This is a genomic window from Segatella copri, assembly GCF_019127135.1.
Lineage (GTDB): Bacteria > Bacteroidota > Bacteroidia > Bacteroidales > Bacteroidaceae > Prevotella.
The window spans coordinates 1-57,671 of sequence record NZ_JAHOEA010000010.1; the positions used below are offsets into that span (position 1 = coordinate 1).

Annotated in this window: 47 protein-coding genes and 1 tRNA gene (1 of these 48 running past the window's edge); 22 read left to right on the top strand and 26 right to left on the bottom strand. The window is 45.5% G+C overall.

Going from position 1 to position 57,671, the window contains the following annotated elements:
- Window positions 1–1,019 precede the first annotated feature (1,019 nt).
- On the bottom strand, window positions 1,020–1,553 hold the full coding sequence (locus tag KSW37_RS04245) for an outer membrane beta-barrel protein (protein WP_217313491.1): 534 nt from the start codon (window positions 1,551–1,553) through the stop codon (window positions 1,020–1,022).
- A 365-nt stretch (window positions 1,554–1,918) separates the two neighbouring features.
- Between KSW37_RS04245 and KSW37_RS04250 the strand changes: the two genes are divergently transcribed.
- A complete protein-coding gene (locus tag KSW37_RS04250) occupies window positions 1,919–4,051 on the top strand; it encodes a Tex family protein (RefSeq protein WP_117693382.1) in 2,133 nt (710 codons plus the stop codon).
- A 14-nt stretch (window positions 4,052–4,065) separates the two neighbouring features.
- Entirely contained in the window at window positions 4,066–4,350 is a 285-nt protein-coding gene (locus KSW37_RS04255) for a hypothetical protein (protein ID WP_006848511.1), read from the top strand.
- Between the two features lie 112 nt (window positions 4,351–4,462).
- Here KSW37_RS04255 and KSW37_RS04260 read toward each other — a convergent pair.
- A tRNA-Leu gene (locus KSW37_RS04260) sits at window positions 4,463–4,544 on the bottom strand.
- A gap of 183 nt (window positions 4,545–4,727) precedes the next feature.
- On the opposite strand from KSW37_RS04260, the gene KSW37_RS04265 reads away from it, so the two are divergent.
- Both KSW37_RS04265 and KSW37_RS04270 read left to right on the top strand, forming a co-directional pair.
- On the top strand, window positions 4,728–5,843 hold the full coding sequence (locus KSW37_RS04265) for an SGNH/GDSL hydrolase family protein (RefSeq protein ID WP_217313490.1): 1,116 nt from the start codon (window positions 4,728–4,730) through the stop codon (window positions 5,841–5,843).
- Between the two features lie 40 nt (window positions 5,844–5,883).
- On the top strand, window positions 5,884–7,161 hold the full coding sequence (locus tag KSW37_RS04270; protein WP_217313489.1) for a histidine-type phosphatase: 1,278 nt from the start codon (window positions 5,884–5,886) through the stop codon (window positions 7,159–7,161).
- 253 nt (window positions 7,162–7,414) lie between these two features.
- On the opposite strand, the gene KSW37_RS04275 is transcribed toward KSW37_RS04270, so the two are convergent.
- Window positions 7,415–10,276 (bottom strand): DNA gyrase/topoisomerase IV subunit A, encoded by a 2,862-nt coding sequence (locus KSW37_RS04275; protein WP_254368551.1) that lies wholly within the window; start codon window positions 10,274–10,276, stop codon window positions 7,415–7,417.
- Window positions 10,277–10,381: 105 nt separating this feature from the next.
- On the opposite strand from KSW37_RS04275, the gene KSW37_RS04280 reads away from it, so the two are divergent.
- From KSW37_RS04280 to KSW37_RS04300, 5 genes are all read left to right on the top strand, one after another.
- On the top strand, window positions 10,382–11,944 hold the full coding sequence (locus KSW37_RS04280) for a glycine--tRNA ligase (RefSeq protein ID WP_006848488.1): 1,563 nt from the start codon (window positions 10,382–10,384) through the stop codon (window positions 11,942–11,944).
- An 18-nt stretch (window positions 11,945–11,962) separates the two neighbouring features.
- The gene (locus tag KSW37_RS04285) at window positions 11,963–12,610 is read left to right on the top strand and encodes an FKBP-type peptidyl-prolyl cis-trans isomerase (RefSeq protein WP_153082942.1); all 648 of its coding nucleotides are present in this window, start codon (window positions 11,963–11,965) and stop codon (window positions 12,608–12,610) included.
- Between the two features lie 93 nt (window positions 12,611–12,703).
- Window positions 12,704–14,086: an MATE family efflux transporter gene (locus tag KSW37_RS04290; RefSeq protein WP_217313488.1), complete on the top strand. Its 1,383-nt coding sequence runs from the start codon at window positions 12,704–12,706 to the stop codon at window positions 14,084–14,086.
- A 238-nt stretch (window positions 14,087–14,324) separates the two neighbouring features.
- Window positions 14,325–17,147, top strand: coding sequence for a M16 family metallopeptidase (locus tag KSW37_RS04295; protein WP_217313487.1), 2,823 nt, complete (start codon window positions 14,325–14,327; stop codon window positions 17,145–17,147).
- 722 nt (window positions 17,148–17,869) lie between these two features.
- Window positions 17,870–18,745, top strand: coding sequence for a DUF4923 family protein (locus KSW37_RS04300; protein WP_217313486.1), 876 nt, complete (start codon window positions 17,870–17,872; stop codon window positions 18,743–18,745).
- Window positions 18,746–18,851: 106 nt separating this feature from the next.
- On the opposite strand, the gene bglX is transcribed toward KSW37_RS04300, so the two are convergent.
- The gene (gene bglX, locus KSW37_RS04305) at window positions 18,852–21,221 is read right to left on the bottom strand and encodes a beta-glucosidase BglX (protein ID WP_217313485.1); all 2,370 of its coding nucleotides are present in this window, start codon (window positions 21,219–21,221) and stop codon (window positions 18,852–18,854) included.
- 253 nt (window positions 21,222–21,474) lie between these two features.
- Between bglX and KSW37_RS04310 the strand changes: the two genes are divergently transcribed.
- A complete protein-coding gene (locus KSW37_RS04310; RefSeq protein ID WP_217313484.1) occupies window positions 21,475–23,184 on the top strand; it encodes a DUF6377 domain-containing protein in 1,710 nt (569 codons plus the stop codon).
- Window positions 23,185–23,370: 186 nt separating this feature from the next.
- On the opposite strand, the gene KSW37_RS04315 is transcribed toward KSW37_RS04310, so the two are convergent.
- Entirely contained in the window at window positions 23,371–25,635 is a 2,265-nt protein-coding gene (locus tag KSW37_RS04315) for a glycoside hydrolase family 3 C-terminal domain-containing protein (protein ID WP_217313483.1), read from the bottom strand.
- Window positions 25,636–26,190: 555 nt separating this feature from the next.
- Between KSW37_RS04315 and KSW37_RS04320 the strand changes: the two genes are divergently transcribed.
- From KSW37_RS04320 to KSW37_RS04340, 5 genes are all read left to right on the top strand, one after another.
- Window positions 26,191–29,454 carry a SusC/RagA family TonB-linked outer membrane protein gene (locus KSW37_RS04320; protein WP_217313482.1) on the top strand — a complete coding sequence of 1,088 codons (3,264 nt, stop codon included), beginning with the start codon at window positions 26,191–26,193 and terminating at the stop codon, window positions 29,452–29,454.
- Between the two features lie 30 nt (window positions 29,455–29,484).
- The gene (locus KSW37_RS04325) at window positions 29,485–31,008 is read left to right on the top strand and encodes a RagB/SusD family nutrient uptake outer membrane protein (RefSeq protein WP_217313481.1); all 1,524 of its coding nucleotides are present in this window, start codon (window positions 29,485–29,487) and stop codon (window positions 31,006–31,008) included.
- 18 nt (window positions 31,009–31,026) lie between these two features.
- Window positions 31,027–32,403 carry a hypothetical protein gene (locus tag KSW37_RS04330; protein WP_217313480.1) on the top strand — a complete coding sequence of 459 codons (1,377 nt, stop codon included), beginning with the start codon at window positions 31,027–31,029 and terminating at the stop codon, window positions 32,401–32,403.
- 92 nt (window positions 32,404–32,495) lie between these two features.
- Window positions 32,496–33,650: a family 16 glycosylhydrolase gene (locus KSW37_RS04335; protein ID WP_217313479.1), complete on the top strand. Its 1,155-nt coding sequence runs from the start codon at window positions 32,496–32,498 to the stop codon at window positions 33,648–33,650.
- A 192-nt stretch (window positions 33,651–33,842) separates the two neighbouring features.
- On the top strand, window positions 33,843–34,739 hold the full coding sequence (locus KSW37_RS04340) for a DMT family transporter (protein WP_217313478.1): 897 nt from the start codon (window positions 33,843–33,845) through the stop codon (window positions 34,737–34,739).
- A 208-nt stretch (window positions 34,740–34,947) separates the two neighbouring features.
- Here the strand turns inward: KSW37_RS04340 and KSW37_RS04345 are convergent, their stop codons facing one another.
- The 8 genes from KSW37_RS04345 to crcB form a co-directional block, all read right to left on the bottom strand.
- Window positions 34,948–35,694: a peptidylprolyl isomerase gene (locus tag KSW37_RS04345; protein ID WP_254364490.1), complete on the bottom strand. Its 747-nt coding sequence runs from the start codon at window positions 35,692–35,694 to the stop codon at window positions 34,948–34,950.
- Window positions 35,695–35,777: 83 nt separating this feature from the next.
- Window positions 35,778–36,140: a hypothetical protein gene (locus KSW37_RS04350; RefSeq protein ID WP_117727508.1), complete on the bottom strand. Its 363-nt coding sequence runs from the start codon at window positions 36,138–36,140 to the stop codon at window positions 35,778–35,780.
- Window positions 36,141–36,296: 156 nt separating this feature from the next.
- A complete protein-coding gene (locus tag KSW37_RS04355) occupies window positions 36,297–37,151 on the bottom strand; it encodes an HAD family hydrolase (protein WP_153093295.1) in 855 nt (284 codons plus the stop codon).
- Between the two features lie 200 nt (window positions 37,152–37,351).
- Entirely contained in the window at window positions 37,352–39,256 is a 1,905-nt protein-coding gene (dnaK, locus tag KSW37_RS04360) for a molecular chaperone DnaK (protein WP_117586402.1), read from the bottom strand.
- A gap of 331 nt (window positions 39,257–39,587) precedes the next feature.
- Window positions 39,588–40,619, bottom strand: a complete 1,032-nt coding sequence (gene recA / locus KSW37_RS04365) for a recombinase RecA (RefSeq protein WP_117693342.1) — start codon at window positions 40,617–40,619, stop codon at window positions 39,588–39,590.
- A 20-nt stretch (window positions 40,620–40,639) separates the two neighbouring features.
- Window positions 40,640–41,881, bottom strand: coding sequence for a saccharopine dehydrogenase family protein (locus KSW37_RS04370; RefSeq protein ID WP_006848470.1), 1,242 nt, complete (start codon window positions 41,879–41,881; stop codon window positions 40,640–40,642).
- A 94-nt stretch (window positions 41,882–41,975) separates the two neighbouring features.
- Complete coding sequence (locus tag KSW37_RS04375) at window positions 41,976–42,584, bottom strand: DUF6621 family protein (protein WP_117586401.1); 609 nt, start codon at window positions 42,582–42,584, stop codon at window positions 41,976–41,978.
- A gap of 223 nt (window positions 42,585–42,807) precedes the next feature.
- Complete coding sequence (gene crcB / locus KSW37_RS04380; RefSeq protein WP_217313477.1) at window positions 42,808–43,188, bottom strand: fluoride efflux transporter CrcB; 381 nt, start codon at window positions 43,186–43,188, stop codon at window positions 42,808–42,810.
- Between the two features lie 204 nt (window positions 43,189–43,392).
- Between crcB and KSW37_RS04385 the strand changes: the two genes are divergently transcribed.
- Both KSW37_RS04385 and KSW37_RS04390 read left to right on the top strand, forming a co-directional pair.
- Window positions 43,393–44,016 carry a vWA domain-containing protein gene (locus tag KSW37_RS04385; RefSeq protein WP_217313476.1) on the top strand — a complete coding sequence of 208 codons (624 nt, stop codon included), beginning with the start codon at window positions 43,393–43,395 and terminating at the stop codon, window positions 44,014–44,016.
- A gap of 74 nt (window positions 44,017–44,090) precedes the next feature.
- The gene (locus KSW37_RS04390; protein WP_217313475.1) at window positions 44,091–44,579 is read left to right on the top strand and encodes a lipocalin family protein; all 489 of its coding nucleotides are present in this window, start codon (window positions 44,091–44,093) and stop codon (window positions 44,577–44,579) included.
- 65 nt (window positions 44,580–44,644) lie between these two features.
- Here the strand turns inward: KSW37_RS04390 and KSW37_RS04395 are convergent, their stop codons facing one another.
- The 8 genes from KSW37_RS04395 to KSW37_RS04430 form a co-directional block, all read right to left on the bottom strand.
- Window positions 44,645–44,812: a hypothetical protein gene (locus KSW37_RS04395; protein WP_182000837.1), complete on the bottom strand. Its 168-nt coding sequence runs from the start codon at window positions 44,810–44,812 to the stop codon at window positions 44,645–44,647.
- 633 nt (window positions 44,813–45,445) lie between these two features.
- The gene (locus KSW37_RS04400) at window positions 45,446–45,661 is read right to left on the bottom strand and encodes a hypothetical protein (protein WP_022120289.1); all 216 of its coding nucleotides are present in this window, start codon (window positions 45,659–45,661) and stop codon (window positions 45,446–45,448) included.
- Between the two features lie 12 nt (window positions 45,662–45,673).
- On the bottom strand, window positions 45,674–46,150 hold the full coding sequence (locus KSW37_RS04405; protein WP_217313474.1) for a DUF3990 domain-containing protein: 477 nt from the start codon (window positions 46,148–46,150) through the stop codon (window positions 45,674–45,676).
- Window positions 46,147–46,362, bottom strand: coding sequence for a DUF3791 domain-containing protein (locus KSW37_RS04410; RefSeq protein ID WP_153082927.1), 216 nt, complete (start codon window positions 46,360–46,362; stop codon window positions 46,147–46,149). The genes KSW37_RS04405 and KSW37_RS04410 overlap by 4 nt, the downstream gene beginning before the upstream one ends.
- Before the next feature lie 59 nt (window positions 46,363–46,421).
- A complete protein-coding gene (locus KSW37_RS04415; protein ID WP_217313473.1) occupies window positions 46,422–47,249 on the bottom strand; it encodes an ADP-ribosylglycohydrolase family protein in 828 nt (275 codons plus the stop codon).
- Window positions 47,243–47,731, bottom strand: coding sequence for a hypothetical protein (locus tag KSW37_RS04420; RefSeq protein ID WP_217313472.1), 489 nt, complete (start codon window positions 47,729–47,731; stop codon window positions 47,243–47,245). Before KSW37_RS04420 ends, KSW37_RS04415 begins: the two co-directional genes overlap by 7 nt.
- Before the next feature lie 21 nt (window positions 47,732–47,752).
- The gene (locus tag KSW37_RS04425) at window positions 47,753–47,932 is read right to left on the bottom strand and encodes a hypothetical protein (RefSeq protein WP_217313471.1); all 180 of its coding nucleotides are present in this window, start codon (window positions 47,930–47,932) and stop codon (window positions 47,753–47,755) included.
- A gap of 51 nt (window positions 47,933–47,983) precedes the next feature.
- Complete coding sequence (locus KSW37_RS04430) at window positions 47,984–48,382, bottom strand: A1S_2505 family phage non-structural protein (RefSeq protein ID WP_217313493.1); 399 nt, start codon at window positions 48,380–48,382, stop codon at window positions 47,984–47,986.
- A 988-nt stretch (window positions 48,383–49,370) separates the two neighbouring features.
- On the opposite strand from KSW37_RS04430, the gene KSW37_RS04435 reads away from it, so the two are divergent.
- Genes KSW37_RS04435 through KSW37_RS04445 form a run of 3 tightly spaced genes read left to right on the top strand, consistent with a single transcriptional unit; the run spans window position 49,371 to window position 50,875 of the window.
- Window positions 49,371–49,910 (top strand): RNA polymerase sigma factor, encoded by a 540-nt coding sequence (locus KSW37_RS04435; protein ID WP_217313470.1) that lies wholly within the window; start codon window positions 49,371–49,373, stop codon window positions 49,908–49,910.
- Between the two features lie 47 nt (window positions 49,911–49,957).
- The gene (locus tag KSW37_RS04440; RefSeq protein WP_217313469.1) at window positions 49,958–50,344 is read left to right on the top strand and encodes a hypothetical protein; all 387 of its coding nucleotides are present in this window, start codon (window positions 49,958–49,960) and stop codon (window positions 50,342–50,344) included.
- Between the two features lie 33 nt (window positions 50,345–50,377).
- Complete coding sequence (locus tag KSW37_RS04445) at window positions 50,378–50,875, top strand: hypothetical protein (protein WP_217313468.1); 498 nt, start codon at window positions 50,378–50,380, stop codon at window positions 50,873–50,875.
- Between the two features lie 145 nt (window positions 50,876–51,020).
- Here the strand turns inward: KSW37_RS04445 and KSW37_RS04450 are convergent, their stop codons facing one another.
- From KSW37_RS04450 to KSW37_RS04460, 3 genes are all read right to left on the bottom strand, one after another.
- Window positions 51,021–52,187, bottom strand: coding sequence for a DUF3810 domain-containing protein (locus KSW37_RS04450; RefSeq protein ID WP_254368550.1), 1,167 nt, complete (start codon window positions 52,185–52,187; stop codon window positions 51,021–51,023).
- Between the two features lie 457 nt (window positions 52,188–52,644).
- On the bottom strand, window positions 52,645–53,343 hold the full coding sequence (locus KSW37_RS04455) for a M15 family metallopeptidase (protein ID WP_217313467.1): 699 nt from the start codon (window positions 53,341–53,343) through the stop codon (window positions 52,645–52,647).
- Between the two features lie 11 nt (window positions 53,344–53,354).
- Window positions 53,355–53,831: an Lrp/AsnC family transcriptional regulator gene (locus tag KSW37_RS04460; protein WP_118141730.1), complete on the bottom strand. Its 477-nt coding sequence runs from the start codon at window positions 53,829–53,831 to the stop codon at window positions 53,355–53,357.
- A gap of 224 nt (window positions 53,832–54,055) precedes the next feature.
- Between KSW37_RS04460 and KSW37_RS04465 the strand changes: the two genes are divergently transcribed.
- Entirely contained in the window at window positions 54,056–55,210 is a 1,155-nt protein-coding gene (locus KSW37_RS04465) for a 5-methyltetrahydropteroyltriglutamate--homocysteine S-methyltransferase (protein ID WP_217313466.1), read from the top strand.
- Here the strand turns inward: KSW37_RS04465 and KSW37_RS04470 are convergent.
- On the bottom strand, window positions 55,155–56,756 hold the full coding sequence (locus KSW37_RS04470; RefSeq protein WP_217313465.1) for a PepSY-associated TM helix domain-containing protein: 1,602 nt from the start codon (window positions 56,754–56,756) through the stop codon (window positions 55,155–55,157). The genes KSW37_RS04465 and KSW37_RS04470 overlap by 56 nt on opposite strands.
- Before the next feature lie 237 nt (window positions 56,757–56,993).
- Here KSW37_RS04470 and greA point away from each other — a divergent pair, with 237 nt between their 5' ends.
- The gene (greA, locus tag KSW37_RS04475) at window positions 56,994–57,458 is read left to right on the top strand and encodes a transcription elongation factor GreA (protein ID WP_006848453.1); all 465 of its coding nucleotides are present in this window, start codon (window positions 56,994–56,996) and stop codon (window positions 57,456–57,458) included.
- Window positions 57,459–57,528: 70 nt separating this feature from the next.
- Here greA and KSW37_RS04480 read toward each other — a convergent pair whose 3' ends face one another.
- Window positions 57,529–57,671, bottom strand: partial view of a MutS-related protein gene (locus tag KSW37_RS04480; RefSeq protein WP_217313464.1) — the 3' portion only. Its footprint extends 1,801 nt past the window's final position; only the last 143 of its 1,944 coding nucleotides appear in the window; the start codon falls outside the window, past its right edge — the gene reads right to left on this strand; its stop codon occupies window positions 57,529–57,531.

Genomic DNA, 57,671 nt, shown 5'->3' on the forward strand with positions numbered 1-57,671 from the left:
ATGCTTCTTGGACAAGAATTAAAGTTCAAAAACAAGCTATGCAACTTAAAATTGGATACCTTTTTCAGTGCCCTCCCTGGGCTAGGAGCTTTTGGGCCTTCAGCCCGTACTTGAACCACATGCGAAACTTCAGTTATTTATTTTTGCTAAAAAGTTTCCTTTGTCCCCAATTTCGTTATAGCTGCCAGAGAGTTTTTATTAGTACTTAGCGTTTATAGCCTTGTTATGGAAGAATATTCTGCCGAGGAATAAGTTGGCTGTTAATCGGAAATAGTGTACAGGCGGATGTAGAACAGCTGACTAGCCGTACGCTCGCTAGTTGGCTGTTCTAATGCAACAGTCAGCGTAAATGCCTGTAAAAATGTTGTAAGTAAGGGATAAGAAAATACTCTTCACTCTTCACCTTTCCTTCGGAAACCCCAGTGTTTATGGGCGTTTCGAGGGGTGAAGAGTTCATGGACACTCTTCACCCACTCTTCACCACTCTTCACCTTAGCTGGTTCGGCAGAGGATGTGTCATAAATTTATGATTCACCCTTTTCTTGTTGTTGGATGAGTAAGGATATGTTGTTGGATGAGCTAGGATATGTTGTTGGATGAGTAAGAATATGTTGTTGAGGCAGTCTGTATCTTCGGTCGCACAACAGCTGTTGTGCGCTTGTATAACAGCTGATATGCGCATGCACAACAGGTGATGTGCATGCGATGGTCAACTGTTATGCACCAACATCCAGACTTATGACACACCCTCCTCAGGGACGCCTAGCGGTCTTGCGCTGCAATTTACGCCTGTTAGTCTTTGGAATCGGTGAAGAGTGGTGAAGAGGGGGTGAAGAGTCGCTGCAAACTCTTCACCCCTCGGAATGCCGATAAACACAGGGGTTTCCGAAGGAAAGGTGAAGAGTGAAGAGTAAAAGCGTGTTCGCTTGCAGATAAAAAATGGGGCGCAAGCTGTTTCCATGAAAGGAATCGCTTGCGCCCCTGATATTATTGCTTATGAGTAAATGAGCACCCTAAGATTAGAACTTGTAGATAGCACCAAATGAAATGTTGCTCGCATCTACGTTAAGTCCGAATGTTGATGAGTTGTCACCATGGTCAGGAGAATAACCTTTGTAACCGAGGAAACCTACCTTTGTGATGAAGTTTACGTGGTCTGAAAGTTTAACAGCCAAACCTGGCTTAATGCCTACCTCGTAAGAATCGCCACCGCCCTTGCTGTAACTGCTGTAACCGATTGTACCCTCTAAGAAGAGGTTAACCAACTTGGTTTCTACGGCTGTGTAACGTACGTAAGGAGCTACAGTGAATGTTGTAGATTCACCTACAGGAGAAAGCTTGCAAACTTCGCCCTTCTTGATACCAATCTCGAGACCTGCTTCCCACTTGTTGTTGAATTCGTAACCAATCTCAGGCATCAAGGTGTAAGCTGTCTTGCTGTCACCATCACCGATCTTGTTGCTGGAAATACCAGCAGTACCACCGATGTAAACCTGTGCGCTAGCGCAAACTGAAACGAGAGCCATAGCAAGGCTCAACATAATCTTTTTCATAATCAATCTTTTCTTTTAATTATTACTTTATTTTATCACTCTAATCAGGTAGCTTTTCAGCCCCTTATTTATGATAGCAAAGCACATCCCAGACATGCCCTGCACTCTCTAATTCGGCGGCAAAGGTATAGGAAATAACTTAAAACTCAAAACTATTTCTCAGTTTTTCTTGCAAAACAAGCCGTATTGTTGATATAAATCAAGAAAAGTAGGCATGCTGAATGTATCTAAAGCTATTTCTGCTGCAAAGCTACGATTTTTTAGTGAAACCGCCAAATAATATGAGGGAATATTTGGGCAAACCAACTTTTTTCTCTATCTTTGCATGAACAAACAGTTTGAATCTTATTTTATAAATATCATAAATGAATCAATTTACAAAGCTGATAGCAGCCCAGCTCAATCTGAAGGAGCAGGCTGTAGAAAATACTCTGGCGCTGCTCGAAGAGGGCTGCACCATTCCGTTTATCTCGCGATACCGCAAGGAGAAAACCGGTAATATGGACGAGGTAAACATTGAAGCCATCGCACAGGCTAACGAGAAACTCTCTGAGATGGCGAAGAGAAAGGAGACTATCCTCAAAACCATCGAGGAACAGGGAAAACTCTCGGATGAACTGAAAAAACGCATCGAACAGTGCTGGGATGCCACCGAACTGGAAGACATCTATCTTCCTTATAAGCCAAAGCGCCGCACCCGTGCACAGATAGCACGTGAGGCAGGTTTGGAGCCTCTGGCACAGCTGCTCCTCTTCCAGCGTGAGCGCAATCCGGAACAGGCTGCCAGGAAGTTTGTGGGTGATAAGGTGAAGGATGTGGAGGCTGCACTTCAGGGAGCCAAGGACATCATCGCCGAAACCGTAAGCGAGAATGAGCAGAGCCGCAATCAGATTCGCGGTGAGTTCAGACGCGGTGCCATCATCACTTCTAAGGTGGTAGCCAAGAAGAAGGATGAGGAAGAGGCGCAGCGCTTCTCCGACTATTTCGATTTCTCAGAACCATTGAAGAAATGTTCTTCGCACCGACTGCTGGCTATGCGTAGAGGCGAGGCGGCAGGATTCTTGCGTGTCAGCATCTCGGCTGATGATGAGCAGTGTCAGGATAAACTGAAGCGCCACTATGTACATGGTTTCGGTGAGTGCCAGACGCTGGTGGGTGAAGCGGTGGATGATGCCTTTAAGCGACTGCTGAAACCTAGCATTGAAACCGAATTTGCTGCGCTCAGCAAGCAGAAGGCGGATGAGGAGGCTATTGTGGTCTTCGCCGAAAACCTGCGCCAGCTTCTGTTGGCGGCTCCTCTCGGACAGAAACGCGTGATGGCGGTTGACCCAGGTTTTGCCAATGGTTGCAAGACTTGCTGTCTTGATGCGCAGGGCAATCTGATTCATCATGAAATTGTTTATCCTCATCCTCCCCGCAACAGGAAGAGCGAGGCTACGGCTGCCATCCAGCGCATGGTAAAGATGTATCAGGTGGAGGCAATGGCTGTAGGTAACGGTACGGCAAGCCGCGAAACCAGCGACTGGCTGCATAGTATCGATTTCGTTCATCCGGTAGATATCTATGTGGTGAGCGAGGATGGCGCTTCTATCTATTCGGCTTCGAAGATTGCAAGAGATGAGTTCCCGGATGAGGATGTTACCGTGCGTGGTGCTGTGAGCATCGGACGAAGACTGATGGATCCGCTTGCAGAATTGGTGAAGATTGATCCGAAGAGCATCGGTGTGGGACAGTATCAGCATGATGTGGATCAGACTCAGTTGAAGAAGAGTCTGGATACGGTGGTAATGAGTTGCGTGAACTCGGTGGGTGTCAACCTGAATACCGCATCGCAGCATCTCCTGACCTATGTGAGCGGTTTGGGACCTACGCTTGCCAAGAATATCGTGGAATATCGCCGCGAGAATGGAGCCTTTGCTTCCCGTGCCCAGTTGAAGAAGGTGCCACGTCTGGGTCCTTCGGCCTTTGAGCAGTGTGCCGGCTTCCTCCGCATTCCAGGCGCTAAGAATCCTTTGGATAACAGTGCCGTTCATCCGGAGCGCTATGCGCTGGTAGAGCAGATGGCGAAAGATCAGGGCGTAACGGTGAAGCAGCTGGTAGAAGACAAGGCGCTGCAGAAGAAGATTGATATCAGAAAATATGTGAGTGCCGAGGTGGGTATGCCTACTTTGACCGATATCATGGCTGAGCTTGACAAGCCGGGCTTGGATCCTCGTGGTGAGGTAGAGAAGTTTGAGTTTGATGCCAGCATCAAGGAGATAGAGGATTTGCAGGTAGGCATGGTTGTGCCGGGCATTGTTACCAACATTACCAAGTTTGGTGCCTTTGTAGATATAGGTGTCCACAACGATGGTCTGGTTCATGTATCCCAGATGTCAAACCGTTACATTCAGGATCCTTCTGAGGTGGTAAAGCTTCATGAGCATGTGATGGTGAGAGTGGCAGAAGTAGATTTGAAGCGCAAGCGCATCGCCTTGTCGATGAAGGGCGTGAAATAAAAAGGATATTGAGAATGAATCAGAATAATAATGGTGATGCTCTCTTGGCAGGGGGCATCACCAGAGATTGTATAGAGTCGGCATATTGCTTTATTCATCAGAAGCTCAGAGTTTTTGAATTCTCCACCAATCCTACGCAGCGTGATGATATAGAGTATGCCATCGCCCAGTATGTAGAGGGCATGAATCCGCAGCTCTATCTTCTTCTTTCTCAAGGCAGAACGGAATTCCTTCTAGATCATGTGAATTTTGAAAAAGATATGCGCGAGGCTCAGGAAAAACTGGAAGGGATGATGTAGGTATCTCTCTGTTTGAGGAGAAGGATCTGACAAAAAGGTGTAAAAAGACAGGTAGTTATATTAAAAGAAAATGCTAAGTAGTTAATTATTAACTACTTAGCATTTTCTTTTGTGCGCCTGATAGGACTCGAACCTACACGGCCTAAACCACTAGATCCTAAGTCTAGCGCGTCTACCAATTTCGCCACAAGCGCATTCTTGGGTGCAAAGATACAATAATAATTTGAATAAAAAGAATAAAAATGAAAAAAATGATGGTTTTACTTGCTTTTTACGAGAAATAATGGTAATTTTGCAAACAGATACTGTTCTATTTTTATTTTGCAAAAAACGAAGGCTGGACAGTAAGGACAGATAAAAACTATAATAACAGGAATATGAAAAAAATATGGGTTATGATGCTGGCTACATTGATGGTTTCTTCCACGATGATGGCTGGAAATGTGAAGAAATCAACTACTCTTCCTATTGAGGGAGAGATCGTAAAGGCTTCTCATCCGATGATTCAGTATGTTGGGCGTGTGAGCTTTGCTAAGAATCCTGATGTAGCCAGTTTCAATTATCCGGGAACTACGATTGAGGCTAGTTTCCAAGGGTCTTCTTTGAAAATGCTATGTCGCCCGAAAACTGGATATTTCATGGCGCAGATTGATGATTGTGAACCTTTTAAAGTGGGCTTTAATGCCGAACGCGATTCGGTTGTTACCCTGGCTGCGGCTTTGCCAAAGGGGGTGCATCATGCTAAGGTGATGTATGTGATAGAAGGCTTATTCCGTAAACCGGAATTCAGGGGATTTGTTCTTGATAAGGGATGTCATCTTGTTGAGGCTCCAGCTCTCCCAGACCGGAAGATTGAATTTATCGGAAACTCCATCACCTGCGGTTATGGTGTAGAAAGTATCAACATGTCTGATCCTTTTGAGGATGAAACGGAGAACCATTGGCTTACTTATGCCAATATCGTAAGTGACAGTCTGAAGGCTCAGCACACTTCTATCTCCCGCAGTGGTATCGGTGTATATCGTAATTATAATGGTCCGAAGACGGGTGATGCCGATAACATGCCTTGGCAATATGAATATACCTTATTTGACCAGCATGATGAAAAATGGGATTTTGCCAAGTATCAGCCTCAGTTAGTCTGCATCAATCTGGGTACGAACGATCTTTCTACCAAGAATTATGATATTCAACTCTACGAGAAGAATTATCGCATGTTTCTTAAAACGGTACGTAGCAAGTATCCTCATGCAAAGATTGTGATGTTGACAGGTCCGATGCTCGGCGAGAAGGAGAGTAGCAAGCAGCGAACTGTGCTTGACAGAATCTGTGCAGATGCCAATAAAACCGATAAGAACATTTACCGTTTCGATTTCAGTTTCCAGAAAGGAGATTTAGGTTATGGCGCCAGCTGGCATCCTAGTATGTTGCAGCATCGGAAGATGGCGGCAGAATTGCTTCCGTTCCTGAGAAAACTGATGAATTGGAATTAAATGAGACTGTATGTTTCCCAAACAAAATTATATGATAACAATGAATACAAAGAATCTATTATTATTGGCATCTCTTACATTGGCGATGCCTCTGACAGCACAGACTCCGCAAGAGGATTTCAAGCGGGATATTACGCTTTCGGGTAGTAACTATGTAGCTTATCGTGGTCCGCAGAAGCAGTTGACTGCGGCTCCTAAAGGTTATAAGCCTTTCTATCTGAGCCATTATGGGCGGCATGGTTCCCGCTATATGATAGGCAAGCAGGCTTATGATGTGCCTTATTTCTCTCTGCTCAAAGCGAAGCAGGAGGGCAAACTGACAGCTAAGGGCGAGGAAACGCTGGCTAAGGTGAAGATGATTCGTGAGGAGGCGAAGGGGCGCGATGGCGAACTGACTCCGCTCGGAGCTCTCCAGCATCAGGGTATCACCAGAAGAATGATGGAGCGATTCCCTGAGATTTTTGCCGGTAATACGAATATTGAGGCCCGAAGTACTTTGGTAATCCGATGCATCCTCTCTATGGAGAACGGTTTGCAGCAGATGCAGCGTATCAATCCGAAACTTCATATCTTCCATGATGCCAGCGAGCATGATATGTATTATATGAACCAGGGCGACAGATACCTGGATAGCTTGAAGCATAGCGTGGGTATCAAGGTGGCACAGCAGGAATTTGCACAGAAGCACGTTAGCTATAGCCGTGTGATGCAGGAACTGTTCAACGACCCTGCCTGGGTGAAGCAGAATATCAACCAGAGTGACCTGAACAGAAAACTTTATGAGATGGCAAGCTCAATCCAAGGCACGGAACTGAGAGGCAAGGTTTCGCTCTATGACCTCTTTACGGAGGAGGAACTGTATCAGAACTGGCTGAATGCCAACATCTGGTGGCAGATGGCTTATGGCAACTCGCCTTATACGGGCAATGTGCAGCCATTTTCCCAGCGCAATCTCTTGAGGAATATCATCCAGAAGGCGGATAGCTGCATCGCTCTTCCGCATCCGGGTGCTACCCTGAGATATGGACACGATACAATGGTTACTCCGCTTACCTGTTTGCTGGATTTGAATGGGTATGGCGAGGAGATTAAGGATCCGGAGAAGATTGCTTCTCAATGGTGGGATTATAAGATTACCCCGATGGCTACGAATTTGCAGTTTGTTTTTTATAGAAACAAGGCGAATGATGTATTGGTAAAGGTGCTTTTGAATGAAGATGAGGCTACTTTGCCTATCAAGAGCGATGTGGCACCTTATTACCACTGGAATGACTTTAAGGAATACTGCCTGAAAAAGCTGGCGGGGTATAAAAGGTAAAAATGAAGGCTACTGACTGCTGGGGGAACAGGCGATGGAATCGCCTGGAACGGGGGCAGGAGGGGGACTGGCTTCTTTTTTTGCTGAAACGAGAAACGAGAAACGCGAAATGCAGAAATGCAAATAGCTAGATAATAAAAAAGGGGGCTTAAGCTTTTGGGACTTAAGCTCCTTTTTTTATGATGGGCGCTTTTCTTACTGCTTTTCTTGCTGCTTTTCTTTAGCGCTTTTCTTGCTGCTTTTCTTTGCTTTTTTATTGCTTCGATAACCAGTCTTTATCCTTCTGGTCTTCTTCGAAATCTTTTTCTGAGAAGAGATTGGTCTGACCGGTCAGTTCGTCAATCACCTGTTGCTCGCTTTTGCCGGCATCCGGATCCAGGTTTTCACCTTCATTTTCTGAGTCAGAACCATCCTGTTCCTCATCATTATCCTCAGAAGGAGGTTCTGGGAATCGGGTTGGTTCCAGTTCTTCTATGCTGTCAATCTTGAATGTCGTGAGGCGCTTACCCTTTGCCTTGAAACTCTTCTGCGCAATGAACTGTTCGGCATCGATTTCTTCGGCAGGACGGATGGCATCCACACCGCCATAAGTAACCTTGATGCGTGGATAAACCGTATCGGTAAGCAAGATGAGCTTGCAGTTAGGGTTCTCGCCCATGAAATTCTGATGGCGCTTGGTGGCATCCATCGTGAATCGCTTGATGTATGGATATCCCTGATTGTCAGCGTCGTAAAGGATAGCCGTCCATATCTTATGCTCATCCCATTTCTCTAAGCGGATGATGTTGTCCTCGTAGTGGTTGTTGACATCGAAATTGGTGATGTAGAATTCACCATTGTCGAGTACAACCAAGATAGAATCATCATCATTGAATTCGCCCAGGAAGCGTCCGTTCTCATCGTAGTTGATGCGGTTTACGTCTGGATCGAACCAAACTTTTCTGCCTCCTAACGTGCTGTGGCCGTGACTCTTCAGACCGATGCGTCGAATGGTGCGCTTGGTCAGGAGATTTCCTTTGGCAGCACGTCCCTTGATCAGAATGTCTGAGAAATCCTTCTCCAGGAAGATGCTCTGGCGCTTCTTCGTCAGGTCTGGCTCCATCGTACACTTGATGATTTCTGCCTCTCCATTCGGGTTGGCGGTGAAATAGATGACGCGGCTGCCAGGTGTGCCCTGGGTGATGTCATACAACTTGTCGCGGGTCATGGCGGTTACATTGAATCGCTTGATGAAGTAATCGCCTTGCTTGCCGTCGCGGTAAACACAGTTGTAGATGGTGCGCTTATCGTTCTTCTTGAATACCTGAACATGGAGGATATTCTTGCCGACGAATATCTTGTCTGCTACCTTGGTGACTTTAAACTTGCCATCCTTATAGAAGATGATGATGTCATCGAGGTCGGAGCAGTTGCATACGAATTCATCCTTCTTCAACCCTGTACCAACGAAACCTTCCTGACGGTTGATGTAGAGTTTCTGGTTAGCTTCTACCACCTTGGTAACCTCAATGGTATCAAAGTTCCTGATTTCTGTTTTGCGAGGATGGTTCTTTCCATACTTGCCCTTGAGATATTCAAACCAGTTGATGGTTACATCGGTCATGTGAGCCAGGTCGTTCTCAATCTCTGCAAGTTCAGCCTTAATCTTCATCAGCAGTTCGTCTGCCTTATCCTTATTATATTTAAGGATTCGCTGCATCTTGATTTCCAGGAGTTTGAGAATGTCCTCGCGGGTAATTTCCCGATGGAAGGCATATTCTACCATACCCTTACCGTCAACTTCGGCAGTAAAGAGTTTGTCCTTGAATGGCTCGAGTTTTGAATCGATGAAGGCAACAACCTCATCCTGACTCTTACTCTGCTCAAACTTTCGCTCCTTGTAGATACGTTCTTCGATGAAAATCCGTTCGAGAGAAGAGAAGAAGAGCTGTTCCTCCAATTCACCCTTTCTGATCATCAGCTCCTTGCGCAGCAATCCCATTGTGCGGTCTACGCTGTGGCGCAACACATCGCTGATAGTGAGGAATACAGGCTTGTTGTCTTCGATGACACAGCAGTTGGGCGAGATGTTGATTTCGCAATCGCTGAATGCGTAGAGTGCGTCCATCGTTTTATCTGATGAGGTACCTGGTGCCAGATGCACAAGAATCTCAACATTTGCCGAAGTAACATCATCTACCTTGCGTGCCTTAATCTTACCCTTTTCTACCGCTTTGGTGATAGAATCGATGAGGCTGCCTGTAGTCTTGCTGAATGGTATCTCGCTGATAACGAGTGTCTTGTTGTCGAGCTTGTCGATTTTGGCTCTTACTTTCAATGCACCCCCTCGCTGTCCATCATTGTATTTGCTTACATCGATGGCACCGCCTGTAGGGAAATCAGGATAGAGTTGGAATGGCTCGCCCTTGAGATAGTGGACGGCAGCATCGCAAATCTCATTGAAATTATGTGGCAAAACCTTACTGCTCAATCCCACGGCAATACCCTCGGCACCTTGTGCCAGGAGCAGCGGGAATTTGGCAGGGAGCGTGATAGGCTCCTTGTTTCTGCCATCATAAGAGAGTTGCCAGTCGGTGGTTTTAGGATTGAAAACCACGTCGAGAGCAAACTTAGAGAGGCGTGCCTCGATATATCGGGGAGCAGCAGCACGGTCGCCCGTAAGAATGTTTCCCCAGTTACCCTGCGTATCGATGAGCAGGTCTTTCTGTCCCATCTGTACCAAAGCATCTCCGATAGACGCATCGCCATGAGGGTGAAACTGCATGGTATGTCCCACGATATTGGCAACCTTGTTGTATCTTCCGTCGTCCATGCGCTTCATAGAGTGGAGGATGCGTCGCTGTACCGGTTTCAAACCATCCTCAATATGAGGAACGGCACGTTCGAGGATCACATACGATGCATAGTCGAGGAACCAGTTCTGATACATTCCGCTAAGGTGATGTACAGCAGAAGCATCGAATCGGTTCACCGGCTTATAATCGGAATGTTCTTCGGTCGAAATCTCCTCATTGGCATCTTCTGCAGCATCCTGTTCAGATTCTGTAGAAGAATTTTCCAAATTTGGCGATTTTTCCTCTTCAAGACCGTTTTTATCTTTAATTTCGTCGCTCATATATAGCTTTTAATACTTATTTTATTAATTTATGGCAAAAATACAACAATTTTTCGAGAAAAAAGAGTATCTTTGCCGAAAATTTGAAAAAAATAAGATTTAATCATGGCACAGGAAGATGTTTTTAAGAAAATTGTAAGCCATTGCAAGGAATATGGCTTCGTGTTCCCAAGTAGTGAAATTTATGATGGCTTGGCTGCCGTTTATGACTATGGTCAGAATGGTGTTGAGCTCAAAAACAATATCAAGCAGTACTGGTGGCAGAGTATGGTGTTGTTGCACGAGAACATTGTTGGTCTCGATGCAGCTATCTTCATGCACCCTACAGTATGGAAGGCATCTGGACACGTAGATGCTTTCAATGACCCATTGATTGATAACCGCGATTCAAAGAAGCGTTATCGTGCCGATGTGCTCATCGAGGACCACATGGCTAAGTATGAGGAGAAGATTGCCAAGGAGATTGCCAAGGCTAAGAAGCGTTTCGGCGATAGCTTCGATGAGGCTCAGTTCCGTGCAACCAACCCTCGCGTTCTGGAGAACCAGAAGAAGTTTGATGACCTCCATGCCCGCTATACAGAGGCTATGCAGGGTCCTAACCTGGAGATGCTGAAGCAGATTATCGAAGATGAGGGTATTGTTTGCCCTATCAGCGGTACCAAGAACTGGACTGATGTCCGTCAGTTCAACCTGATGTTCTCTACCCAGATGGGTGCTGCCAGCGATGCTACAAGCAAGGTATATCTCCGTCCTGAGACTGCTCAGGGTATCTTCGTAGATTATCTGAGCGTTCAGAAGACCGGCCGTATGAAGTTGCCATTCGGTATCTGCCAGATTGGTAAGGCTTTCCGTAACGAGGTTGTAGCCCGTCAGTTCGTATTCCGTATGCGTGAGTTCGAGCAGATGGAGATGCAGTTCTTCTGCCAGCCTGGTACTGAGATGAAGTGGTTTGAGTATTGGAAGAAGGTTCGTCTGGCTTGGCACGAGGCTCTCGGTATGGGTAATGAGAATTACCGTTACCACGATCACGAGAAGCTGGCTCACTATGCCAATGCTGCTACCGACATCGAGTTTAAGATGCCATTCGGCTTCAAGGAGGTAGAGGGTATCCACAGCCGTACCAATTTCGACCTTTCTCAGCACGAGAAGTACAGCGGCCGTTCTATCAAGTACTTCGATCCAGAGAAGAACGAGAGCTATGTACCTTATGATGTAGAGACATCTATCGGTGTAGACCGTATGTTCCTCAGCGTAATGTGCCACTCTTACTGCGAGGAGAAGCTGGAGAATGGCGAGACACGTGTTGTTTTGCGTTTGCCAGAGGCTTTGGCACCTGTTAAGTGTGCTGTGTTCCCATTGGATAAGAAGTATGGTTTGCCAGAGTTGGCTCACGAAATCGTTGACGAGCTGAAGTTCCACTTCAATACTCACTATGGCGATCCTAAGGATTCTATCGGTAAGCGTTATCGCCGTCAGGATGCTATCGGTACTCCATTCTGTATCACCGTAGACCACGAGACTCCTAACGATCATAAGGTAACTCTGCGTTATCGTGATACCATGGAGCAGGAGCGCGTAGCTATCTCAGATCTTCGCAGCATCATCGAGGAGCGCGTAAGCATCACTAGCGTATTGAAGAAGCTTGGCAAGGAAATCAAGAACTTCTAATTAACCAAATACATTTAGATGAATCTTAAGAGTTTGAAATATTTCTTCTTCCTCATGATGGCAGTGATTACACTGTCATCATGCAGCGAAGATGATGATACAGTCTCGGAATATGCCAACTGGCAGGAGCGTAACGAGCAGGCTTTTGCCGATACATTGGCTTATGCCAGGAAGATGGGTGAAGCTAACGGCTGGTACGTTTATAAGAACTGGACGTTCGAAAACCAGACTCCGAACAAGGATCAGAATGGTAATTTAGCGACCCTTACTTATAAGGATTGCGATAATATCATCGTTCATGTTCTGAAGAAGGGAGAGGGTACAACTTCTCCAATCCTTACCGATTCGGTACAGGTGAGCTATCGTGGCCGTTATATTCCTACTGATAATTATAAGGAAGGTTACGTCTTCGACCAGAGCTTTACGGGTACTTTTGATGCAGCTACAGCTAATCCTACCCGTAATGTGTCCGGTGGATATGTTGATGGCTTTACCACCGCATTGCTCAAAATGCATCCGGGTGACCATTGGCAGGTGTTCATTCCATACCAGCTGGCTTATGGCGAGAGCGGTTATTCTTCAATCCAAGGCTATTCAATGCTCCGTTTTGAGATAGTGCTCAATAGTTATAAGAGAGCTTCTGGCAAGAAGTGGATTACTAAATAATAAGAATAAAGATTTAGAGAAAAGTATGTGCATATGTTTGAAATGATATATGCACATATTTTTTTGTATGAGCGATATACGAGAAATTAATTTATGCTTTATAGCAAGAAGACAGATTATTTGATGGAGTCGATTCGCCTGGGTAGGGAGATGGATCGGCGCGAGAAACTCAATCTTATTGTAGGGTTGAGTATACCTTCTATGTTGGCTCAGATTTCTACGGTGATGATGTTCTTCATCGATGCTTCGATGGTGGGTCATCTGGGAGCAGAGGCTTCTGCCAGTATTGGATTGATTGAGTCAACTACCTGGCTTATTGGTAGTTTGCTCAGTGCTGCGGCTACTGGCTTTTCAGTACAGGTGGCTCATTTTATCGGAGCTAATGATTTTGCAAATGCCCGTCAGGTGTTTCGTCATGCGCTGATTTGCGGTGTGGCGTTCAGCATTTTTGTTTCTCTTCTCTGTGTCGGCATTCATTCTTATCTGCCTTATTGGCTGGGTGGAGGTGCTGATATAGCCACCAATTCCTCTCGCTATTTTCTGATATACGGTCTGGTACTGCCATTCGTTTTCCTTTATCATATATCCGAGATGATGCTGAAATCGGCGGGCAATATGCATACGCCTAGTGTGATGGCAGTATTGATTTGCATCTGCGATGTGATATTCAATTACCTGTTTATCTATATTCTGAAGTTGGGTGTTGTGGGGGCTGCCTTAGGAACGGCAATGGCTTACGTCTGCATCTCTCTGCCTAATCTTTTTATTGCAGGTTTCAAGAATAAGATACTGAATCTCCGTCAGGACCATGTCCGTTTCCGTTGGGTCAGGTCGTATGTTCATAATGCCTGTAAAATCAGCATTCCGATAGCCATACAGAACATATTGATGAGCGGGGCGCAGATAGTGAGTACCATGATTGTGGCACCTCTTGGCAATATAGCCATTGCTTCCCATTCTTTTGCTATTACGGCAGAGAGTCTTTGCTATATGCCGGGTTATGGTATTGGTGATGCGGCTACTACTCTGGTGGGACAGACGCATGGAGCAGGGCGAGTAGGGTTGTGCAAGAATTTTGCCTATATGACAGTAGGACTTGGAATGGCTGTGATGGCTGTGATGGGAGTGGTGATGTATGTCTTTGCTTCTGAGATGATTGGCGTTCTTTCTCCGGTAGAAAGTATCCGTGAGATGGGTACCATCTGTTTGCGCATCGAGGCTTTTGCTGAACCATTCTTTGCAGCCAGCATCGTGACCTACTGTGTTTGTGTAGGAGCGGGCGATACCAGGAAACCGGCGATGATCAATCTTGGTACCATGTGGCTGGTGCGCCTCACTCTGGCTTATGCGCTTTCCAAGAGTTATGGCTTGGAGGGAGTATGGATAGCGATGGCTACCGAACTCACATTCAGGGGAATCCTCTTCCTTATCCGCCTCTTCAGAGGTTCATGGATGAAGAGTTTTCATGTAGGTTAGGATTGGTTTTCTGCCTCCAATGTTAGTTTTAGGTTAAGATTTGCATACATCGCGAAGATATTCTCTAAAATGTTTGCAAATCTTTTCTATTTTTCTTAATTTTGCATCGCAGACGGTAACCATGTCACAGGTTTTGTCGTTATATATAGGCGAACTTGTTAAGTAGCATGATATATATAATAAGGTATAAAGAAAGAATGATATAGAATGCAATAAATACATAAATAATTAAAATCAGATGAAACTAAGAAAGATTTTTGCAGCAGTTGTGCTGTTCCTTTCTGCAGGTACAGCGATGGCACAGCAGATGCCAGCTATTCCGGTAGACAAGAATGTGAAGATAGGTCGTCTTGATAATGGATTGACTTACTACATTCGTCACAACAGTTATCCTGAGCATGTAGCCAGTTTCTACATCGCACAGAAAGTGGGTTCTATCAATGAGAATGATGACCAGCGCGGTTTGGCTCACCTCTTGGAGCACCTTGCCTTCAATGGTACCGACCATTTCAAGGGCAACTCTTTGCAGGACTATCTGCAGAGCATCGGTGTACAGTATGGCCGTAATCTCAACGCCTATACAGCAGTAGAGAAGACTGTTTATTACTTCACAGATGTTCCTACTACCCGTACAACAGCCGTAGACTCCTGTATGCTTATCCTCAAGGACTGGAGTAATGGTATCAGTCTTACAGAGGATGCTATCGAGAGCGAGCGCGATGTGGTACACAATGAGTATCGTATGCGTATCGTAGGTCAGCAGCGCATGATAGAGCGTTCACTTCCTAAGCTCTATCAGGGCGAAAAGTATGGCTACCGTTTCCCTATCGGTTTGATGAGCGTTATCGATGGCTGTAAGCCAGAAACTCTCCGTGCTTACTACCGCAAATGGTATCGCCCAGACAATCAGGCTATTATCATCGTAGGTGATGTAGATGTAAATCATATCGAAGCTAAGATTAAGGAACTCTTCTCAGGTATCAAGGTACCTAAGAATGCCGCTAAGATAGAGAAGGTACAAGTATCTGATAATGATTCAGCCATCTATGTTATCGACAAGGATAAGGAGCAGCAGGTTGATCTCTTCCAGGTTTATATGAAGCACAATGCTGTGCCAGATTCTCTGAAGAGCAACATGAGCTATCTCCTGAAGGGATACATGGATAATGTGATTTCTTCTATGATTGCTGCCCGTTATGCAGAGAAGGCATTGGAGCCAGACTGTCCATATCTCCAGGCAAATGCCGGTGACGGTTCATACCTGATTTCAAGCACTAAGGATGCTTTCACCCTTACCGGTGTTGCTAAGCCAGGAAAGATTAAGGAGGCTTATGCTGCTGTTCTCCGCGAGGCACAGCGTATGCATGAGTTCGGTTTCACAGCTACTGAGTATCAGCGTGCCAAGGATGAATTCATGAGCCAGGTTGACAAGGCGCTTGCCAACAAGGATAAGATGAAGAACGAGCAGTTTACCACCCAGTATGTGGATAACTTCACTTCTAACGAGCCTATTCCTTCAGTAGAAGAGGAGAGCCAGATCTGGAAGATGGTAGTTCCAAACTTGCCTCTTGAGGTTATCAACAGCTATGCCAAGCAGTTGGTTTGCCAGAGCGATACTAACCTTGTATCATTGGTTATGATGCGCGAGCAGGCTGGTGCCGTTTATCCTACAGAGCAGGAACTCTCTGCCATCGTAAAGCAGGTACGTGCTGAGAAGCTCGAGGCTTATGTGGATAATGTTAAGCAGGAACCTCTCATCGCTCAGGCACCTAAGGCTGGTAAGATTAAGAAGACTGTTGAAAACAAGAAGTTGGGCTTCAAGGAGTTGACTCTTTCTAATGGCGCTAAGGTGGTATTGAAGAAGACCGATTTCAAGGACAATGAGATTGCTTTCGCAGCTTCAGCCAATGTGGGCTATTCTACTTTCGGCAAGGCAGATTTTCTGAATGCTACATTTGCAGCAGATGTTCTCGATGCCAGTGGTCTTGGCGATTTCTCAAGCAATGAGCTTGATAAGGCTTTGGCAGGTAAGCAGGCTGGCGTTTCGTTCAGCTTCAGTCCTTTCAATCATGGCTTGAAGGGTAATTCTACTCCTAAGGATATCGAAACCCTGATGCAGCTCATCTATCTCAAGATGACCGCAGTAAGCAAGGACCAGAAGAGCTTTGACAATATGAAGAGTATGATGGCTACTGTTCTTGCCAACAAGAGCAATAACCCAAACCTCGTATATCAGGATTCTGTTCAGAGCACCCTCTATTTGGGTAGCAAACTTGCCCGTGTACCAGAGGCAAGCGATATAAAGGATATCAACTACGACCGTATCCTGGAGATTGGTAAGCAGTTCTACGGCAATGCCAAGGACTTCACCTTCTATTTCGTAGGTAACTATGATGAGAAGACTCTCCTCCCACTCATCGAGCAGTATATCGCCAGTCTGCCAAACAATGGCTTCAAGCTTAAGAACAAGCAGATTCCTTATGCTAAGGGTAAGGTAAGCAATATCTTTACCAAGGCAATGGAGAACCCACAGAACCAGGCAACAGAGATTTGGTATACCAAGGCTCCATTCACCTTGCAGTATATGGTTCTTGCTGATGTTTCAGCCCGTTTGCTGGAGATGAAGTATTTGCGTACTATCCGTGAGGAACTCAGCGCTGCTTATCATGCAGGTGCAAACTATGGTTTGCTTCGCGATTATGATAACAAGGCTGCCATCTCTATTACAGCCGTAGCTCAGCTGAACCCAGAGAAGTCGGATATCGCTATTCCTTACTTCTTCAAGGGTATGGATGAGACTATCGCCCAGCCAGATGCAGAAGACCTTCAGAAGGTGAAGGAGATTCTCCTGAAGCAGGCTGCTGTTAGCGAGAAGTCTAACGGTTATTGGCTTGGTGCATTGAGTACATACGAGCGTATGGGTGTTGATACTCATAGCGATTACAAGGAGATGGTGAAGAATCTGAAAGCATCTGAGATTTCAGACTTCCTGAAGAATGTGATCCTGAAGAGTGGTAATCACTTCGAGATTATCATGAAGGCTGTGAAGAACGAGAAGTAAATCTCGGACTTGATATAATAAACGTAAAAATCCCGTTGTACAAGCCAGATGGCTGACAACGGGATTTTTACGTTTTTTTCTTTTCCCAAAATTTTTGAAACTCATCATTTAAGAGTCGTTTCGAAAAATCTCTCTTTAAACAGAAAGGATGCGTCCTTATTATATATGTATAAGAGCACCATCTTTCCTTCTTTTACTTTCTGTTTCTGAAGAGTATTAACCTCTTCTCTTTGCCTTAGAAGCAAGAGCCTCACGGCGATCCTGAAGAATCTGTTGGCATCTATCGATAGCCTGATTCTGATTTTCTGAATTTACCTTAATTAAATCATTCATAACCTATTGATATTTGTTAACCGCTTGCAAAGATAGGGGTTTTCTACCTATTTCTAGGTACAAAATGCATGAAAATGCGTGTTTTATTCGTTATTTTTTGATTTATGTCAAAAAAATGTGCAATCGTTTGAACAGTTTCCCCCCTTTAGAATGATAATTGGTATTTCCTGAACGATTTTTTCATAGTCTTTTAAACGAATTGTCATCGCAATCGTCTATAATAACGTAGAAAGAGCAGAAATGCTGAGTTTTTTAGGGAGATTCATACACGAAATAGGGATTTTTCTTATCGTATTCCCGATTTTTTTGCGAACTTTGCACCCGAAAGAACAATAGGAAGTATTGGGTATATATAAATAAGAGTGATAAAAATAAATATATAGAAAGCAATGAAAAAGGTATTTCTTTTGGCTGCCCTCGTGCTCGCATGCACAGCTGGCAGCAACGCAAGCGCTATGAACGAGGCAGCGCTCAATGCCTCAATGTCTGAGATGATGCCGGTTAAGAAAACGGCTAAGAAGACAACAAAGAAGACTTCGAAGAAGACTTCTAAGAAAACTACGACCAAGAAGACTTCTACAAAGAAAACAACTTCTGCAGCATCTAACACTACAGCAGCGACAACAACAACTGCTGCAACAACCAGCAATGCCGCCGCTTCTACCAGTGCAACCGGCAATTCAGGCTCTGCCATAGCTGGTATCTTGGGTGCTGTACTGGGCGGAAACTCTAACAGCAGCAGCTCTGCAGGTAGCAGCATTATCAATGGCATTCTGAATAATGTAATCGGTTCAGGTACCTTCAGCAAGCAGGATCTCTGTGCCCATACCTGGAAGTACAGCAAGCCGGGATGCGCCTTTACTTCTGAGAATCTCCTGGCAAAGGCTGGCGGTGAGATTGCTGCCAACAAGGTAGAGGAGAAGTTGGGTGAGTATTACAGCAAGTTTGGTTTCAGCGGCTCAAACACCTATTTCACCTTCAAAACTGATGGAACTTTCGCTGCCAAGATAGATGGCAGGTCATGGCAGGGCAATTATACTTTTGATGAGAAGACTCACGCCATTCAGATGAAGGGATTAATCTTGAGTATGTCGGGTTATGCTACGAAGGCTGCCAATGGCATCAGCCTGCTCTTCGACCAGAAGAAGTTGCTCAACCTCATCAAGACCATCGGTTCCCTCAAGGGTAATTCTACGCTCAGCGCTCTCGGTACTATCGCCAATAATTACGATGGTATGCGTGTAGGTTTCGAGATGACTAAGTAATAACCGAGCCTTCTGTTGGAGTGGGCTCAGTAGATGATAATCGCCCTGTAAGAAGTAAAGCATCTTTCAAGCTATGCTTTTGCTTCTTGCAGGGCGATTTTATTGTTTATTTTACGCTCAGTTTCATTGTCTTTACATCCTTGCTGTTGGTTCCTATCATAATCTGGAAGTCGCCAGGTTCTATCACGTGCTTCAGATCTGAGTTGTAGAACTTGAGCATATCTGGGGTGATATCAAAGCTTACCTCCTTGCTCTCACCTACTGCCAGATGGATGCGCTGGAAACCTTTCAGCTCCTTTACAGGACGGGAGATGCTGGCTACCATGTCACGTATGTAGAGCTGCACAATCTCGTCGGCATCGCGGGAACCACTGTTCTTAACGGTGACGCTAGCTGTAATCTTCTTGCCATCCTGCCATTCGGTAGCCTCCTCATTGCTGATGCCGGCCTCCTGGCTGCTCAGGCGGAAGTTGCTGTATGAAAAGTTGGTATAGCTCAAGCCGTAACCGAAAGGATAGAGCGGACCATTGCTTACATCCAGGCAGTTGCTGGCAAACTTGGCAAACTTCTCATTATCGTCTGCTACAGGGCGGCCGGTGTTCTGATGGTTATAGTAGAGAGGCTCCTGACCGGTAGTCTTAGGCATCGAAGTGGTGAGCTTACCCGATGGCGATTTGTCGCCAAAGATGACATCGCAGAGTGCATCGCCCATCTCTGAGCCTCCAAACCATACATTCATGATGGCTGGTACATGGGCTTTCTCCCAAGTAAGAACCGTAGGACGGCCCGCAAAGTTGAGGAGCACTACTGGCTTGCCCGTCTTCAGGAGTTCGGCAAGCAGTTCGCGCTGTACGTCCGGCATCTCCAGGTTGGTACGGCTACTGCATTCGCCGCTCATCTCGGCACTTTCGCCCATAGCACATACTATCACATCCGCCTCTTTAGCTATCTTCAGCGCTTCAGCCTTCATCTCAGCCTCGTAGCCCCAGTTGATCGGTTTACCGGATTCGCCGTTTTTCTGCAGCTCCTGATTGCGCCAGATATTGCTTCCCTGGGCATATAATAAGGTGGCTTTTCCGGCAAGTGCATGCTCCATTGCCTCCTTGATGGTGGTATATTTAGATGGTGCCTGAGCCACACTCCATGTACCGGCTATGTTGTTTCGGGTGTCGGCAAGCGGACCTATCAGGGCTATCTTTCCTTCCTTCTTCAGTGGCAGGATATTTCCTTCGTTCTTCAGGAGCACGAAGGTCTCTGCAGCTACATCTCGGGCTGCCTGACGGTTCTCTGCGGTATAAATTTCGCTCTTGCTGCGCTTGGTGTTGCAGTAGCGGTAAGGGTCGCTGAACAGGCCCAGTTTATATTTCGCTTCCAGAATGCGGCGGCAGGCGATGTTCACATCCTCCTCGCTCACCTTTCCTTCTGCTATGCTCTTAGCCAAATGCTTTACGAAGGCGTTGGAGCACATGTCCATATCGGTACCCGCCTTCAGTGCCTGTTCTGATGCCTCCTTGATGTCTTTAGCCGTTCCGTGCTGCAGAATCTCGGCGATAGAAGCGTAATCGGTAACAACGAAACCGTTGAATCCCCACTGCTTTCTCAAGACATCGGTCATCATCCATTTGTTGGCTGTAGCAGGTATGTAGTCGATGAGATTGAATGAAGACATCACGCTGCCTACACCAGCCTTCACCACTGCCTCGTAAGGCGGCAGATACTGGTTCATCATGCGCACGCGGCTCATATCTACCGTGTTATATTCCTTACCGCTCTCAACGCCTCCGTACAGGGCAAAATGCTTCAGACAAGCCATGATGCGGTTGGCTCTCAGAATCTCTTCTGTGCGCATATCCACGCCCTGGTAGCCCAGGGTCATCGCTGCTCCCATCACGCCGCTCAGGAAAGGATCCTCGCCATTTCCTTCGCTGATTCGTCCCCAGCGGGCATCGAGTGCAATGTCTACCATAGGAGAGAATGTCCAGTTGATGCCGTCGGCACTGGCTTCCTTGGCCGATACTTCGCCTACCTTCTTCATCGCCTCGGTATCCCATGAGCAGGAGAGGGCGAGAGGGATAGGGAACATCGTTTCGTAACCATGAATCACGTCCATACCTACGAGCAGCGGGATGCCCAGACGGCTGTTCTTGATGGCGATTTCCTGCAGAGCCTTGATCTTATCGAGCCCTTTTATATTGAAAACTCCGCCCATGTTGCCCTGGGCTATATCGCCGCCTACCTGGGTGTCAAGTGCGCCGCCGGTGGTGATGTCGCCAGCTACCATCAGGTTCAGCTGACCAATCTTCTCCTGTAGCGTCATCTTCGCCATCAGTTGGTCGATATACTCCTTCATGGGTAGAATCTTGCCTTTCTTGGTTGTGGCAGTTACTTTTTTCTTAGGGGCTGCGGTATAGGCGAAAGCAGGTGCTGCCATAGAACCAGCCAAAAGAAATGTGAGTGATAAAAGTGCTGTTCTCATTGTTTATTATGTTAATTGTTATTTTTATGTTTATCTTATGCAAAGATAATAAAAAAGATGATACGATGCGCGATAGAAATGTTAAAATGTGGATGAATTTTTCTTTTTAGATAGGAATGTGTCTGATAATGAGATGGATAAGAAAAATGGAGAATATATAAAAAGTGGATGCGGTATAGACGAAAAATGCGAAGAAATCTACATTTCTTCTATATTTGATTTGTCGTTTCCGATTTTTTTATTACTTTTGCACATGAAACCTCATGAAAATAAATCAATCTTAAACGGAATCAAGTTGATGTATCGCGTAAATGAATTATGGGGAAAGGCATTCTTCTTCCTGCTCTTTGTCTTGATGCCTCTTTCTCTTGCAGCAAAAACAACAGATAATATGGAGCAGCTTTTTCAGAGTCTGGACAACGCCATTGCCCATTCGGCTGATTATGTGAAGGTACGTGAAGCCCGAATTCGCGATTGGGAGCAGAAACTGAAGACCGCCAGGCGTCTAAGCAGTAAGTATGATGCCTGCTTTGCGCTCTTTGAGGAATACCGCTCCTACAAGAACGACATGGCGCTGAAATACATCAACCAGTGTATGGAACTTGCCATCAGAATGGGTGATAAAAAGAAGGTGGGGAATGCCAAGGCGCTGCTTGCTTTCCAGGAATCTACCACGGGCGATTATGCCGAATCGTACGACCTGCTGAAGTCTGTCAATATCGCTGATCTTGATGCTGAGGGCAAACGCAACTACCTCTGGGCTTGCCAGCACCTGTATGGCGAGATGGCATATTATTCCAACGTTCCTTCCTTGAAGAAATATTATGCCGGCAAGCATAATGCCTATCAGGCTGCAATAGACAGCACATTCAGCCATGATGATGACCTTTATCTGCAGATGCAGGAGGTGAGGGCACGCGATGCAGGCAATATGAAGGAGGCTTTGCGATTGAGCGATAAACGGCTGGCGATGACGAAACCGGGCACCCATCAGTATGCCATTGTACAGTTTTATCGCGGCTTGACCTACAATCAGTTTGGTGATAAAGAGCAGTTCCTCCGCTGCCTCTTGCGTTCTGCTATCTGCGATGTCCAGTTGGCTGTGATGGACCAGGGGTCGCTCTGGGAACTCGCCAATCTGCTCAACGCCGAACCGGGCGAGCAGAAGCGCTCTCATGAGTATATCAAGTTTGCCTGGAAGTCGGCTACCGTTTTCAATACGCCTATCCGCAGCCGCCAGATCATGCCTGTGCTCACGCAGATTGAGGAGGGATATCAGAAAGAACTTTCTTCGAGCAACCAGCATCTGCGGCTCATGGTAGCGTGTTCAGCCTTGCTTCTCTTTGTGGTTATGCTCTTGCTCTACTATGTCAACAAGCAGCGCAAGCGCATTGCTGCGGCCCATCATAAGCTGAAGGAAACCAACCATGCCTTGCAGTTGGCAAATGAGCGTCTTAACGAGATGAACCAGTCACTTAACGAGATGAACCGGTCGCTCAACGAGAGTAACAAGATGAAGGAAGTATATATTGGTCGATTCCTGCGCCTTTGTGCCATCTATGTCGACAAGATAGAGACCATGCGCAAGCGAGTAGTGAAACTGGTGAAGGCAAGAGAACTCAACAAGCTGCTGGAGCAGATGCAGGCTGGCGAGGCCTACATGGGCGAGCTGTATGAGTATTTCGATTCCGCCTTCCTGAAGCTCTTCCCTGACTTTGTTGAGGAGTTCAATGCCCTCTTGAAGCCTGAAGAGCGTATCGTGCTCGAAGATGACAGCCGTCTTTCTACCACCCTCCGTATCTTTGCCCTTATCCGTCTGGGCATCGAGGACAGTTCTAAGATTGCCGAGTTCCTTCACTATTCTGTGAACACTATCTATAATTATCGCGCCAAAATCAAGAATAGTGCCATCTGTGACAGGGAAGAGTTCGAGCAGCGTGTGAAGCAGATTGGCATGAAATAATAAGTCAAGCTTTTTTTGAGTGGATAGAAGTTTGACGCCCTATTTCAAGGCGCCAAACTTTTAAATATGCTGAAGTTTCGCAAGTAAGCTCCTAGCCCGTACTTGAACCACTTGCGAAACTTCAGTAACATGTATAGAGAAGCTGTGTCTCATAAGAGTAAATGCTTCGGGGTAGTCATCATTTTTTTAAAAGAGTTCGAAGACTTTCTTGAGCTTCAGATTATCGGCTGCATTACCAACAAGAGCCTCAAACTTTCCGGCTTCAGCCTTCCAGGATGAAGATGCCTCATCGTAGAAACTGAGGGCCTCTTTGCTGATGGTGATGCTGATATCCTTGCTCTCACCTGGCCGGAGATAAACCTTCTGAAATCCCTTCAGTTCCTTCTGAGGGCGGTCTACTGATGCCTTGACATCGTGGATATAGAGCTGAACCGTCTCAGATCCGGCGCACTTTCCGGTATTCTTTACGTTTACGGTAAAGGTGATTGTACCGTCCTGCTTCATCTGCGCCTTGTCGCTGCGGAGATTAGAGATGGCAAACTGGGTGTAGCTCAAGCCGTGACCGAATGCAAAGGTAGGCTTGATGCGCTCCTTATCGGTCCAGCGGTAACCTACATAGATGCCTTCCTTATATTCCTCATCAATGATGTTGCCCTTTGTGCCGGCTCCACCTTCCTGGCGCCAGGTTCCCGGATAGGTATTGAGTGCATGAGCACCTGTTTCCTTCAGCGAGTTGACCCATGTAAACGGCAACTTTCCGCTAGGGTTTGCATCGCCTGTAAGGATGCTTGCAAGGGCTTCGCCGCTCTCCGAACCGATGAACCAGCCCTGTACGATGCCGGCAACCTTAGCCTTCCAAGGCATAGCTACCGCATTGCCCGAGATGTTGACATAAACGAAGTTTCTGTTTGCCTTAGCCAAAGCCTCGATCAGCTTATCCTGATGGTATGGCAACTCATAATGCTTGCGGTCGTGACCCTCACAGTCCTGGAAATCGCTCTTGTTCAGACCACCAAACATGATGACATAGTCGGCAGTCTTGGCTTTCTTTACGGCTTCGGCTATCAGTTCAGCCTCGCTGCGCTTGTCTTCCAGGTTCTGACCGGTTGTAACGCCATTGTAGTTGCCCGTTACATCGCCCACATATCCGCGGGCATAATCTACCTCGATGCCGTCCTTGCCCAGGCGCGTCTTCAGACCATCGAGAGGCGAAATCTCGCGCTGTACCTTGAGCGAAGAAGAGCCTCCGCCTACGGTCATCATCTTGATGGCATTCTCGCCTACTACCAGTACGCGCTTAGCCTTCTGGGTGTTGATAGGAAGCACATTGTTCCTGTTCTGGAGCAATACGATGCCTTCCTCAGCAATCTGTCTGGCTGCTGCATAATGGCTCTCTGAGCAGAGGAAACCATGAGGGCGGTTCGGATTCATCGTGGTGCGATAGAAAAGGCGCAATACGCGGCGCACCTTATCGTCCAGCTCCTTCTGGGTGAACTTGCCTTCCTGTATGGCCTTCATGTAAGGCATGGAGAGATAATAGTTGTCGTAGGCATTGGTAGCGCCCATCGTAAGACCGTCTGTCCAGGTGCCGAACTCCATATCCAGCCCGTTCTTTACAGACTGCTCCAGATCGTGGGCACCGCCCCAGTCGCTCACCACGACACCATCATACTTCCAGTCGCCCTTCAGAATCTTGTTCAGGGTCCACTGGTTGTGGCAGTTGTGCTCATTCTTATATAGGTTGTAGGCTCCCATGATACCCCATGTCTTACCCTTCTCAACAGCCGCCTTGAAGGCAGGGAGATAGATTTCATGGAGAGCACGGTCGCTGACGATTACGTTCACCTGATGGCGGTATTCCTCGTCATTGTTCAGACAATAGTGCTTTACGCAGGCTGATACGCCCTTAGACTGCAATCCCTGGATATATGGCACTACCATGATGCTTGCCAGGAACGGATCTTCGCCCATATACTCGAAGTTGCGGCCGTTGAGAGGCGTGCGGTAGATGTTGACGCCAGGACCCAGAATCATGTCCTTGCCGCGATACAGGGCTTCTTCGCCCAATGCTTCGCCATAGATGCGGCTCATCTGCGGATTCCATGATGCGGCAAGACAGGTGAGGGCAGGGAAGGCTACGCAGGAGTCGTTGGTCTGACCAGCCTGTTCCCACTCATCCCACAATACGTCAGGACGCACTCCGTGAGGTCCGTCATCCGTCCAGAAGTCAGGAAATCCCAAGCGTGGTACACCGGCTGATGAAAACTTGCTCTGAGCATGGATGATGCGTATCTTCTCTGCCAGCGTCATGCGGGAGATGGCATCATCGATGCGCTGCTCTACTGGCTTGGTCTGGTCGAGATAGACTGGCAATTGTCTGGTAGTCTGCTGTGCCTGAGATGGAGCGATGGCTGCAACCGACAGGACACATGATAAAATGAACTGTTTCATAAGTAATGAATATTTATTATGGTTTGTTTATTTCTTGCAGTTGTTTGTTTTTGCACACCGCCTCTCACGTCTTTTGTGTGTTTTAGGCGTATATGCTCATTCATCTGCAAAATTACTAAATAAATAATGAAAAAATGATGGATGATAAGTGAAAAGTGGATGGGTGTAAAAAATATAACTTTTGTAAACGGCTGATAATTAATAAGATAGATGTACTGTGGCGCGAATGAAAAGTGGCAGAGTGTGAACACTGAAATATACTGATATAACGTTTCAGTGGTGTTCTAGCCTCATTTCCTCCATTTTTCCCCATCCACTTTCGTATAGTTGTTAAAAATAGATAAGTATCTGAAAACAAACTATATAAGTTGTTTTGAACAAGCATTTTTTCCACTTATCTGTTGAAGGGGCTAGGATTTATCAAAAAATCATATTATATTTGCAATCGGAAACACGGCTTAACGCATTTTAGGAAATGCACAGCCGCACAGTCTTATACATTATTATAATAGAGTGAACTAACAAATAGATATTTTTCTAAACTAATAATCGAATATGAAAACAAAAAGTCTATTGCTGGCGACTGCATTATTGATGTCGACGTCAGCGCTCGCACAGAAAAACACCTTCAAAGGTGTCGTGTTGGATGACCTGGGTGAACCCGTTATCGGAGCCACCGTACAGGTTAAAGGCGTCAAGGGTGCCGGTGCAATTACCGACCTTGATGGTAACTTTGTCATCGATGCAGATGCTAACCAGACCTTGGTTATTACCTACATTGGCTACAAGGATGCAGAGATTCGTCCTTCAGCCAACATGAAGATTACTCTGAAACAAGACGACAAAGCTCTGGACGAAGTGGTTGTTGTAGGTTACGGTGTTCAGAAGAAGAGCGTGGTAACTGCTGCTATCGCTAAAGTGAGCACCGAAGATTTGGCTGGCAAGAGCCCAGTGCGTGTTGATAACGCATTGAAGGGTCTGGCTGCCGGTGTCAACGTAACCTCTTCTTCAGGTCAGCCTGGTGCATCTCCTAAAGTCCGTATTCGCGGTACAGGTACTATCAACAATTCAGATCCTCTCTACATCGTAGACGGTATGCCTATCGAGGGTGGTCTCGACTATCTCAACCCTAGTGATATCGAGAGTATCGAGGTACTGAAGGATGCCGCATCAGGTGCTATCTATGGAGCCCGTGCTGCCAACGGTGTAATTCTCGTAACCACCAAGAAGGGTAAGATAGGAAAAGCACAGATCAACTATAACTTCTCATACGGCTGGCAGAGCGCATGGAAGAAGCGTGATGTGACAAGCGCCACTGACTACGCCATCCTTCAGAACGAGCGTGCAGTGAATGGCGGTCAGGCTCCTATCTATGCTGATCCATACAAACTGACCGACTCCAATGGTAATGCCATCAATGGTTTTGGTACTGATTGGCAAGACTTGGTATTCAATGACAATGCCCCTGTTCAGAACCATGAGGTAAGCATCAGTGGTGCTTCTGACAAGGTCAACTACTACCTCTCTCTTGGCTACTACAAGCAGGAAGGTATCGTAGGTGGTAACTACGGACAGAGCAACTACGAGCGTCTCTCCCTGCGCAGCAACAATATATATAATGTAATAGATGCTAGCAAGGACCGCAACTTCCTCAATAAGCTCGATGTAACCGTCAACATGGCTTACACCCGTGTAAAGAGTACAGGTATCGATGCCAATAGTATCTATGGTTCTGTATTGGGTAGTGCCCTCTATCTTGCTCCAACATTGGCTCCTACGGTAACCAATAGCAATGTGGCGAAGAAGTATTATGATGCCTACGAGGATCCTAACACATACGATGCTAATGGTAAAGTGAACGGTACTCGTGATACTTACGAGCTTCTCCGTGATGCCAATGGCAACTATTATACGATCCCTGGTATGGGTGGTACCTATCAGGAGATGAACAACCCTCTTGCCATGATGGCGCGCCCAGCAGGTAAGAACTGGTCACACAAGTTTGTGCCTAAGTTCTCTATCGACCTCCAGCTCTGGGATAACTTGAAGTATCATTTCACTTATAGTGCCGACCTCAGCTTCTGGGGTACAGATAGCTATACTGCATCCAAGTATTACCTCTCAGGTAATAACTATTCTACACATACCTCAGCTTACAAGAGCTCTGACAAGGGTATCAACTGGCAGGTAGAGAATACTTTGACTTACGATAAGACTATCGGCAAACACAGTTTTGCTGTTGTCTTGGGTCAGAGTGCAATGAAGAACAAAAGCGATTATCTGAACGGTAGCCGTTGGAATCTTGTGAATGTAAACAAGCCTTCTATCGACTATGCTACCGGCAACTACGAGCAGACCATCGTGAAGGATGCTGACGGAAAGATCATCTCTGTAGGTGCGCCTCAGATTCAGCATAGCGTATCGGGCGGTAACAACGTGGTACATGCCATCTCTTCACTCTTTGGCCGTTTGAGCTACAATTACGATGAGAAATATATGCTCCAGGCTACAATCCGCCGAGATGGCTCAAGCCGTTTCGGACCATCTCATAAATATGGTACCTTCCCATCAGCTTCTGTTGGTTGGAACATCATGAACGAGAAGTTTATGGAGGGCACCCGCGACTGGTTGAGTAACCTCAAGTTCCGTGCCAGCTGGGGTAAGAATGGTAATGATAATATCGGAGACTTCCGTTATACCGTATTGACCTCTATGGGCAACAACGTGCTTTTCGGTAAGAACGCTGTCAAGTTTAATGGCTCTAAGGCGAATGCCACAGCCAATGAAGACTTGAAGTGGGAGGAGAGTGAGCAGACTGATATCGGTTTCGACTTCGGTTTCTTCGGCAGTGCGCTGACATTCTCAGCTGACTATTATGTAAAGAAGACCAACGGTATGTTGATTACTATGCCTATCCCAAGCTACGTAGGTGAGACCAAGCCAATCGGTAACGTGGGTGATATGAAGAACTCTGGTCTTGAGTTTGAGCTCGGCTATAAGTGGCACATCTCTGATGCTCGCTTCAATGCCAAGGCTAATGTTACCTATCTGCACAATGAGTTGACCAACCTCGGTAATGATACCGGTTACATCGACCTCGATAGCTTCCAGGGCATCTCTGGCGGTGGAACTCGTGGATCTAACGGTCAGCCTTTCCCATACTTCTATGGTTATAAGACAGCTGGTGTGTTCCAGAATATGTCAGAGGTTCAGGCTTACGTAAATAAGGATGGTAATATGATTATGCCAGATGCCAAACCAGGTGATGTACGTTTCGTTGATGTCAATGGTGATGGTAAAATCGATCCAGATGACCGCACCAACATCGGTAATGGTACACCTTCATGGACCTTCGGTTTCAACTTCAATGCTGAGTGGAAAGGCTTCGACCTCAATCTCTTCTTGCAGGGTGTAACGGGTAATAAGGTATTTGATGCAACCTATCGTACAGATGTGTTCTCTGGCAACTTCCCTACTTGGATGCTCGACAGATGGACTGGTGAGGGTACATCTAATAAGTATCCTATCCTGAAGAATGGCGATGCTACCAACTGGCAGGTTTCTGACCTCTATCTTTGCGATGGCTCTTACTTGAGATTGAAGAATATCTCTTTGGGTTACACCTTGCCAAAGCAGTTGACCCAGAAACTCTCTATCAGCCGCTTGCGCTTCTACGTGATGGCAGAAAACCTCATCACATGGACCAAGTACTGGGGCTTCGACCCAGAGATTTCATCAGGTGGTACCTCTCTCGGTGTAGACTATGGTGTATATCCACAGGCTCGCACCTATACCATCGGTTTCAATCTTTCATTCTAACATCAATAACCTCTTAAAACATTGACAATTATGAAAACAAAGATATATATAGCTTTTGGTATGTTGGCAGCCAGCATCACATTGGCAACCACATCCTGCAGCGATAGCTTCCTAGAGGTGGAGAACCCATCAGGTGAAAACCTCGAGGAATATTATACCACAGATGCCCACATCAATGAGGCTCTGAATGCGGCTTACGATCCTACCCATTGGCCAGACTGGGCTTTGGGACAGTATAATGCCCTCAATATTGATGCCGAGATTATGGGTGATGACTTCTGGGTAGGCGGTTCTAACAAAACCGATAGGCAGGAATGGCACATGCTTTCTAACTATGAGGCAAATTCCAGCAATACCCTTAGCTCACTTTGGACAGTGGACTATTCAGGCATCAAGCGTTGCAATGACCTCTTGAAGTACTTGGGTTGGGCAGAGGCTAACCTCACCGCTGTTAACAAGGCATCTTACGAAATGCAGGGCAGAGCCCTCCGTGTGTATTACTACAATAACTTGTGGCACTACTTCGGAAACATTCCTTTCTATTTGGAAAACCTCTCTTCTCCATATACCGCTCCTCAGTTGAGCGCTGATGAGGTATACAATAACTTGATTACTGAGTTGGAGTCAGTCATCAAATCTAATGTATTGCCTATGCGTTGGGATGATGTCAATTGTGGCAGAATGTCACAGGCGATGTGCTATATGATGTATGCCGAGATGGTGATGTATCAGAAAGATACTTCCCGTTATGCCACGGCATTGCAGTATATGCAGGAAATCATCAACGACAAGAATGACTATGGTATCATGGACGACTTTGCTTCTATCTGGAAGAACAGTGGCGAATGGTGCAAGGAGAGCATCTGGGAGGTGAACTATGAGATAGGCTTCAGTGAGCGTTCTTGGAGCAATCCACAAGGTATTGGTGGAACAGTACTTCCTACCTTGATTTCTCCAAACTCCTGGCCTGGTGGCGAGGGCTGGGACGCAGGTGCTAACGGCTGGGGATTCATGCCTGTTAGAACTGAGACTTATAATATGTTCGCATCTAATGACAAGCGTCGTGATGCTACCATATGGGATTGCCGTGGTGTAGAATATACCAAGCGATATCAAGATACAGGTTTCTGGCTTGGTAAGTATCGTCCATATACAGAGAATAATGCTACTTCTGGTGATAAGGACTTGAACTACAACAATAATCTCCGTGTGTATCGCGTAGCTGAGGCTTACCTCAATGCAGCAGAGTTGTTGCTCGAGACAGGTGGAGATGCAACCAAGGCTAAGGATTACGTGAATGTTATTCGTCGCCGTGCCGGCATTGCAGAACTTGGTGCAGTGACAGTGGACGATGTCATCAACGAGCGCCATTTGGAGTTCGTAGGTGAGGGTAAGCGTTACTTCGACCTCGTTCGCACAGGCAAGGCTGCTACCGTGTTGGTACCAGACAGCTACGGCTATCGCACCAACTCCTGGACAGAATCCAAGAAGTATATTCCTATCGCACAGGCTGAGCTTGACTCTGATCCTGCTTTGGTACAAAATAATTATTAACGTTAAGAATCCAACAATATGAAAAAGATATTTCGAAATATGGCTTATGCACTGCTCGGCGGACTGATGCTCGGTGCATGTTCAGCAGAAGAATTCTCTGGTGCCAATGGCGAATTGCCTGATATTGTCGATTATGCAGACAAGTTTAATGTTGCTGTTGATCAGGAAACGAATACCGCTAAGTTCTCTTTCGAGGGAGCCAGTGGCGTTACACCGGTTTGGGTAATAGATGGAGCTTATTCTTCAGAATTCAATCTCTCTAAGTATTATCGCAAGAAGGGTACTTACGATGTGGAGTGCTTTGTGAAGAATCGTAATGGTATCAGTAAGGAATCTGTTCGGAAACTGTTCTCTATCGAAAAGACTAAGATGAATGGCTTCGCAGGTTTCGTAGAGGACAGCGAGTTTAATCTCTTCAAGAAAATTGCCTTCCCTGAAAAACCTTCTGCTGGCTATTATGCTCCAGGATGGAGCCAAATTGCTGACCCGGTTTGTAGCTACAGCAAGGGATGCTATACATTGAAGCTCCCTGAGGCAACTACCGAACGTTGGCAAGCTCAGGTTCCTTTCACCAACTTAGGTATCTCTACTTCTGCCGACAAGCACTACGATTTCTCTGTCATCTTGACATCAAACTTGGGTCATGGTGGTGTGAAGGTTAAGCTCTGCCAAACAGACGATGATGATGCTATCTTGATGGATAAAGACATAAAGTTGGAGGCAGGTGAACCAAAATGTCTCTTCGGCTCTGACCTCGACGGTGTGGACATCTCAAACTTGAAGATTGTCTTCGATTTTGGTGGCAACAAAGCTGGCGATGAAATCATGATAGAAAGCCTTGTATTGAAAGATCATGCCAACGATGATGGTACTGTGGTTCCTGTAGAATTGAAGGTGCCATTCGACTACAATACAGCGGGCAACCTTTGGAAGGCTGTGGATGAGGCTCAATCGTTTGTAAATACCAATTGGTTTGGCGATGCAGGTTGGGGAGCTATAGATTGTTCTCCGGTTATCACCCATAAGGGCAGTAAGCATACAATTGTTATCCCAGTTGAAACTCCAGCTGAACAATGGCATGCACAGTGGGCATTAACAGAGGCTCCTATATCTATTAAGATGGGCCAGAAGGTGGATTTCTCTTGCAAGGTTACTACTACAGCTAAGTTGCCTTTAGCAACATTTAAGTTGTGTGACACAGGTAATGATGACAGCTATTTGTTTGCTGATATGTATCAGAACGTTAATGGTGAATATGTGGTTCGTTATGACAATGCGACTATCCAAGGTAGTAAGGCAGGTGATATGGAGAAAGTGAAGCTTGTTATGGACTTCGCTGGCGCGCCTGTTGATGCAGAAATAACTGTCAGCGATATCGTTTTGATTGTGAAATAGGCTTTAGGTTTTATTGGTTTATATAGAATTATACAGGAGCTGCTTCTATAAAAAATAAGTAGGAGTGGCTCCCTTTCTAAATTTTAAATGACATGAAATTCTTGAAAATATTTTCCTTCCTTCTCTCGCTTATGTTGCTTTCTTGCAGCAGTAGTTCTTCTGACGGCGATGGAGAGGTGACAATATCCTGCTCTCCTACGAGCATTGATGTTCCGGCTAAGGGCGGTACTTATAAAATCATGGTTGTGGCTTCTGAAGGAGGCTGGAAAGCGAGAGCATCCTTCCCTGGAGAAGGTCCTACGGCAAATGTATACCCTTGGTTTAAAGTGAGTGCCAGCGGTAATAACAAAGCTATGGGTATGGTAACTGTAGATGTGGAAGAGAATAAATCGTCTGTAGCTCTTGACGGAAGTGTCGAGATTTCATTAGAGGATAAGAAGGTATCGGTGCCAGTGCATCAGGCTGGAAAACAGGTCACTCCTATTGAAGGGGGCGAAATGGTGATTCCTGAGGGGTACAAACTGGTCTGGAATGATGAGTTTAATGAAGGCTCAGAGTTGAATAGTACCGATTGGCGTCATGAGGTGCAGAAGTCGGGCTGGGTGAATAATGAACTTCAGAATTATGTGAATGGCTCTGCTGATGGCAAACGCGTAACAGAAATTGCTGATAACCGGCTTTATATCAACTGTTTCAAGGGCAGTAACGGCAAGATTTATTCGGGTCGCGTATATGCTCACGAAACCCAGGGCTGGCTTTACGGTATCTTCGAAGCGCGCATCAAATTGCCTAAAGGTAAGGGCACATGGCCTGCTTTCTGGATGATGCCTTGCAACAATGATTTCGGAGCAAATCCTTGGCCTAAGTGTGGCGAGATTGATATTATGGAAGAGGTTGGCGTTAATCCTAACTATACTTCTTCGTCGCTCCATACTGAGAAGTTTAATCACGTGATGGGAACCCAGATTACCAAGGAGCGTCTGACTGCGGGTGCTGAAGACGGTTTCCACGTTTATCGTCTGGAGTGGACTCCTGATTATATCAAGACCTATGTGGATGGTAAGAAACTGCTCAATTTCAACAATGACGGTAAAAATGATGTTGGTTCGTGGCCTTTCAATAAACCATTCTATGTCATCCTCAACCTGGCTTGGGGCGGTGACTGGGGCGGCATGAAGGGTGTTGACGAAAGCGCCCTCCCAGTTCAGATGGAAGTGGATTATGTGAGAGTATTCCAGAAAAAATAAGGCTTGATTTTTTTTACTATATAAATAATAAGGTCTTAGGAGAAGTCGTATCTGCACTTACTCCTAAGACTTTTTCTTTTGTTCCAATTTCGCTCTTTTTATTGTCTTTTTCTGCTTTTCTTGCTTACAATTTGCTCATTTCGAATAAAAGTTATAATTTTGCAGCATAATTTCAAAAATCAGAAAAATAGAATGAAACAGAATAATAGTAATTTATTATATCATCTTGTGGCCTTCATCACCGTAGCCATCTGGGGAACCACCTTTGTTTCTACCAAGGTGCTGATGCTGAACGGGCTTTCACCAGCACAGATCTTTACGCTCCGTTTCAGTTTCGCATACATGATGATGCTGATGGTGAATCATAAGCGGATGTTTGCTGATAGCTGGAAAGATGAGTTTAAAATGGCGATGCTGGGCATTACGGGCGGTTCGCTCTATTTCCTGAGTGAGAACGAGGCGATGAATTATACCACAACGACCAATACATCGCTCATCGTATGTTCCTGTCCGCTCTTTGCTACCTTGCTGGTACGTCTGGTTTATCGCCATTCTTCGCGCATCAACATGATACAGCTGCTGGGCTCTCTGCTTGCTTTTGTAGGTATGATTATCGTGGTGCTGAATGGCAGATTCGTGCTGCATCTGTCGCCTGTAGGCGATGCCTTGGCGTTTACGGCATGTATGAGCTGGGCTGTCTATTCGCTCCTGATGAAATCGGTATCGGGCGATTATGGCGCAGCTTTTATTACCCGCAAGGTCTTCTTCTACGGTGTGCTTACCATCTTGCCTTATTATCTTATTATCCCTGGGTGGCCGGCATGGGATGTGTTTATGAAGCCTCAGGTGGTGGGTAATCTCTTGTTCCTGGGCTGTTTGGCATCCATGATATGTTTCCTTACCTGGAACTGGTGTATCTCTAAGTTGGGTGCCGTGAAAGCTACCAACTGGGTTTATTTCAATCCTATCACCACAATGATTTTCGCCTCTCTGGTATTAGACGAAAAGATAACTCCTTACTTCCTGGCAGGTGCCTGCTGCATTCTGGCAGGTATGTATATTGCGGATAGAATGACGAAGGCGGAATAAAAAATGACGAAGCATAGCTGTAGTTAGAACTAGCCAATGCTAAGAGCATCATGATACTCTTTACCATTTTGCTTTTCATTTTTTCCATATTGATTTGTCTTTTTGTGTAATACGAATGAATAGTTGTTATTACTTATATAATATTTATTTAGTTTTTTATTAGGCGTTCCGCCGGATTTACCGTCCGGCGGAGCGTTATAGAGATTTCTTATTCTTCGATGACTGAAATCTGCATAGAAACATCCTCTTTTGGACGATCGCCACGCAAAGTTTCGCAGTTCTGAATCTTCTCTACCACGTCAAGTCCTTCCTCTACTTCACCGAAAACGGTATATTGGTTATCGAGGAAAGGAGTTCCGCCTACTTCGGTGTAGGCCTTCTGCTGCTCTTCAGTAAACTTAGGATAGCCCTGCTCCTTGCAGCGCTTCTTGGTTTCATCCACCAGCTCATCCTGAAGCTTCATCAGGCCCTCACGGTCGCGGTTACGGCGGAAGTTCATAATCTCATCATGATGTTCTTTGGCAAGCTGGTTGAAGATGTTCTGCTCCATCTGCATGCCCATCTGCTTCTCCATCTGCTTCAGTTCGTTCTGCTTGTAGGTCTTTCCCCATACAATATAGAACTGGCTACCGCTGCTCTCTCGTTCTGGGTTTACCTCATCTCCCAAACGGGCTGCGCTCAAGGCACCACGCTTGTGGAAAAGTTGTGGATAAACGAATTCAGCAGGGATGGTATAGTCAGGACCACCTGTGCCCAGCATCTTGCCTTTAGGAGCGCCTTTGCTGTCTGGATCGCCGCCTTGAATCATAAAATCCTTGATGACACGATGGAAGAGAGTGCCGTCAAAATATCCCTCTTTTGCCAACTTGATGAAGTTGTCACGATGCTGAGGTGTCTCGTCGTAGAGGCGCACCTTGATGTCGCCCTCTGATGTCTTTATCAATACTTTAGCCATAATAATTTATAATCAGTATATTTTATTAATCGGTATATGTCGTAATCAGTATGTTCTTTTTACTTTTTTACCTTTTTACCTTTTTACTTTTCGTAATACTCATTCCACTCCTTCATAGCCTCCTGCCAGTCGGTCTGTTCACCGCTGGCTACGGCTTCTTTCTGTCTCTCTGCCTCGTCGCGAGCCTTATCTCGTGCACGTTTTGCCTTCATTGCTTCGATGGTGGCATCGTCGAGAATCTGAATGGCGCCACGCTTGATGGCATCCTGCAGTTCTTCTTCGCCGAAAGCCTTGCCAGGCTCATTGAAGTCAGAGATATTGAATTCATAATCCACACGAAGGTCGTGGCGTATCATTTTCTGTTGTAAACGGTTGCCTGCGTTCTTGAGGCGCAGCAACTTGCCGATTTCCTTGATTTCTCCTGCTGAGTATTTGTTTCTTCCCATTAATATGATTTGATATTATTATTTTTGCGTGCAAAATTAAGCATAATCCTCGATAAAACCAAGAAAAGTTTCAAGGAATTCACAAAAGAATCCCTTTCTCCCTTTACTTTCTTGCCCTTTTTACCCTTTTGCTCTTTTTACCCTTTTACCTTTAAATCACTTCCATGCCTTCTTCTGGTTCAGTTCTATCAGACGGTCGAATTCAAAATCGGCTTTGATTTTATCCAATATTCTCTTTACGATGATATTCATCACGCTTCCTTTGCTGTAGTTGGCAGAGCACATGAAGTTTACCCGTCCCTCCTTGACAAGCTGGCAGGCTGTTTTCTGTTTATCCTCGTTATCATATACAGCAATCGAGTGGCCGCCATGTTCCTTTACCATCTTCATGCAAGGCACATCGGTTTCTCCATCTCCGAAGTATATCATTCGGGGGAAAGGGATAGGGCGCTTTTCGTCGGGGATATACTGGTTCACTCTTCTGTTGTCGCTCACCTGTTTGATACCCTTGTTGATTTTGAAGAGGAATTGCGTTTTGGTAGTATAGTCTACGGCTACGGCTGGCCAATAGGCGATTCCCTCCTTGTTGTAGAGGAAGGAGCAGGCGTAGATATTCTCAAATTCGTGGGCGATAGGTGTGCCCTCTATCATCTCCTTCAGTCCCGAGGAGTTGATGTAGTGCTTTACGTCCAGTCCGATGCTGTTGCCATATTCATTCACGAGCGAAAACCATTGTTTTACGCCGCGGAACAGTTCTACATCCTTGCCGAATTTCTGAAAAGATTCCCGGGTGAGCGAGATATTGTTCTTCTTGGCTTCGTCGAGCATCAGATACATATAGGTCAAAATGCCGTTGGCATCCTTACCCTCTGCAAACTTTCTGTTTTTCTCCCAGAACTCATCTTTTGTCTTGCCTGTAGCCTGTATGAATCCAAACTCCTGCATATTGCCCGGCGACAGTGTGCCGTCGAAATCATAAACCAGCGCTACCTTTGGTCTCTTCTTTGCCATATCTCGTTCTCCTTTCTTTTATATTAACCCTAAACTATCTATCTCTTTCGGGCGATGTTCTTTCTCCCTTAATTTGCAAATATACATAATTTTCAGCGAATTAGCAAACTATTAGGATATAAAAAATCATAATGAAACAAAAAAGGCGTACAAAACCCATTTCTGAGCATTGTACGCCTTTATTATAATATTAATCTGTATTACTTAACCTCTTCGAAATCAGCGTCTTGTACGTCCTGAGCGCCGTCGTTGCCGCCCTGTGCCTGCTGACCACCCTGTGCACCCTGAGGACCTGCCTGCTGGCCGCCCTGATACATCTGCTGAGAAGCAGCCTGCATTACGGTGTTCAAGTTGTTGATAGCTGAATCGATAGCTGCAGCATCACCAGCCTTGTGAGCATCCTTCAACTGCTGCAATGCCTGCTCGATACCTGGCTTCTTGTCTGCAGGAATCTTATCACCGTTATCCTTCAGGAAGTTCTCGGTGGTGAAGATCATGCTGTCAGCCTGGTTCATCTTGTCAATCTTCTCGCGCTCAGCCTTATCAGCAGCAGCGTTCTGCTCTGCCTCAGCCTTCATGCGGTTGATCTCGTCCTCGCTCAAGCCAGATGAAGCCTCGATGCGGATGCTCTGCTCCTTACCGGTAGCCTTATCCTTAGCTGATACGTTCAAGATACCGTTGGCATCGATATCGAAGGTAACCTCAATCTGAGGAACACCACGGCGAGCTGGAGCGATACCTGTCAGGTTGAACTGACCGATACTCTTGTTCTGAGCTGCCATTGGACGCTCACCCTGCAATACGTGGATGGTAACCTCTGTCTGGTTATCAGCTGCTGTAGAGAATACCTCGCTCTTCTTGCAAGGGATAGTTGTATTGGCATCGATGAGCTTAGTCATCACACCACCCATAGTCTCGATACCGAGAGTCAATGGAGTAACGTCGAGCAATACGATGTCACCAACACCCTCTTCCTTGTTCAGAATGGCACCCTGGATAGCTGCACCTACTGCTACTACCTCATCAGGGTTAACACCCTTAGAAGGCTCCTTGCCGAAGTAGTTCTTAACCAAGGTCTGAACGGCTGGGATACGGCTTGAACCACCAACCAGGATAACCTCGTCGATATCTGATGTAGAGAGCTTAGCATCACGAACGGCATTCTGGCAAGGTACGAGACAAGCCTGAATCAGGTTGTGAGCCAACTGCTCGAACTGTGCACGGGTCAAAGTCTTAACCAAGTGCTTTGGCATACCGTCAACGGCTGTGATGTATGGCAAGTTGATTTCGGTAGATGTAGAGCTTGACAACTCAATCTTAGCCTTCTCAGCTGCCTCCTTCAAACGCTGCATAGCCATAGGGTCCTTGCGGAGATCTACGCCTTCCTCTGCCTTGAAGCCATCAGCCAACCAGTTGATGATTACCTGGTCGAAGTCATCACCACCCAGGTGAGTATCACCATTGGTAGAAAGTACCTCGAATACGCCGCCACCGAACTCCAGGATAGAGATATCGAATGTACCACCACCCAAGTCGAATACGGCAATCTTCATATCCTTGTTAGCCTTGTCAACACCGTAAGCCAAAGCTGCGGCTGTAGGCTCATTTACGATACGCTGAACATTCAAACCTGCAATCTGACCAGCCTCCTTAGTAGCCTGACGCTGTGAGTCAGAGAAGTAAGCAGGAACTGTGATAACAGCATCTGTAACCTCCTGTCCGAGATAATCCTCTGCAGTCTTCTTCATCTTCTGGAGAACCATTGCAGAAATCTCCTGTGGAGTATATTTACGACCCTCGATTTCAACACGTGGATAACCACCCTCGTTTACTACTGTGTAAGGCATTGCCTCAGCCTCTTTCTGGCTCTGAGCGTATGTCTCACCCATGAAACGCTTGATAGAATATACAGTGTTCTTAGGGTTTGTGATGGCCTGACGCTTAGCAGGATCACCTACCTTGCGGTCACCATCCTTAACGAAACCTACTACTGATGGAGTAGTACGCTTACCTTCACTATTAGCGATTACAACTGGTTCGCTACCTTCGAAAACGGCAACACAACTGTTTGTGGTACCCAAGTCAATTCCAATTACTTTTCCCATAATTATATCTTTTTTTATTTTTATCGTTATTAATATGTTATTTATCTCATGAACTGCTGGCTAATGGAAGTCTGCCGAAGATATGCATCTGTCGGGAACCTCTCTGTTCAGCGTTCACGCTTTTCGTCATAACAAAGCATGTGCCAAGGGATTGTAAGACTAAAAGTAGCTGACAAGGTGTCAGATAATGCTGACAAAATAAAAGGAATCAAGATATGGGAGGCGATAAAATGTCGCATTCTCCCTATCTTGATTCCTGTAATATGATTGAGAAATCTTTCTTTTCAGATAAAGCTCCTATATATAATAAGGTGTGAAACCTTATCTGGCTTTATTTCTGTTCCTTAGCAGCAAGTGCTTCGCGAACCTTAGCCTCCAGTTCGTCAAGAAGTTCAGGGTTATCCTTGAGCAATGCCTTGCAGGCATCGGCACCCTGTCCGAGTTTAGAACCGCCATAGCTATACCAGCTGCCGCTCTTTTCGATGATATTGTTGGCTACAGCCAGGCCGAATACCTCGCCGGCACGGCTGATACCTTCGCCAAACATGATGTCGAACTCAGCCTTGCGGAAAGGAGGAGCCACCTTGTTCTTCACCACCTTTACGCGAACCAGATTACCTACTACCTCATCGCCATCCTTGATGGCTGTAGCCTTGCGGATATCCAAACGCACTGATGCATAGAACTTCAGAGCATTACCACCGGTGGTTGTCTCTGGGTTACCGAACATTACACCAATCTTCTCGCGCAACTGGTTGATGAAGATGCAGGTAGTGTTGGTCTTGCTGATGGTAGAAGTGAGCTTGCGGAGAGCCTGACTCATCAGTCGAGCCTGAAGACCTACCACATTGTCACCCATATCGCCTTCGATTTCCTTCTTAGGAGTCAAGGCTGCTACAGAGTCAACAACTACGATGTCTACAGCAGCAGAACTGATCAGCTGGTCTGCAATCTGCAACGCCTGCTCACCATTATCTGGTTGTGAAATCCACAAGTTATCAACATCAACGCCCAATTTAGCCGCATAGAAACGGTCGAAAGCGTGCTCAGCATCAATGAAAGCAGCGATACCGCCAGCCTTCTGAGCCTCTGCGATGGCATGGATAGCCAATGTTGTTTTACCTGAAGATTCCGGACCGTAAATCTCGATGATACGTCCCTTAGGATAACCGCCTACGCCCAGTGCATTGTCGAGAGCGATACTGCCTGTAGGGATAACTTCGATATTCTCAACGTGCTCATCGCCGAGTTTCATGATAGAGCCCTTACCGAAGTCCTTTTCTATCTTAGCCATGGCTGCCTGAAGAGCTTTCAGCTTGCCTTCATTGGGATTCAATTTTCCCTCTTGCATTTCTTTTGCCATATTCTTATTTTATTTAAAGTTTAGTCGATTTCCAAATCGCCATCAAACACCTCGTGCCATGGCAATCCCTGCTTGTTCAACTGCTCCATGAATGGATCTGGGTCGAACTCCTCTACGTTCCAAACGCCTGGCTTCTTCCAGATGCCCTTGAGGAACATCATGGCACCAATCATGGCTGGTACACCGGTGGTGTAGCTTACGCCCTGCATACCGGTTTCGTTGTAAGCCTCCTGGTGCTTGCAGTTGTTATAAACGTAGTAGGTGCGCTCCTTGCCATCCTTCTTACCACGGATGCGGCAACCGATAGATGTTTCGCCATCATAGTTCTCGCCGAGATCCTGTGGGTTAGGCAATACGGCCTTGAGGAACTGCAGAGGAACAATCTTCACCTTGGCAGTCTTGCCTGAGCCATCTGCCAATGGAGCCTCGTACTCGATTTCGTCGATGCGGCTCATACCGAGGTTCTGAATACAGTCGAGGTAGGTGAGATACTGCTGACCGAAGGTCATCCAGAAGCGTGCCTCCTTGATGGTAGGGTAGTTCTTCACCAGGCTCTCCAACTCCTCGTGGTGCATCAGATAGCTCTCGCGAGGGCCGATGTTAGGGTAGGTGAGAGGCTTGTGGATAGAGAGTGGGTCGGTTTCAATCCATTCGCCATCCTTATACCAGAGTCCCTTCTGGGTAATCTCGCGGATATTGATTTCTGGGTTGAAGTTGGTTGCGAAAGCCTTGTGATGGTTACCGGCGTTGCAATCCACGATGTCGAGCACCTCAATCTCATCGAAGTGATGCTTGGCTGCATAAGCGGTGAAGATGCCTGATACACCTGGGTCGAAACCGCAACCGAGGATAGCGCAGAGACCTGCCTGCTCAAACTTATCCTTGTATGCCCACTGCCATGAATATTCGAAGTGAGCCTCGTCCTTAGGCTCATAGTTAGCGGTATCCATGTAGTTGCAACCGCAAGCCAGACAGGCATCCATGATAGTAAGATCCTGATAAGGCAAAGCGAGGTTGATGACAAGTTCAGGCTTATAGCTATTGAAGAGAGCCTTCAACTGCTCAACGTCATCGGCATCCACCTCAGCTGTCTGAATATCCATCTTGTAGCCCTTGGCGTGGATATCCTTAACCAGCTTGTCGCATTTTTCCTTGCGACGGCTAGCAATCATAAACTCGGTGAAAACGTCCTGGTTCTGGACGATCTTGAAGGCAGCCACGGTAGCCACGCCACCTGCGCCAATCATAAGTACTCTACTCATTTTTTATTTTTAATGTTAAGTGTAATGTTAAATGTTAAATTAGGCTTGCGCCCTTATGGAAAGTAAAGCAAATGAATTCTTCACTCTTCATTTTTTACTTTATCTCATTTGCCGAAATTCCCAGGGCATTCATGAGCGAATAACCGAGAATCTCCTGTCTGAAGTTGCCGCCTGGCATGGGCTGCATGGCAAAGAGGGTGATGCGCTTGTCGTCGTCATCTACCTTGCGGAGTATCTCGCGGAGTCGGTCGTAAGCATCTCCATCCTCAGAATTTGGGATTACCATCACTCGCTTCACTTCCTTGGCGTTGCATACGGTGCGTGCCACATCTACGAGGAAGTCATCCTTGCCTACCATCTTTTCCTCCGTAGGATATGAAGAGATGATGAATTCTCCGAGCTTATCATCCTTGAAAGCCTGAGCGTTCAGATCCTTCTCATAGTTGGCAGGGCGGAAGTTCTTCATCGCCATCGACTGTTTGTCGTGGATAAGCACAACCTGTGTCTCGTGCTCGCCCTCTCTCAGACCTCCGTCAAGGGCAATGCAGACTGCCCATTGTGCCATGTCTGCTGGCTGGATGCGACGGTTGATCATACGTTCGAAGTTGACTATCAGATCAAAAGCCACTCGGTCGATATAGTCGGCGTCAGCGATAATTACATTCTCGCTCCATTTTATATTGTTTGTATCTAATGTATTCATTGGTGCAAAAATTAAGCAAACGAGCATGATGAAAACTTGCTTTCAAATTGTCGAATGCAGATTATTTCTGCAAATTTACGAATAAATTTCGTAATTAAGGCATTTTGGAAATATAAAATAATAAAAAAGATAGTATTTTCATCATTTCTTCATTTGATGGAATACTATCTTCAGTATATTTTTCGGCAATCTGAGCCTTTTTCTTCTATTCTCCTACTTCTTCTCATGCAATCATTTTCGCCAGATAATGTCCGGCGAGAACGGCGATAAGTCCCAGCGCCAGACTTCCGAAGAGATAGAGCATCATATAGAGGTAATTCTCTTCTTTCATCAGTCCTGCCCCCTCGTTCATAAAGGTAGAGAAGGTAGTGAATCCTCCGCAGAATCCCGTGGTGAGCAGCAGTTTGGCAGATGGCGACATCCATCCCCCTTCCCGCCAGTTCAATCCCGAGAGGAACCCGATGATGAGGCATCCCGCCACATTCACCGCCATCGTTCCGAACGGAAAGGCAATCACCGTGCAGGATTGCACCATCTTTGATACCCAATATCTCATGCCGCCTCCGAAGAAGCTGCCAATGCTTACTATCAATATTTCTTTCATCTCCTTATATAATATATGTATAATAATTTGGTGCAAAAGTACGGGTTTTATTTCTACTGACAAAAAAATTTTTGGAAAAAAGATAATCCTTTTCTTAATTTTTCCCTCTATTCTTTCTTTTAAGGGATAAATAGAAGCAGGGAATAGTTCTTCTTGCTTATAAAATTATGTTGAACAATTTAAAAATAATAGGAGAAACAAGTTATGAAACGAGTATTCAATCTTTTGGTAGTGGATGAGAGTGGCAGCATGAGTATTATCGAGCGCCAGGCACTGGTGGGTATCAACGAGACCCTGACCACGATTCGGAAAATGCAGAAGACGCATAAAGACATGGAGCAGCGTGTAACGCTCATCACCTTCGACAGCACCCACAAGAATCTGTTCTACGATAATGTGTCTGCCCGCCGTGCTAACTCTTTGAAGTCAAGGGATTACAACCCATGTGGCGGCACCCCTCTTTACGATGCCATCGGCATGGGCATCGCTAAGATCAACGCCCTGACCACCGAGGATGACAGCGTGTTAGTGACTATCATCACAGATGGTGAGGAGAACTGTAGCGAGGAGTATGATCTGAAGATGATCAAGAACCTCATTGAGAAGTTGAAGAAGCAGAACTGGACCTTTACCTTCATCGGTACCGATGATCTTGATGTGGAGAACATTGCTCATGGTATGGGCATCGACAATCATCTGCAGTTCTCAGAAGATGAGGCTGGCACCAAGGCGATGTTTGCCAGAGAAAACAGAGCCCGAGAGCGCTACAACAAGTGCCGTGCGATGGATTGCAAGATGGAAGCTGGTAGTTATTTTGAGGAGAAATAATGAATAATGATTGATTAATACAATTACATATATTTATAACATTAGAGCTGAGCTATCGGCTTACGGGTAAGTTTATGAAAAAGTTATATTTTGCATTTATGGCGATTCTTTTCGCCTTGTTCTCAATGGTGTCTTTCACCGCTTGTTCATCTTCGGACGATGACGACACTCCAGCTTCTGGTGATATTAAGACCAACATCGTTGGTACATGGGAACTTACGCATATTAAGGGGTGGTATTGGGCTGATGATGAGGATGAAAGCCATATCACTGTAGATAAAAGTCCTGAAAGTGATGATAAATTTAGATTTTTTCTCAATGCTAATGGTGGTTGTATTTGGTATGATTATGATGCAGGGACTTGGAAATCTTATTCAGGAATTACTAAATATGAATTGAATGCCAACATTTTGATTATTAAGGATTCTTATTTTTCAGGGGATGAAACAGATTGGCAAACTTGCAAGCGCTTTAAGATTGTTTCTATCAAAGGTAATACGATGATTTGTACAGTATGCTTAATGGATGAGGGTGATACAGAACTTACATTTACGAAAAGATAAATATTAAAATAAACTAAGGATAGAGAAAAGCAGTATGTTGCGTGTTTTTCATACTGCTTTTCAGCTTACTTTTTGATTCTGTTGTTCTGGCGCAGAGAGTTGATCTGTGCCAACTTCTGCTCCCGCGAGTAAGGATGCAATAACATGGATTCTACCTCCTTCACAGCACCCATACTGTTCTGACGGTGAAAATCGTTTATATAAGATCTTTCCAGTACTGAATTGTTCTGCATAATCATCTAATTTTGCTAGACCTTCAGATGTAAATCCTTCATTGATTATGTCACTGATGGACATCCAAAAATCATGATTCGTCATATTTACTTGTTTTAATTGCTACAAAATTACGATTTTTCTTTGATAACACCAAATTTTTCTTGTGTTATTTTACATAGGCTTTTTCTAAAATCACTCTTCACCCTATTGTCGGAAATTCTAGTTCTTATTGGGATTCATTTACATGTAATATCGACTTTATAGCTCGCCAGCATCGCAGACACTTTTATTGGGACCACGATTTCTGATAAGCAGTATCAAAATGATTAACTGCCTGGAGAAGGTTGTAGATAGGGTTGATTTAGCAGAATAAGTTGGTTCTACTGGATGACGGAGTCGGATAGATGGGATAAAGAAGTCAACTTTATAGGTTGATGCAAGCGTCTTCGTGAGTTGAAAGACATTACTCCTTGGGTTCCAGAAGATACCTTCTCAGCAGTTGCCACTAGGCTCAGCAGGTCTGCCGAGCCTAGTCGGCAGGTCTGCTGACTGCAGTCAGCAGCTTTGCTGAGCCTAGTTGCTACACTTTATTCTAGCCGATATTTCTCTCATATCATCCGGAAGAATAAGCTGTAGTGTGAATTAGGAATCTATGCAATTTTATTCTTCCACTCTTCTTTTACTAAATTCGCCAAATATCCATCGCTTCTGCAATGCATATCAGCAATGCCTTCATTCATCATCTGATAAATAGAAGAAGTATAAAAGAAATCTAGAGCATCTTCCAACGTAATGCCTGTTTGCTCTGCAAAGATAGGTACTATGCGAGCATATTTCATTTGGAGTATTGTCTTGTTTGCTTCCATGAAAGTCCCTCCTTATATTATTTCATCTGACCGAAGAAAGTGCAGATGCTTGTTTAGAATATCTTGATTTAAAATACATATCTGGTGATTGGGATGGATAAACTTTAAGCGTTTAAGTGCTTCTTCTTTACTGATGTTACCGGAGAAGTAAAGATCTACGGTATTGAATACTTTATCATCAGCTATACCACCTGTAACCATATCAAACTTACTTGTTTGTTTCCCAATTCGGCATAAAGCAACGAAATCTAACCACTCTTCGTTGTAACCAATAAACTCTTTTGTCTTATATTCTCTGTCTAAGTTTTCATCTAAGATGTATTGGTTAAGATATGCTTTGTCGCCTTGGAAGATGAATCGCTGGGCATATTTCTTCGCCTGTTCGACAAGTGATGTCAGATAGAATCCTTTGCCGAAATCCAATAAATCACGAGAATGATAAATGTCTGGTGATTCTATGATGAATTTTGATGCATGATAAACTTTCATTTTAATGCTCCCCGTTTCTTTAACAAGTTAATCAAATCGTCCATGATGTACTCCTTGCCGAAAGTATGGAGCACATCATAGCAGGGTATCATATAGCCATTTAAGATATCTGTTGACCGTAACATCTTATATACCTTACTGGCACTCATGTTCAATCGGTCGGCTAAGTTGCCAACGCAATAGGTTACGAAATCCAATTGATATTCTTGCATAATCTTACTTTTTTAATATGTATGGGGCAAAGTTAAGACTTTTCTTCGATAACACCAAATTATTTGGGCTTTATTTCGCATTTCCCTGCAAATTGTTTCAATACATCTTGCATCTCATCCGGCAGATATTCCATAGCTCTGTTCTTAATCTCTTGTGGAATACCGAATCGTGCTTCGGCGATACTGCCAACGATGGCTCCGATGGTATCGCTATCGCCGCCATGAGATATGGCTAGGCGGATGGCATCTTCGAAGGATGAGGCTTGCGAGAGGAGATAGAAAGATAATGGCACGGCATCCATGCAGGTTTCATCGAATTTGCCTTTCGGATAATCTCGGGTATCGAAATCTTCGTAGTAGCTTCGGGCAATTTCCCTGAAGGCTTTCATTGCCTTATCATCAGATTCTTTAGAATTCTTATCTTTACACTCCTTAGATTCTTCTGAGAATCTGCTCTTGCGGAAATGCCAGATGGCATGAGCCACGGCTTTGGCTCCCTTGATTCCTTCGGGATGGTTATGAGTAGGAAGAGCCGTTTTCTCTGCCTCTTCCAAAACCTGCGACAGGTCATCGAATAGCCAAGCCACCGGTGAAACTCGCATTGCCGAACCATTGCCAAAACTATTATATGGCTGCGGATCAAGAGAACGAATCCACCCCGCGAATCTTCCGCCATACGCTCCTTTTGGAGAAGGATAGCGGCGGCACCAATCCAGCAGGCTTTCCTGATAGCTTCGTCCGTTCAGTATCGCATCAGCTATCGCCACCGTACAAATGGTATCATCGGTGAAGTCGCATCCTTCGCCGAACATCTCGAAATCATAATCAAACGTATTGTTGAACTCATATTTTGAGCCAGCAATATCTCCTATTATTGCTCCTAACATAATTTTTTCTTTTTAAATTGCCATGGCCGTGGGTCTTGGATATGCTTCCTGTCTTTTGTCAGAGTGAACCCTTTGTCGAGAAGATCCTGATGCTCTTTTGCCTGCATCTTTTGGCCGTTTTCATCATATTTCGCCACGTTCTTGCGCACATCAGCTTCTACCTCTGCCTTTTCTTCTCCATCAACCCATTTGATGGAGAAGCCATCGAAGATGGAGGCTTGCGAATAAAGCATATCATATAATAAGGTAGAACGACTGTCGGGTGGATTTCCATCTACCGAAAACTCACGTATCAGCAGGGATGCCCTGATGGCATCTTCGGGATGGGTGCCCTTCTCGAACGTGATGTCGATTCCAGAAACATGGTTGTGCAGGATGCCCAATTTGAAGATGCTCTTGGGAGAACCGTTCTTGGGGTTGCGATGATATACGATGGGGTCTTTGATGCCACCCTCTGCCTCTTCGTGATAGTAGAACTCCATACATGTGGGTTGTACTGTTACCTATTGGGTTCCAGCACTTACCTGGAAGTGGCCGGCTAAAGCTATCTGGGCGATTTCCTTGAATTCCGAAGGGATGAATGGAGTGCCCTGATTCCCGAAAGGGTGGTTCTCGTTCAGAATTTTTCTCCGTGTATCCTCACTCAAAGTAAATGATTCTAAAGATTTTTTCAAGTTCAGCATAATCTTTTCCTTTTTCTTTCAAAAACTGTTTTCCGCTCTTTCTTCAGAAGATTACTCTATCACCTCCCAGAAACTCTCCGGCAGGCTGATGTTCTTCATCTCCTTTGCACTCTCAAACAATGGGGCGATGTCTTCGGCTTCGAAGCCGGCTATGCCGCAACCTATTGGGGTTACCAGGAAATGAAGCTCGGGATGCTGATGGGCAAAGATAATGAATAGCTCCACGTATGGACGGATGGTTTCCACGCCACCCTGCATCGTAGGGATGGCGTAACTCTGGCCTTGCAAGCCTACGCCCTGTCCCATGACGGCACCGAAATGTAATCGGGCTATGCGGGCTGCACCGCCACCATGCATGCCAGCCAGATTGCTGCCAAACACAAAAATCTCGTTCTCCTTTAATGAATCAATCCAGCTAGGAGTGATTCTTCCCTTCTTCTTATCTTCCATATTGCTATTATTAAATATGTTATTATCTTCAGCTGCTTCCTCGCAGTACATTCTCGAAGACATCATACTCGGCATCGACATCTTCGGAGCACTTTCGATACATGCGTCTTTATCGCCGAACGATAGATAGCTTCCGTATTCCGATGCATCGAAGTATCTCTTGAAATAAGGAATCACCACATCGTGCATCATCTTCTGGCAACGCTGGGTGACGGCTGAATGGGATATGCCCAACTGGGCGGCTACGTCCTTGCCCCTGAATCCCTCTATATAGAGCATTTTCAGGATGATGCTGTTCTTACTGTCTCTGCCATAATAGAAATTGCCGATGTCTTCTATCGTCTGATAAAGATCGTGCTCAAACTGGTTGTCGGTTACGTCAAACTGCATCTTGCGGCTTTCCTGCCTTGCTTCGAAACTCTCGAAGTGATGCTCCTTTACCACTTCCTTCAGTTTATCCAGCAGCAGGAACCGGAAACCATTCACCATCCAGGTTTTGAGCGACATGCTCGGCTTCCGGTCTTCCAGAGGCTTGAAGTCGTGTTCGCAGAGATAGAGATAGTATTCGTGAGCCAGCGAGAAGAAGTCCATGCCCGGCTTGTGCTGCAGGTCGTATCGCTTATCGTAGATGCAATAAGCCACCCGGCAGTATCCGTAGTAATACTCCCTTACGATTCTGGCATCGGCATCCTTGAAGCCCTGCAGAATCTCATCGTCCGATAAGCTTTCTAATGCCTTCTTCTGAAAATCAGTTTCTGAAAAATTCTTTTCTTTCTTCATATCGATTCGATATTCTAAATCCGTTTGCAAATATATACTTTTTCTTTGAGAAAGCGGAGAAATAGCTCCCTTTTTTCTCTTCTCTATGATATTAAAAGAGAAAAAAGGAGGAAAAATTAAGCAGGTATCGAAAAAAAATGCATCCCGCTTTTTACTTTTCCCGTTTCTGAAGGTCATATAATCGTAACGTTCATGAAAATAAACGAATATGAGTGTAAATGACAAAGGCATAGTGGATACGCTGAAGGAATGCCCGGAGAACGGATTCAGAATGCTGATGATGAAGTATCAGGAACCGGTTTACTGGCATATACGCCGATTGGTGGTTTCGCATGATGATGCACAGGATGCTTCGCAGGAAACTTTTATGAGAATCTATCGCTCGTTCAATCAATATCGGGGCGACTGCTCGCTGAGAAGTTGGATTTACCGCATCGCTACCAACGAGGCTTTGCGGCTCATCAGCAAACGGAAACAGGAAGAAGTTTCTCTGGAATCAGATTCAACGGGCGTCAGTCTCATCCCAGCAGATAATTATATCGACTTCGATGATAAGGTGGCGGTAAAACTGCAGAAAGCGATTCTCTCGCTTCCGCCTAAGCAGCAGCTGGCATTCAATATGAGATATTACGATGAACTCGGGTTCGACGAAATAGCGAAGGTCGCTGATTCCACGCCAGCCAGTATCAAGGCAAGCTATCATGTTGCCAAGGAGAAAATTATCAAGTACATGAATTCGAACGATTAAGTGAGAGTTCTGTGAGTTTTTAATGGTTATTCTAAATGGAAAAGAATATGGATACAAATTTTGATTTCAACAAAACCGGGAAGTTTGACTTCGGTAAGGTGGGTAAGCGGATGCCTTATTCTACGCCAGAAGGATTCTTCAAGGAGATGGAAGCCAATATCCTGGAGCAGGTGAAGAACGACAAACCGGCACCTGTCAGGATACAGCCGAAGAAACGATCTCTGAGGAAGGTGATTTGGACGGCTGCAATAGCTGTGGCTGCATCGGTGGCAGTACTTCTGGTACTCAACATCGATTTCTCAGCCTCTTCTTCTCAACCTTCACAGGTGAATAACGGAATACAGGAGGTTGATAAGGCTTTCGCTCAGCTGTCTTCTGCCGATCAGGCTTATCTTCTCTCTGTATATCAGGAGGATGTGTTCCTCAACAATTAAACGGATTCAATAATAATTTAAAATGACAGAGTTATGAAACGAATTTTGGGTATTTTAATGATGGTCATCGCCATGATGACGGTTACTACAAGTGTATGTGCACAGGCGCCTAACCAGAAGCAGCGCCTCAGTCGTGAACAGTTGGCAGAAAAGCAGGCTCAGTACATCTCTCGTAATTTGGGGCTTGATGAAAAGACCAACGCTAAGTTTATCGAGACCTATACTGATTATCAGAAAGAGGTATGGGCTTTAGGTCCTCGCCTTCATCACAAGAAGGGCGAAATGAAAACGGATGCTCAGACCGAACAGGAAATCAAGCAGCGTTTCGAGATGAGCGAGAAGATTCTCAACATCCGTCAGAAATACTACAAGAAGTATTCACAGTTCCTGAGCCAGCAGCAGATTCAGCGTGTTTACGAACTGGAGCGACAGATGATGAAGCGCTTTGCCCAGAAAGGTCCGCGCAAGGGAATGGGTAAGGATGGAAGACCAGGTCCAAGAAGAATGCATGGACCTGCACAGCAGAAGTAAAAACGGCAGAAATGTTTAGCGTAATAATATATTAGTCCTCTTATACAAGGAAAAAAGATTACTTTCTATATTCAAATATATGCGAACGACGATTGGTGCAAGAGCGCGCGCCAATCGTCTTTTCTTTCTCATGTAATTATTTCTATCATCTTTTCATAAGAGATTTTTCCTGCTTGTTCTCCCAAGCCAGAATCAGACCGATGACGCCGGCATAGCTCTTTCTGCCGCCTTCTACATGGTTGCCTCTCAGATAGAGTTCGAAGAAGAAATCCTGGGCGGCATCCAGTACCTTGCATCTTTTGCCCTGCCAGTATTGGCGGTCGCTTTTCAACAGCCTGATTATCTCAGGACGGATATGTTTCAGATATTTCTCACCTTCCTTTTCGCCGAGAATATCGAATACATTATATAATACATGGGGCAGAATGTGGTAATATCCGCTGAATTTTACAGCCTTATCCTGTGATGCCGTACAGACGAGATAACTGTAGAAATTTGCCTCTCCTTCGTTGGCAATACCCAGGAAATGAGCAAATTCATGGGCATAGGTAGCCGGATAATCATGCGCCCGGATATCGCCGTTCAGCGTAAATTCACAGAAGAATGGTCCCATGCTGCCGGTTACACCCGACATCGAACTGATGGGCGTAAACACCATCGTCTTGGCATGCGGATGCTGGTTGAAAGGCGGATTGATGCCCTCCCGATAGCCTATCTTGTTATATTCCTTCAGAACCGCATCCCGCACCCGATTCTTCAGTTTATCATCCACAATACAATTGATTTTTTCACTCTTCCCTCTCCGTTCTTCACTCAAAAGGTTGAGGCTGTCAGCATACTGGTAGGCAAATTTCCGGAACTTCTCTTCCGAAACTTCAGCAGGCTGCATGCCAACTCTATAATAGATAACAGGCTGCGAATAGTTCAGTCCCCAAGCTGCATAAAACCATACATATACCCACAGCAGATATTCAATTACCCTTCCGAAGACCGCCTTTTTCTTCGGATAGCCGCCGCTCTTGGCAGCAAGAAAGATAAACCGACGGGCGAGTTTCTTCCGTAATCCCATCTCGTAGATAGGATAGAGGATGACCCAGGCAATGCTGAGAGCAATGAAAATATCGCCCACGGCAAAGGGAAAGATGCCCGAGATGGGCGAGAGAAGGGTGCCGATAATGGGATAAACACGGTAGGTGTAGATAACTCCCCAGAGAGGAATCATCTTGGTAAGGGTGACGAGGATGAGCAACAGCAGCAGTACCCAGTGGCGCCACTTCATTCTGTCGAGTCGTAAAGTATGTAATATCTTCATTTTGTTTCTTGTTTTTTATCTTGCATGGCTCTTGAACAGAGCTGTTTTTTTGCACTTTTTGCCCCAGATGTGCAGAGATGGTGCAAAAATACAAAAGTTTTCTGAAATATTGACATCAGGAATCTGTTTTTTTAGTAATTTTGCCATATTAAAAGTTGAACTTAATAAATAGAGGAGGAGTTATCATGAAACAGACACTGGAATCATTCGAGGCTATGAACCTTGAATATGAGAACCTCTATAATGAGGACGATGAACGTAGAGAATATAATTCTGTCTGGTACAGCTAGTTGCAATATCTTAAAATAAGGCTGTAGCAGGTGAGTTAAATTTGTATTACATATAAAAAAGATCGTTAGGATAATGAAAGGCTATGCCATAGTTACTAAAGAAATGATGTAACATAGGCATAGTCTTTTTTATGTCCTTTCCCTGCTGGCTGTTCTTTCCTGCATTTCTATTTTTCGAAGTGCTGGTAATCCTTGCTGCGTTTCCAGTCACCTCCCCATCTGAATCCTTTTGCCTTGAAAAGCCGGTAGCAGAGGTCGCCTTTCTTAATCATGTAAGCGTGGTTCTTGCTGCGGTCCAGATAGGGGCGGGCGGTGGCAGGCTCTACCACTTCCTTGCCGTTCTTCAGCCGTTTGTGATAAGGATTGTAGAGGGTGTTGATGTCTACGGCCAGTCCCCTTCCGTGTTTCGATACCGTATGGGTATGCGAGATGAAGCGGAAGTTGAAACTGGAGGAGTTGTTGGCTCTCATCGCCCTTTCATCGTCGGCATTCCAGTAGTCAATGAGTCTCATCCGTTCTATCGGATATTTTGCCTCGTATAGCTTTTTGAGAATATCGAGCACATCTGTGGCTATCGCCCTGTTCACTACCATCTCTCCTACGATGTTTCTGCCGTCCTTGTCTACGTGCAGGCATCTTATGTATCTCAGTTCGCTTCTTGCCACGGTACAGTTTTTCTTGTATGTCTTGCCCTGCATCAGGCGGAAGATATCATCAGGAATGGGGGATGTGGAGAAGAAATGCTTCGCGCCCAGTTTTCTGATGGTTTGGGGACTGACGATTTCTCCCGGCTTCTGTGCCTTGGATGGGAGGCAGAAAAGTCCGGAAATAAACAGGCATATCATCAATATATTTTTTGCTTTCATCACGTTTCTCCTTATTTTGCTACGGGAATATAATGCGAATCCTTGATTTCTCCAATCACGATGATGCTGTGCAGACTTCCGATGCAGTCGATGTTTCCCAGGGTGTTGAGCATGAAGTCCTGATAGGCTTTCATATCCCGGGCATATACCTTGATCTGGAAATCGTAATCACCGGTGGTGTTGTAGCATTCCGTTATCTGGTCGATGGTTTGCACGGTATCCATGAATTGCTGAATCAAATCGTGGGTGTGCTGCTTCAGTCGGATATTGCAGAGCACGATTACGTTGTGTCCCATCTTGTGATGATCCACTATCGCTCCATATCGCTGGATGTATCCCTCACGCTCCAATCGCTTCTGTCGTTCGAAGGTGGGAGAAGGGGAGAGGTGTACTCTTGCGGCAAGTTCCTTCACGGTGAGTCGCGAGTTCTGCTGCAACAATTTGAGTATCTTGATATCGATTTCGTCGAGATTTTCTTCTGTAGCCATTGTTTCTTTATTACTGATTTTATTCATTTTTGCAGAATAATATTCTGCTGATTTGCTTAATTTGCTGCAAAGATAGTATATTTTTCTGAATTACGGAGAATATTTGGCAAATAAAATTCTTCTTCTTACCTTTGCACCCGCAATTCCGGATGCAAAGCGTCATTCATCAGTAATGACAGGATAAAGAGTCATTCACATCAAATAATAATTAAGGAGATAAAAATATGAGCAACGTAAGAAATATACATTTTGAGGCAGTGGGCAGCTATTTGCGCCCTGCAGAGTTGAAAGAAGCAAGAGCCAAGTTTGCTGATGGCAAGATTTCTGCCACCGACCTTCGTGCTGTAGAAGACCGTCTGATTACTGAGGTCATCAGACAGCAGAAGGCGCATCGCCTGCCTTATATCACCGATGGCGAGTTCCGCCGCAGCTATTGGCATCTCGACTTTATGTGGGGATTCAATGGCGTGGAGCATATCGAACTGGAGCATGGCTACCAGTTTCATGGCGAGGAGACAACCAAGGGTTCTATCCAACTGACCGGCAAGATTACCGGCGAGAATCATCCTTTTATCAAGGATTTCCTGTTTGTGAAGCAGTTTGAAGAGTTGGATGCCAATGGCGAATATATCTTCGAGGCAAAGCAGACGGTTCCTGCTCCTGCACAGTTTCTTGCCGAATTATTCCGTGGCAAGAATGCCGAGAACACCCGCAAGTTCTATCCTAACACCACCCAGCTGATTGAGGATATAGCCCAGGCTTATCGCACCTTCTTCCAGGAGATTTATGCAGCCGGTTGCCGTACCGTCCAGCTGGATGATTGCACCTGGGGAATGATTGTGGATAGTGATTACTGGAAGGCTAAGGTGGGCACAGGGTTCACCCTAGAGCAGGAAGCCCTGCAATATCTGAAGGTGAACAATCTTGCCATCGAGGGCAAACCGGAGGGGTTGAGCATCAACACCCACGTATGCCGTGGCAATTATCATTCCTGCTATGCCACCAAAGGTGCCTACGATGCCGTAGCTCCTTATCTTTTCGCTCATGAAGATGTAGATACCTTCTATCTGGAGTATGACGATGAGCGTTCGGGTAGTTTCGAGCCTTTGAAGTATGTGGCAGATGGCAAGAAGGTGGTTCTGGGTTTGGTAACCTCTAAATCTCCTGTGTTGGAGGATAAGGCTACGGTCATCGCCAGAATCCACGAAGCTGCCAAATATATCCCTCTCAATCGCCTGAGCCTCAGTCCTCAATGCGGCTTCGCCTCTTGCGAGATTGGCAATAAACTTACCGATGCTGAGCAATGGGCAAAGATAGATTTGGTTAGAGAGATTTCCGAGGAAGTTTGGGGTTCTTCTTCTTTCTCCGGTGCAGAATGATGTAGCCGGAAAGCAAAACCAGCGTAATCAGCAAGCCGGAGATGAAGACGAAAAGGTCGGAAAGAGGCCCTAAGAATGGAGAATAGCATCTACCCACATGGAGTTCTAATGCCACATTCCAAAGCGACATGGGTGTGGCAGAAAGCAACTCTGGGGTAGATGCTGTTTCACCTAAGCTCGCCCCTTTGCTATAATCGAAAATCACTTCTTTTCCTCCAAAGAAGTCCTTGGAATAACCGCTAACCAAAGAACTGGAAATCGGAATCATCGATTTTCCTTGGTTGGCTTTCCCTGTGAAATAATCCACAATCAGATTCTTTTCCGGATTCCAACGGAACATGCCGCTGAATGATCCTATCAGCCAACCTCCCTTGCCATCACTCTCGAAAGCATTCACTCCCATCGGACTTACCTTTGGTGCCTTCTCCTTATTTAATAAGATAGGTTTATGCTGGAAATGCTCATCCACTCTCAGGAATCCTTCTGAGGTAGAAACAAGCCAGTTGCCCTCTGCAGCATCCCAACGGATAGCGCGAAGTTTATCGTGCCAGACATTTCCATCCTTCACCTTTTCTGTGGTTTTGTTCATGGCAAGAGGTATCATCAATGGTGGACGGAGACACATACCTGTTATCGCTAGCCAAAGTGTAAGGATGATAGTCGTGTATCCTAATTTATTATGCCATTTTGCATTGAAAACCATCTGCTTGCCAAGCTTCTGCATCTTTTCTCTTGCCTGTAATCTCTTCTGTCGGCGAATACGGTAAGGCAGAATGAAAAGGATGATGCCCGTTATCGAAAGGATGATAAGTACGATGGCGATGGCATCCACCACCAATCTTCCGGCTAATCCGAAGAAAGCACCGCTATGCAGGTTCCAAACGGTCTTGAAAAGGGTAACTTCCGGAACAAAACCTTCCGGTTGACCGATGATTTTGCGGGTAACATTCGTCTTTTCGTTGGCAGCATCCGTCTTTTCGTTGGCAGCATCCGTCTTCTTACCGGATATTTCATAAACGGCAGAGCGGGTCATGGCGATGATGCTTGTGCTGTCTTTGGTTAATGTAATGTCGGTGATTCTCTCTTCGTTATCTGCGAGCGGAAACATCTTCCATTCCTTTCCATCGAAGCGATATACATCCATCATGGCTGCGCACCAGATTTCTCCATTCTTCGTCTGCACCATGTTTCGGATATTCCTGCCATCCACATTCTTGGGTAATCCCTTGTTAAAGTCTTTCCAACTTTTCATCTCTGCATCCGTAAGCCATACGCCACCATAACCATACGCCAGGATGGAATCACTTGGAGTTTTGCTGATGCGGTGATTGATCTTGATAGAACCCTTGATGATGCCGTTGTTGAAATTCTTGATATGATAAGCCGATGGCATCAAACTTCTGCTTACCTCACAACCGGCGAATAGCTGGCGATGATTCAGAATGATGCCTGATACGCAGAATACCAGCATAAAGACAGACAGTACAAGTCCGAACCAACGATGGTATTTCTTCCATGTAAAACGTTTTTTCTTTTTTTCTCTCATTGTTGTTTTCTAATAAACATTGTTGTTTTCTACTAAATGGGTTGCAAAGGTAAGAATATCTATCTACTTCTGCAATACCCAAAAATAATGATTTTTGATGCTTCTGTTTTTTCTAATCTTTAGTTTCCTTCACTTTTTTACTGAAAAAGTTTGGTGATTTCGTGATTTACTAGTAACTTTGCACCCCGAATAAAAAATCATCATTCATAACAATAAGAAATTAGAAAATTAGGAAATATGGAATATATGTCTCAGGAAGGCTACGATGAGCTCGTGGCCGAACTTCAACACATGGTTAACGTAGAGTTGCCAGCCGTTCGCGATGCGATAGCTGAGGCTCGCGACAAGGGTGACCTCAGCGAGAATTTCGAGTATCATGCTGCCAAGCGCGAGCAGGGCAAACTGTTGAGCCGCATCAGTTTCAAACAGAAGGTTTTGGAGAATGCCCGTGTCATCGACAAGTCTCGCCTGAAGAGTGATACCGTTGGCTTGTTGAGCAAGATTAAGATTACCAATCTCGCCAACAAGTGCAGCATGAATTATACCATAGTGAATCCTCACGAGGCTGATTTGCATAGTGGCAAGATTTCCATCAAGTCGCCTATCGCCAAGGCCCTTCTGGGTAAGAAGGCTGGTGAAGAGGTAATGGTAAAGGTACCAGCCGGCTTGCTCAAATTCCGCCTGGATAGCGTTGAGTTATAATGTATAATTTAAAAGGAAAACTCCCGATAATTTGAAACTGATCAAATTATCGGGAGTTTCTCTTTTTATTCTAATATTTCTCCAGAATCTTATTCAGTAAGAAGGTGGCATTCTGGTTTCTTGCCACGCCCTTCTGTATCTTATAAGTATAGGTAACATCCGTGCCCAAATCTATCTCGAAACAATAGTTGTGGAATTTTCCTGATGCATCAT

Coding starts and splice junctions, on each gene's coding strand:
- KSW37_RS04455 (WP_217313467.1), bottom strand. CDS start 53,343: ATGAAAGCAAAAAATATATTGATGATATGCCTGTTTATTTCCGGACTT.
- KSW37_RS04460 (WP_118141730.1), bottom strand. CDS start 53,831: ATGGCTACAGAAGAAAATCTCGACGAAATCGATATCAAGATACTCAAA.
- bglX (WP_217313485.1), bottom strand. CDS start 21,221: ATGAGAACAGCACTTTTATCACTCACATTTCTTTTGGCTGGTTCTATG.
- KSW37_RS04415 (WP_217313473.1), bottom strand. CDS start 47,249: ATGTTAGGAGCAATAATAGGAGATATTGCTGGCTCAAAATATGAGTTC.
- KSW37_RS04355 (WP_153093295.1), bottom strand. CDS start 37,151: ATGGCAAAGAAGAGACCAAAGGTAGCGCTGGTTTATGATTTCGACGGC.
- KSW37_RS04285 (WP_153082942.1), top strand. CDS start 11,963: ATGAATCTTAAGAGTTTGAAATATTTCTTCTTCCTCATGATGGCAGTG.
- KSW37_RS04390 (WP_217313475.1), top strand. CDS start 44,091: ATGAAAAAGTTATATTTTGCATTTATGGCGATTCTTTTCGCCTTGTTC.
- KSW37_RS04465 (WP_217313466.1), top strand. CDS start 54,056: ATGAGCAACGTAAGAAATATACATTTTGAGGCAGTGGGCAGCTATTTG.
- KSW37_RS04340 (WP_217313478.1), top strand. CDS start 33,843: ATGAAACAGAATAATAGTAATTTATTATATCATCTTGTGGCCTTCATC.
- KSW37_RS04470 (WP_217313465.1), bottom strand. CDS start 56,756: ATGAGAGAAAAAAAGAAAAAACGTTTTACATGGAAGAAATACCATCGT.
- KSW37_RS04250 (WP_117693382.1), top strand. CDS start 1,919: ATGAATCAATTTACAAAGCTGATAGCAGCCCAGCTCAATCTGAAGGAG.
- KSW37_RS04315 (WP_217313483.1), bottom strand. CDS start 25,635: ATGAAACAGTTCATTTTATCATGTGTCCTGTCGGTTGCAGCCATCGCT.
- KSW37_RS04445 (WP_217313468.1), top strand. CDS start 50,378: ATGAAACGAATTTTGGGTATTTTAATGATGGTCATCGCCATGATGACG.
- dnaK (WP_117586402.1), bottom strand. CDS start 39,256: ATGGGAAAAGTAATTGGAATTGACTTGGGTACCACAAACAGTTGTGTT.
- KSW37_RS04320 (WP_217313482.1), top strand. CDS start 26,191: ATGAAAACAAAAAGTCTATTGCTGGCGACTGCATTATTGATGTCGACG.
- KSW37_RS04345 (WP_254364490.1), bottom strand. CDS start 35,694: ATGGCTAAAGTATTGATAAAGACATCAGAGGGCGACATCAAGGTGCGC.
- KSW37_RS04395 (WP_182000837.1), bottom strand. CDS start 44,812: ATGCAGAACAATTCAGTACTGGAAAGATCTTATATAAACGATTTTCAC.
- crcB (WP_217313477.1), bottom strand. CDS start 43,188: ATGAAAGAAATATTGATAGTAAGCATTGGCAGCTTCTTCGGAGGCGGC.
- KSW37_RS04405 (WP_217313474.1), bottom strand. CDS start 46,150: ATGAAAGTTTATCATGCATCAAAATTCATCATAGAATCACCAGACATT.
- KSW37_RS04255 (WP_006848511.1), top strand. CDS start 4,066: ATGAATCAGAATAATAATGGTGATGCTCTCTTGGCAGGGGGCATCACC.
- KSW37_RS04435 (WP_217313470.1), top strand. CDS start 49,371: ATGAGTGTAAATGACAAAGGCATAGTGGATACGCTGAAGGAATGCCCG.
- KSW37_RS04425 (WP_217313471.1), bottom strand. CDS start 47,932: ATGCTGAACTTGAAAAAATCTTTAGAATCATTTACTTTGAGTGAGGAT.
- KSW37_RS04300 (WP_217313486.1), top strand. CDS start 17,870: ATGAAAAAGGTATTTCTTTTGGCTGCCCTCGTGCTCGCATGCACAGCT.
- KSW37_RS04385 (WP_217313476.1), top strand. CDS start 43,393: ATGAAACGAGTATTCAATCTTTTGGTAGTGGATGAGAGTGGCAGCATG.
- KSW37_RS04420 (WP_217313472.1), bottom strand. CDS start 47,731: ATGGAGTTCTACTATCACGAAGAGGCAGAGGGTGGCATCAAAGACCCC.
- KSW37_RS04290 (WP_217313488.1), top strand. CDS start 12,704: ATGCTTTATAGCAAGAAGACAGATTATTTGATGGAGTCGATTCGCCTG.
- KSW37_RS04275 (WP_254368551.1), bottom strand. CDS start 10,276: ATGAGCGACGAAATTAAAGATAAAAACGGTCTTGAAGAGGAAAAATCG.
- KSW37_RS04440 (WP_217313469.1), top strand. CDS start 49,958: ATGGATACAAATTTTGATTTCAACAAAACCGGGAAGTTTGACTTCGGT.
- KSW37_RS04245 (WP_217313491.1), bottom strand. CDS start 1,553: ATGAAAAAGATTATGTTGAGCCTTGCTATGGCTCTCGTTTCAGTTTGC.
- greA (WP_006848453.1), top strand. CDS start 56,994: ATGGAATATATGTCTCAGGAAGGCTACGATGAGCTCGTGGCCGAACTT.
- KSW37_RS04400 (WP_022120289.1), bottom strand. CDS start 45,661: ATGGAAGCAAACAAGACAATACTCCAAATGAAATATGCTCGCATAGTA.
- recA (WP_117693342.1), bottom strand. CDS start 40,619: ATGGCAAAAGAAATGCAAGAGGGAAAATTGAATCCCAATGAAGGCAAG.
- KSW37_RS04335 (WP_217313479.1), top strand. CDS start 32,496: ATGAAATTCTTGAAAATATTTTCCTTCCTTCTCTCGCTTATGTTGCTT.
- KSW37_RS04350 (WP_117727508.1), bottom strand. CDS start 36,140: ATGGGAAGAAACAAATACTCAGCAGGAGAAATCAAGGAAATCGGCAAG.
- KSW37_RS04280 (WP_006848488.1), top strand. CDS start 10,382: ATGGCACAGGAAGATGTTTTTAAGAAAATTGTAAGCCATTGCAAGGAA.
- KSW37_RS04295 (WP_217313487.1), top strand. CDS start 14,325: ATGAAACTAAGAAAGATTTTTGCAGCAGTTGTGCTGTTCCTTTCTGCA.
- KSW37_RS04375 (WP_117586401.1), bottom strand. CDS start 42,584: ATGAATACATTAGATACAAACAATATAAAATGGAGCGAGAATGTAATT.
- KSW37_RS04265 (WP_217313490.1), top strand. CDS start 4,728: ATGAAAAAAATATGGGTTATGATGCTGGCTACATTGATGGTTTCTTCC.
- KSW37_RS04270 (WP_217313489.1), top strand. CDS start 5,884: ATGAATACAAAGAATCTATTATTATTGGCATCTCTTACATTGGCGATG.
- KSW37_RS04330 (WP_217313480.1), top strand. CDS start 31,027: ATGAAAAAGATATTTCGAAATATGGCTTATGCACTGCTCGGCGGACTG.
- KSW37_RS04430 (WP_217313493.1), bottom strand. CDS start 48,382: ATGGAAGATAAGAAGAAGGGAAGAATCACTCCTAGCTGGATTGATTCA.
- KSW37_RS04325 (WP_217313481.1), top strand. CDS start 29,485: ATGAAAACAAAGATATATATAGCTTTTGGTATGTTGGCAGCCAGCATC.
- KSW37_RS04410 (WP_153082927.1), bottom strand. CDS start 46,362: ATGCAAGAATATCAATTGGATTTCGTAACCTATTGCGTTGGCAACTTA.
- KSW37_RS04450 (WP_254368550.1), bottom strand. CDS start 52,187: ATGAAGATATTACATACTTTACGACTCGACAGAATGAAGTGGCGCCAC.
- KSW37_RS04370 (WP_006848470.1), bottom strand. CDS start 41,881: ATGAGTAGAGTACTTATGATTGGCGCAGGTGGCGTGGCTACCGTGGCT.
- KSW37_RS04310 (WP_217313484.1), top strand. CDS start 21,475: ATGAAACCTCATGAAAATAAATCAATCTTAAACGGAATCAAGTTGATG.